This window comes from Paenibacillus planticolens (genome assembly GCF_013141725.1).
Lineage (GTDB): Bacteria > Bacillota > Bacilli > Paenibacillales > NBRC-103111 > Paenibacillus_E > Paenibacillus_E planticolens.
Genome location: NZ_WHNZ01000041.1, coordinates 57,672 through 115,342 on the forward strand (window position 1 = coordinate 57,672; position 57,671 = coordinate 115,342).

At 48.7% G+C, this 57,671-nt stretch carries 44 protein-coding genes and 2 pseudogenes (1 of these 46 only partly in view); 9 read left to right on the forward strand and 37 right to left on the reverse strand.

Annotation, left to right across the window (positions count from 1 at the left end; translation table 11 throughout):
- From GC097_RS18810 to GC097_RS18845, 8 genes and pseudogenes are all read right to left on the reverse strand, one after another.
- On the reverse strand, positions 1 to 360 hold the 5' portion of the coding sequence (locus GC097_RS18810) for a GDYXXLXY domain-containing protein (protein ID WP_171684844.1). Its footprint begins 1,872 nt before the window's first position; the window shows 360 of its 2,232 coding nt (coding positions 1-360); the start codon lies at positions 358 to 360; its stop codon lies off the left edge, out of view.
- Positions 361 to 523: 163 nt separating this feature from the next.
- Entirely contained in the window at positions 524 to 892 is a 369-nt protein-coding gene (locus tag GC097_RS18815; protein ID WP_171684845.1) for a hypothetical protein, read from the reverse strand.
- 24 nt (positions 893 to 916) lie between these two features.
- Positions 917 to 2,326 carry a HAMP domain-containing sensor histidine kinase gene (locus GC097_RS18820; RefSeq protein WP_246294334.1) on the reverse strand — a complete coding sequence of 470 codons (1,410 nt, stop codon included), beginning with the start codon at positions 2,324 to 2,326 and terminating at the stop codon, positions 917 to 919.
- Between the two features lie 139 nt (positions 2,327 to 2,465).
- A pseudogene (locus tag GC097_RS18825) lies at positions 2,466 to 3,151 on the reverse strand (response regulator transcription factor).
- Positions 3,152 to 3,695: 544 nt separating this feature from the next.
- Complete coding sequence (locus GC097_RS34380) at positions 3,696 to 5,462, reverse strand: methyl-accepting chemotaxis protein (RefSeq protein WP_171684846.1); 1,767 nt, start codon at positions 5,460 to 5,462, stop codon at positions 3,696 to 3,698.
- A gap of 6 nt (positions 5,463 to 5,468) precedes the next feature.
- Complete coding sequence (locus GC097_RS18835) at positions 5,469 to 7,139, reverse strand: pyridoxal phosphate-dependent decarboxylase family protein (RefSeq protein WP_171684847.1); 1,671 nt, start codon at positions 7,137 to 7,139, stop codon at positions 5,469 to 5,471.
- A gap of 226 nt (positions 7,140 to 7,365) precedes the next feature.
- Entirely contained in the window at positions 7,366 to 9,168 is a 1,803-nt protein-coding gene (locus tag GC097_RS18840; RefSeq protein WP_171684848.1) for an ABC transporter ATP-binding protein, read from the reverse strand.
- Entirely contained in the window at positions 9,155 to 10,906 is a 1,752-nt protein-coding gene (locus tag GC097_RS18845) for an ABC transporter ATP-binding protein (protein ID WP_171684924.1), read from the reverse strand. The genes GC097_RS18840 and GC097_RS18845 overlap by 14 nt, the downstream gene beginning before the upstream one ends.
- A gap of 182 nt (positions 10,907 to 11,088) precedes the next feature.
- On the opposite strand from GC097_RS18845, the gene GC097_RS18850 reads away from it, so the two are divergent.
- Positions 11,089 to 11,292: a YrzA family protein gene (locus GC097_RS18850; protein ID WP_171684849.1), complete on the forward strand. Its 204-nt coding sequence runs from the start codon at positions 11,089 to 11,091 to the stop codon at positions 11,290 to 11,292.
- Between the two features lie 59 nt (positions 11,293 to 11,351).
- On the opposite strand, the gene GC097_RS18855 is transcribed toward GC097_RS18850, so the two are convergent.
- On the reverse strand, positions 11,352 to 12,311 hold the full coding sequence (locus GC097_RS18855; protein WP_171684850.1) for an acetylxylan esterase: 960 nt from the start codon (positions 12,309 to 12,311) through the stop codon (positions 11,352 to 11,354).
- 19 nt (positions 12,312 to 12,330) lie between these two features.
- Positions 12,331 to 13,992, reverse strand: coding sequence for a hypothetical protein (locus GC097_RS18860; protein ID WP_171684851.1), 1,662 nt, complete (start codon positions 13,990 to 13,992; stop codon positions 12,331 to 12,333).
- A 241-nt stretch (positions 13,993 to 14,233) separates the two neighbouring features.
- Between GC097_RS18860 and GC097_RS18865 the strand changes: the two genes are divergently transcribed.
- The 3 genes from GC097_RS18865 to GC097_RS18875 are packed head-to-tail and all read left to right on the forward strand — an operon-like array spanning position 14,234 to position 16,810.
- On the forward strand, positions 14,234 to 15,262 hold the full coding sequence (locus GC097_RS18865; protein ID WP_171684925.1) for a methionine ABC transporter ATP-binding protein: 1,029 nt from the start codon (positions 14,234 to 14,236) through the stop codon (positions 15,260 to 15,262).
- A complete protein-coding gene (locus tag GC097_RS18870) occupies positions 15,259 to 15,921 on the forward strand; it encodes a methionine ABC transporter permease (protein WP_171684852.1) in 663 nt (220 codons plus the stop codon). Before GC097_RS18865 ends, GC097_RS18870 begins: the two co-directional genes overlap by 4 nt.
- A gap of 31 nt (positions 15,922 to 15,952) precedes the next feature.
- On the forward strand, positions 15,953 to 16,810 hold the full coding sequence (locus GC097_RS18875; RefSeq protein ID WP_171684853.1) for a MetQ/NlpA family ABC transporter substrate-binding protein: 858 nt from the start codon (positions 15,953 to 15,955) through the stop codon (positions 16,808 to 16,810).
- Between the two features lie 346 nt (positions 16,811 to 17,156).
- On the opposite strand, the gene ald is transcribed toward GC097_RS18875, so the two are convergent.
- From ald to GC097_RS18960, 17 genes are all read right to left on the reverse strand, one after another.
- Complete coding sequence (ald, locus tag GC097_RS18880; RefSeq protein ID WP_171684854.1) at positions 17,157 to 18,272, reverse strand: alanine dehydrogenase; 1,116 nt, start codon at positions 18,270 to 18,272, stop codon at positions 17,157 to 17,159.
- A 124-nt stretch (positions 18,273 to 18,396) separates the two neighbouring features.
- The gene (locus GC097_RS18885; RefSeq protein WP_312875699.1) at positions 18,397 to 20,064 is read right to left on the reverse strand and encodes a PucR family transcriptional regulator; all 1,668 of its coding nucleotides are present in this window, start codon (positions 20,062 to 20,064) and stop codon (positions 18,397 to 18,399) included.
- A 138-nt stretch (positions 20,065 to 20,202) separates the two neighbouring features.
- Positions 20,203 to 21,354: a DUF2264 domain-containing protein gene (locus tag GC097_RS18890; protein ID WP_171684855.1), complete on the reverse strand. Its 1,152-nt coding sequence runs from the start codon at positions 21,352 to 21,354 to the stop codon at positions 20,203 to 20,205.
- On the reverse strand, positions 21,347 to 22,468 hold the full coding sequence (locus GC097_RS18895; protein WP_171684856.1) for a glycoside hydrolase family 88 protein: 1,122 nt from the start codon (positions 22,466 to 22,468) through the stop codon (positions 21,347 to 21,349). The genes GC097_RS18890 and GC097_RS18895 overlap by 8 nt, the downstream gene beginning before the upstream one ends.
- 7 nt (positions 22,469 to 22,475) lie before the next feature.
- Positions 22,476 to 23,504: a LacI family DNA-binding transcriptional regulator gene (locus tag GC097_RS18900; RefSeq protein ID WP_171684857.1), complete on the reverse strand. Its 1,029-nt coding sequence runs from the start codon at positions 23,502 to 23,504 to the stop codon at positions 22,476 to 22,478.
- A 133-nt stretch (positions 23,505 to 23,637) separates the two neighbouring features.
- Positions 23,638 to 24,984 (reverse strand): ABC transporter substrate-binding protein, encoded by a 1,347-nt coding sequence (locus tag GC097_RS18905; RefSeq protein ID WP_171684858.1) that lies wholly within the window; start codon positions 24,982 to 24,984, stop codon positions 23,638 to 23,640.
- A 460-nt stretch (positions 24,985 to 25,444) separates the two neighbouring features.
- On the reverse strand, positions 25,445 to 27,499 hold the full coding sequence (locus tag GC097_RS18910; RefSeq protein WP_376768404.1) for a pectate lyase family protein: 2,055 nt from the start codon (positions 27,497 to 27,499) through the stop codon (positions 25,445 to 25,447).
- A 1,118-nt stretch (positions 27,500 to 28,617) separates the two neighbouring features.
- Positions 28,618 to 29,556: an MsnO8 family LLM class oxidoreductase gene (locus tag GC097_RS18915; protein ID WP_171684860.1), complete on the reverse strand. Its 939-nt coding sequence runs from the start codon at positions 29,554 to 29,556 to the stop codon at positions 28,618 to 28,620.
- Between the two features lie 11 nt (positions 29,557 to 29,567).
- Positions 29,568 to 30,350 (reverse strand): SDR family NAD(P)-dependent oxidoreductase, encoded by a 783-nt coding sequence (locus GC097_RS18920; protein WP_171684861.1) that lies wholly within the window; start codon positions 30,348 to 30,350, stop codon positions 29,568 to 29,570.
- A 160-nt stretch (positions 30,351 to 30,510) separates the two neighbouring features.
- Positions 30,511 to 31,596, reverse strand: a complete 1,086-nt coding sequence (locus GC097_RS18925) for a Gfo/Idh/MocA family protein (protein WP_171684862.1) — start codon at positions 31,594 to 31,596, stop codon at positions 30,511 to 30,513.
- A gap of 31 nt (positions 31,597 to 31,627) precedes the next feature.
- Positions 31,628 to 32,710, reverse strand: coding sequence for a Gfo/Idh/MocA family protein (locus GC097_RS18930; RefSeq protein WP_171684863.1), 1,083 nt, complete (start codon positions 32,708 to 32,710; stop codon positions 31,628 to 31,630).
- A gap of 418 nt (positions 32,711 to 33,128) precedes the next feature.
- Complete coding sequence (locus tag GC097_RS18935; RefSeq protein WP_171684864.1) at positions 33,129 to 33,791, reverse strand: hypothetical protein; 663 nt, start codon at positions 33,789 to 33,791, stop codon at positions 33,129 to 33,131.
- A gap of 381 nt (positions 33,792 to 34,172) precedes the next feature.
- Positions 34,173 to 35,135 carry a class II fructose-bisphosphatase gene (gene glpX / locus GC097_RS18940; RefSeq protein ID WP_171684865.1) on the reverse strand — a complete coding sequence of 321 codons (963 nt, stop codon included), beginning with the start codon at positions 35,133 to 35,135 and terminating at the stop codon, positions 34,173 to 34,175.
- Positions 35,136 to 35,176: 41 nt separating this feature from the next.
- Positions 35,177 to 35,968 carry a pyruvate, water dikinase regulatory protein gene (locus tag GC097_RS18945; RefSeq protein WP_171684927.1) on the reverse strand — a complete coding sequence of 264 codons (792 nt, stop codon included), beginning with the start codon at positions 35,966 to 35,968 and terminating at the stop codon, positions 35,177 to 35,179.
- A gap of 27 nt (positions 35,969 to 35,995) precedes the next feature.
- Positions 35,996 to 36,610: a helix-turn-helix transcriptional regulator gene (locus GC097_RS18950; protein ID WP_171684866.1), complete on the reverse strand. Its 615-nt coding sequence runs from the start codon at positions 36,608 to 36,610 to the stop codon at positions 35,996 to 35,998.
- 240 nt (positions 36,611 to 36,850) lie between these two features.
- Complete coding sequence (locus GC097_RS18955; protein ID WP_171684867.1) at positions 36,851 to 37,393, reverse strand: chromate transporter; 543 nt, start codon at positions 37,391 to 37,393, stop codon at positions 36,851 to 36,853.
- 16 nt (positions 37,394 to 37,409) lie between these two features.
- Positions 37,410 to 38,054 (reverse strand): chromate transporter, encoded by a 645-nt coding sequence (locus tag GC097_RS18960; RefSeq protein ID WP_171684868.1) that lies wholly within the window; start codon positions 38,052 to 38,054, stop codon positions 37,410 to 37,412.
- A gap of 241 nt (positions 38,055 to 38,295) precedes the next feature.
- Between GC097_RS18960 and GC097_RS18965 the strand changes: the two genes are divergently transcribed.
- Positions 38,296 to 38,664, forward strand: coding sequence for a hypothetical protein (locus GC097_RS18965; protein ID WP_171684869.1), 369 nt, complete (start codon positions 38,296 to 38,298; stop codon positions 38,662 to 38,664).
- A 76-nt stretch (positions 38,665 to 38,740) separates the two neighbouring features.
- Here the strand turns inward: GC097_RS18965 and GC097_RS18970 are convergent, their stop codons facing one another.
- Positions 38,741 to 39,649, reverse strand: coding sequence for a DMT family transporter (locus GC097_RS18970; RefSeq protein ID WP_171684870.1), 909 nt, complete (start codon positions 39,647 to 39,649; stop codon positions 38,741 to 38,743).
- A gap of 171 nt (positions 39,650 to 39,820) precedes the next feature.
- On the opposite strand from GC097_RS18970, the gene GC097_RS18975 reads away from it, so the two are divergent.
- Positions 39,821 to 41,032, forward strand: coding sequence for a threonine synthase (locus tag GC097_RS18975; RefSeq protein WP_171684871.1), 1,212 nt, complete (start codon positions 39,821 to 39,823; stop codon positions 41,030 to 41,032).
- A gap of 19 nt (positions 41,033 to 41,051) precedes the next feature.
- On the forward strand, positions 41,052 to 41,255 hold the full coding sequence (locus GC097_RS18980) for a hypothetical protein (RefSeq protein ID WP_171684872.1): 204 nt from the start codon (positions 41,052 to 41,054) through the stop codon (positions 41,253 to 41,255).
- A gap of 8 nt (positions 41,256 to 41,263) precedes the next feature.
- Here the strand turns inward: GC097_RS18980 and GC097_RS18985 are convergent, their stop codons facing one another.
- The 7 genes and pseudogenes from GC097_RS18985 to GC097_RS19010 form a co-directional block, all read right to left on the reverse strand.
- Entirely contained in the window at positions 41,264 to 41,755 is a 492-nt protein-coding gene (locus GC097_RS18985) for a hypothetical protein (protein ID WP_171684873.1), read from the reverse strand.
- A 159-nt stretch (positions 41,756 to 41,914) separates the two neighbouring features.
- A complete protein-coding gene (locus tag GC097_RS35440; protein ID WP_171684874.1) occupies positions 41,915 to 45,625 on the reverse strand; it encodes a rhamnogalacturonan lyase family protein in 3,711 nt (1,236 codons plus the stop codon).
- A gap of 36 nt (positions 45,626 to 45,661) precedes the next feature.
- The gene (locus GC097_RS35315; RefSeq protein ID WP_246294342.1) at positions 45,662 to 46,510 is read right to left on the reverse strand and encodes a DUF4972 domain-containing protein; all 849 of its coding nucleotides are present in this window, start codon (positions 46,508 to 46,510) and stop codon (positions 45,662 to 45,664) included.
- Positions 46,508 to 48,799 (reverse strand): annotated as a pseudogene (locus GC097_RS18995) (rhamnogalacturonan lyase); the annotation flags it as partial. The pseudogene GC097_RS18995 and the gene GC097_RS35315, both read right to left, overlap by 3 nt.
- Before the next feature lie 826 nt (positions 48,800 to 49,625).
- Positions 49,626 to 49,763 (reverse strand): hypothetical protein, encoded by a 138-nt coding sequence (locus tag GC097_RS19000; protein WP_171684876.1) that lies wholly within the window; start codon positions 49,761 to 49,763, stop codon positions 49,626 to 49,628.
- A 780-nt stretch (positions 49,764 to 50,543) separates the two neighbouring features.
- Positions 50,544 to 51,686 (reverse strand): glycerate kinase, encoded by a 1,143-nt coding sequence (locus GC097_RS19005; protein ID WP_171684877.1) that lies wholly within the window; start codon positions 51,684 to 51,686, stop codon positions 50,544 to 50,546.
- A 31-nt stretch (positions 51,687 to 51,717) separates the two neighbouring features.
- A complete protein-coding gene (locus tag GC097_RS19010) occupies positions 51,718 to 52,602 on the reverse strand; it encodes an NAD(P)-dependent oxidoreductase (RefSeq protein WP_171684878.1) in 885 nt (294 codons plus the stop codon).
- A 353-nt stretch (positions 52,603 to 52,955) separates the two neighbouring features.
- On the opposite strand from GC097_RS19010, the gene GC097_RS19015 reads away from it, so the two are divergent.
- Entirely contained in the window at positions 52,956 to 53,108 is a 153-nt protein-coding gene (locus tag GC097_RS19015) for a hypothetical protein (RefSeq protein WP_171684879.1), read from the forward strand.
- Here GC097_RS19015 and lacZ read toward each other — a convergent pair.
- Complete coding sequence (lacZ, locus tag GC097_RS19020; RefSeq protein WP_171684880.1) at positions 53,075 to 56,218, reverse strand: beta-galactosidase, LacZ type; 3,144 nt, start codon at positions 56,216 to 56,218, stop codon at positions 53,075 to 53,077. The genes GC097_RS19015 and lacZ overlap by 34 nt on opposite strands.
- Positions 56,219 to 56,354: 136 nt before the next feature.
- Here lacZ and GC097_RS19025 point away from each other — a divergent pair, with 136 nt between their 5' ends.
- Positions 56,355 to 57,209: an AraC family transcriptional regulator gene (locus GC097_RS19025; RefSeq protein WP_171684881.1), complete on the forward strand. Its 855-nt coding sequence runs from the start codon at positions 56,355 to 56,357 to the stop codon at positions 57,207 to 57,209.
- 48 nt (positions 57,210 to 57,257) lie between these two features.
- Here the strand turns inward: GC097_RS19025 and GC097_RS19030 are convergent, their stop codons facing one another.
- The gene (locus GC097_RS19030) at positions 57,258 to 57,548 is read right to left on the reverse strand and encodes a hypothetical protein (protein ID WP_171684882.1); all 291 of its coding nucleotides are present in this window, start codon (positions 57,546 to 57,548) and stop codon (positions 57,258 to 57,260) included.
- Positions 57,549 to 57,671 lie beyond the last annotated feature (123 nt).

The window sequence follows — 57,671 nt, forward strand, 5'->3', positions numbered from 1 at the left end:
AATGTAAAAGGGCTGCCATTTCGTCAGAACAGCTAAGAGGAAAGCCGGTATAAACCAAACAGCAAACAAAGTGTAGCTGTCGGCATGTGAGTTATAGGTTTGCCCAATGAGTCCGACACCTACGCCAAATGACACACAGCTTGCAAATAAGCTGAGCTTGCTTAGAAACTGGCGGCCTGCTTGGCGTGAAAGCCAAACGGATAGTCCATAGAAGCCGAGTATGAGCAAATAGACAGGAATGAATTTCTCCCAGCGGTTTAACTTCTCCCAATTCGTTGCAAAGAAATATACAATGGCGGTTAAAAGGGAGCTGGATCCCAATACATAGCCCAATTGAATCGTAACCCATTTCGATCTCATGATGAGTTAACCTCCTCTCGTCTTACTTCTAATTGTACTTGAGTTAGCCGCTTTGAGAAGTACTATCTATTCCTAGTACCTGATCATTAACCTTCCATTGCATGACAAAAAAGCCGATTCTACCTTTAGGGCAATAATCGGCTGTGTGTGCATATGCGGGATGCTATCCTTTTTTTACTACAGGTATCGTATCCTCCTTATCATTCCATTTGATATGAAGTTTAAAGTTCTCTTCCTCAACATAAGGCGTTTCTTTGATAGACTTTCCGGTTATTTTCAAATTTTTCGAGCTCGTTTCGCTAGTGCCTGTTTGTTTGAAATTTTCGCTTTGCATAAACGAGTAGCTAACATTTTTAACAGACTGACTGTCTTTTCCAATATACGTGATCGCATATTCTTTGACTTGATCGGATGGATTTACCGTACATTCCACCCGCCAGTTCTCCGTTTTCCCGATAAATTCAATAGGCTTAGAGCATCCTATCATTCCGAGTAAGCTTACTAGCATCAGGCATACCATCCATCGTCTCATAGCAATGCCCCTTTACTAATTCTATTATACAAGCTTTAATTTTACGAAAAAATGAATCTGTCCCCCGCTTTGCTCCGCCCAAATGGCGCCTTCGTGCGACTCCACAATACTTTTGGCAATGGCGAGCCCCAATCCCGACCCTCCTGTATGGGAAGAGCGCGCTGTGTCAACCCGATAGAACCGATCGAATAACTGCTGTAAGGCGTCGTCGCTAAGCCATTCTGCTTGATTGCTAACTTGCACAGTGACATAGCGGTAATCGTGGCGAAGAGTGACCGTGATCGACCCCGGCTTCAAGCTGTACTTCAGCGCATTTCCCATGAGATTCTCGAGGACACGTATCATCTTATCCACATCAATGCGAACCAGCAGCCGTTCCTTTGGGATCGTGCGGTTGATTGTAAGCTGCTGCTCCTCGGCTGGTGTGACAAATTCCTCAAGCAATTGGTCCAATAGTTCGTTGATCGCCACACCTTCTTTGTAAAGAGGCACGTCGCGATTGGATAATTTCGTATACTCGAACAAGTCATCAATGAGCAGCTTCAGCTTTTCAGATTTATTGTAGGCAATGCTTACATAGCTTGCCGCCTGCTCAGGTGTCTCGTAGCCTTTATCTTGCAGCAGCCGCAAATAACCCATGATGAGCGTTAGAGGTGTGCGTAAATCATGCGAAACATTCGTAATCAGCTCGCGCTTCAAACGCTCGTTTCGTCTTTCCTCCTCCATCCTTTTCTGCAAATCCTCCGCCATGAAGTTCAGATCCCGGGCTAGGGAACCAAGCTCATCTTGACTGCGTTCGATGACACGGTAATCCAAGTTCCCCGTCGCAATGACGCGCAAACCACTGGCCAGTTCCTCCACGTGGCGCATCTTCTTTTGCGTCATGAAGTAGAACAAAAGGATAAAAGCAGCAACAGCAATCAGCAAGGACAGCGGGCTTTGACCCTTTCGATACGTAATGTGCGGTTCCGGGATGCCGGAGACAATCAGATAAGATTTTTGTCCCATATAGTTGACTGGGTAAAAACTGGAAAATTCTTTTCGGCCATAATCCTGATCCGTCCGGGCATTCATCGCGTTACTGATCACATTGTGAATTTCGACATTTGTTTCCGCAGCATTTTGGCTGCGGTATACGACACGGCCCTCCAGGTCCGTTATGAGCACCTTAAACTTCTGATCATTCATCCAGTTCACATGATTTTCGAAGAACTCCGGCCTCCCTCCCTCACTTTCGCTACCGGCCATATCTGTTTGTTTTTGGAGTGCCGATAGTTCATTAACCAAGCCGCGAGTCTCATTATCTATTCGTTCAATTCCGTACTTATAGTCAATAACAGCCAGCTGCTTCATTTCGCCAAACAAATTAGAACTGATGCCGTAAGTCAGCAATCCCGCCAACAAACAGATGCCAAAGGTTAGCATCAACTGCATCCGCAGGCTCCGCTGCACATGCCTAATACTAAGCTTATATAGCATTCCAACCCAAACTATCAGCTTTAGAAGCAGGTTGAACGGGAATAAGGTAAATGGAAATCGGTTGAGCCTAGCGTAAAGATCGAAATCGGTTCGATTATTCAACTTTGTAGCCTACCCCCCATACCGTTTTTATAAATCTCGGTTTTCTTGGATTTTGTTCAATTTTTTCGCGAATTTTACGGATATGCACCATGACCGTATTGTCGGAGCCTCTTCCTTCCAAATCGTTTCATACAGTTTTTCCGAACTCCACACCATCCCTCGGTTGCGGACCAGCACCTCAAGAATGGCGAATTCCCTCGGGGTTAGCTTAATTTCTTTCCCTTCCAGCCTGACTTCGTGCGTCTGTGTGTTGATCGAAAGATCATCTACTTCAAGCTCGTGATCCTTGTTCACATGAGGCACATTAAGCCTGGTGTAACGGCGCAGTTGCGATTTGATTCGGGCGATAAGTTCCAAGGGATTAAACGGTTTACTCATATAATCGTCGGCGCCTGAGCTTAAGCCCCAGATTTTATCCATATCTTGACTCTTTGCAGAGAGCATGATGATCGGCATATTTTTTTGCTCTCGGATTTTAAAGCAGGCTTCGATTCCATCCATGGTCGGCATCATAATGTCGAGTACGATCAAATCGACCTCTTCCTTTTGAAGCACCTGTAAGGCTTCTTCTCCATTAGCAGCTCGGAGCAATAGATAGCCTTCATTTTTCAAATAGATGGCCAGCATATCGATAATTTCTTTCTCGTCGTCGACAAGGAGTATCGTGGGTTGTGCCATTCCGGCTACCCTCCTTTACAATTCTGTGAAAATAAGAAAAAGCTCATTTAAACCCTATGTACTGTGTTATGCGTTGCGGATATATCCATACCGTATCAAGTTGATCTGGTAAATACAACCAAAAAGTTGATAGCTATCATGAGACCTAGTGTAGACGGTGAATCTTAACAAATTATGGGGACAATTCTTAAGATTATCTTAACGGAGCTTCCGGATCACCATCGTCCATCCTATCAGTGGGAACTCCATTCCCTTATTTCGGCGAAAAGCGGAATTTCGGGCGTCCTAGGGGAACTACAGGGTCTTATTTCACCTCAATGATCTATAAATCCGCTCGCATGGTGGAATAGCGGAACCTAGTTCCCGCTCCCTTGCCGAAAGGGCAGTTTCTAGCCAAATAGCGCCCTGTAGTTCCCCCTCTTTTCCAGAGGATCACGGAGACTGGAGACTCGCCGTCACTGCATGAAAGAATAGACATGCTTCGCCTTTCCAAAATTAAAAAACCAGCCCGGAGGCTGGCGGATAAACTCATGAGCTTTTTCGTTTAGTGAGATATTTTAAAGCTTTTAACCGACTTCTGCAGTTCAACAGACATTTCGGACAGTTGGCGAATCGCCGATGTAATTTCCTCAATGGAAGCACTCTGTTCCTCTGCAGCAGCAGCTACTTCCTCATACCCGGTAGATTGCTGCTCGGTAATCCCGGAAATTTTTTGCATCATCCTGGAGATGATCTCGAAAGATCTCACGGCTCGCTCCAGGGTGTCCAATAAATGATCAGTCCGATCGGAGAAAACGGAAATACCGTTGAAAATAACCTTGAAATTTTCGTAGGTATCGTTAATCCACGTCTGGCCTTGTTCTACGGCGTGATTTCCCTGAGCGATGCTTTGCATGACCAAATGGCTGTCTTTTTGGGTTCCGGAGACGAGCTCGGTAATCGAGCTTGCCGCTTGGGTCGATTGCTCAGCCAGCTTCTTCACTTCGCCGGCAACAACGGCAAAGCCTTTTCCCTGCTCGCCGACACGAGCCGCTTCAATGGAAGCATTCAGAGCCAGCAGATTCGTCTGCTGAGCGATCTCCGTGATAATATTGATGATCGCACCGATTTCTTTGGAACGGTTCCCCAATTGCAGCGCCGCTTCCTGAGATTGTTTCATCTCGTTTTGAATCACGTTCATCTGATGCAGCGTCTTTTCGACAAGCTGTTGACCGTCAAACGATTGGGCCCCCACCTTATGTGCCATTTCCTGCATCTCTTTGACTTCGGTCGTTACCTCCGTCAATTCCGAATTAATTTCAACGATGGAGTGGGTACTCTCCGAAATCGACGTCACAACCTCGGCTACCCCGTCATACATCGTGTTCATGGAGACGGCAACCAGCCCGGCACTTGAGCTTGACTCATCGGCTGATTGGTACAATTGCTCGCTCGTTTGGGTAATGATCTGCGAGGAGTCGTACATTTGACGAATCAAAGTTTCCAAATTCCTCCGCATCTCGTTAAATGCTCCCGCCAGTTTCCCAAGCTCATCGATGCGGTCAACTGAGACGGGTTCCGTCAAATACCCGCTAGCTACCTTCTCGGTTACTCGCATGAGCTGAACGACCGGTTTTGTCACACTCTGGCTTATGAAGTAGGCGATACAACTGCCCGCAGCCACAACAATCAACGTTATGATCAGTGTTGTCCAAAACATATCTTGTTTCGTTTTGGGGATGATACTTGCATCCAAATCGATCCCGATAATGCCGACATTCTCGCCATTCTTGCTGCGAAGCGGAACAAAGATCGATTTATGAATGCCGTATTCATCTTTGTAAATGTTGCTGATCATCGGCTTGTCCTCGGTTATCGCCGCATTCATTTCCGGCGTAAACGGATATTCGGTGCCGTAATCATCATCAACCCCGGTTAGCAGCACGATTTGATCTTTCTGTGGAGTTTTCGTCAGAACAAATACGTTCTCCAGTGTGCCTTGTTTTTTGAACTCCTCGAATTGCTTTTTTATTTTCGCATGAGCTGGTTGCTTTGAATCCGTAATTTCTTCGGGCCGTTCAGGAATAACAGCTAAATAATTAGAAACGTTTTGAATATTTGACGTCAAGCGCAGAACAAATTGATCTTCAAGCTTCATCGTTAATTTTTTACTAATCCAGTATCCCGAAAAGGAAAAGGCACTACTAACGACCAGCAGCAGCAAAACGATGCTAAGCGTCATTTTAACTGCAATATGCTCACGGACCCAGTTCGTTATTTTCTTACTGAAAAGCTTGTCTTTTCCTGATAATTTTAGCGTTTGCGCAGCCACTTGTTGTTACCTCCTGCTTATCGTAGATGCTTCAGCATAGTTCTCGTAAACATGGGTTACGATTTCTTTCAAATGCTGAATAATCTCAGGGACATGTTCAAACTCCGTATAAGGAGAAATGACAAAGATCTTACTCGCGTATAAAGCCATCAAGCTTTTATCCTGCGTTGGCACCATTAAGTGCTTTTTGGTATCGCCAAAAAAGATGCGATCACGCTGCTTCCCCAGCATCTCGAACAAGACTTCATTGAACTTGTTGTTCCGCTCAATCTCTTCCGATGTGCAGCCTCCCGAAATTTCTTCCTGGAAACGGTGCGTTCCCTCGGGATAAATCCGAAATAACGTAATAATGCCTGGATTGTCTTCATTAACGATCTCAGCCTGAGGAATTTCCTGACGCAGCCTCGCCCGAAATGCAAGGTTGACCTCAACGAATTGAGCCAGAAGCTGTTGGTATCCTTGGATGCCGAATGCAAGAAGCGCGCTATATATGCTAATGGAACTAGCCATGCGCGAGCATTCCAACGTATATCCGGTATGGTATTGTCCATAACCGCGATGTCCGACATACGGCGTTTCGTCCGGATGCAGGTCCATGAGCTTCAAATCTGCGGCTTCCTTGAGCAGGAATAGGCTTGTCAGATACGGCGTTTGCCCCAGTTTTTGAAAATCGAAGCACAGCGAGTCGGCCAAATGCAAATGTCTCATCCGGCTATGAATTGCCATTAAAGCCTCTGCGACCTCATCTTTGAATCCAAGTGGATTGCTGGTGAAATCATAATCGTGAAAGAAAGCAAAGAATCCGCCTAACGCCGAGTCAGCATGGATATGAGCTCTCCGCAGCTCAAACTGTGCGGCAACTTGGTTGGACACCGCATAAATCTGCTCCAAATCGTCGATCCCCATCGCATCTGTCGATCCTGTCGTTCCGACTATATAGATCGGAATTCCGCCTCGTGCGATAACCTCTTCCATCTTGTGCTTCAAATCGCAAGCATCCATGGAGCTGTCCGCCTTCGTACGAACACGGATTAAATTATCGCTGCCAATCCCCGTCGCTTCCATGGATTTGAACAAGCTGTAATGTGCGGAATGGGAACAAAACGCATACAAATTGTCGGGAATACCCTTTTGCAAAGCCTCCGGAAAAAATTTGGCAATCGCAATGCGCAGTCCTGAAAAGACAGCTCCCTGCCCGCCCCATGTCGTATATCCGCCGCTTGTCATCGCGTCATAACCGATTAATTTGGACATCATGCTGATGACTCTGACTTCCGCCTCTGCTCCCGCAGGACCGTAAACATCCCATAGATTGTTGCCGTTCACCATAAACGCCGCAATCATACCCAAGATGCCCGGGATGCTCGCCATCGGCAAAATATTGGTCAAGAAATATTTCGTATGGTACGGATGATCATGCAGCAGTTTCAACAACTCGGCATTGACTTCCTCTAGCGGGATACTGGCCGTTGGGATCTCACTACTTTGGATGAGGTTATGATAAAAATTGCCTGTCCGGTCTTTCTCACCCTTCAAATTGACGCCATCCGGATTTTTCAGCACATCGACACCTGTTAAGATTTGTTCGATGAATCGTAGCATCATCTGACGCGTTTGCTGGTTTCCATCTTCACTGGGAAATAATTTCTGTGGATTTGGCCGAATGCTTACTTTCATCATTTTCTCCTCTCGTCGACAGAAATCGACAAAAATATTACAATTTTATACATTAGTATAGTCTAGTAAAATAAAATAAACAACACAATTTACCAATACTTATCATTAAATAGTACTTTTGTTATATAGTTACTCAACTTCAAATTTACTGACCTTTGGTAGAATAATAGGATAAAAAAGCTTTGTCACTCTTTCTCGAAAGGAAGGCGACAAAGCTTTTTTAGGTTTAGGAGATCGGATGCGCTGCATCCATACTCCCTTGAGAGTGCAAATATAACTGCTCATAGTAACCGTGCAGCGCAAGCAATTCCGCATGGTTCCCTTCTTCGACGATTTGGCCTTGACTCATGACGATAATGCGATTGGCATGAATAATCGTCGAGATACGATGGGCAATGACAAGCGTTGTTCTCCCTTCGGCAACGACCTGCAGCGCCGTTTGAATCAACTGCTCCGTTTGGGAGTCCAAATTCGCCGTAGCCTCATCCAGAATCAATATTTTGGGCTGGAAAACGATGATCCTCGCAAAGGAAATCAGTTGTCTTTCGCCCGCCGATAAGCCGCTTCCTCTCTCCGAGATACGCGTCTCGTACCCATCCTTCAGCCTTGCAATCAGGCTGTCTGCGCCAACCAATTGACAGGCCTTGATGACATCCTCCGGCGCAATTGTCTCATCAAACATCCGTACGTTATCGAGAATGCTTCCCGCATATAGATAAGGTTCCTGCTGAACCAGTCCTACCATCCGATGCAGATTGGCCTGCGGAATATCTCGAATATCGGTGCCGTCAATCCGGATGCTCCCCTCCTGCACGTCATAGAAGCGGCAGAGCAACGAAATCAGCGAGCTTTTGCCCGCACCTGTCGTCCCTACAATCCCGATCATTTCACCAGGCTCTATGCGCAGCTCAAGGTCTTCAAGAACAGCTATATTTTTCAAATAACCGAACTTCACATGGTTAAAATGAATCTCGCCCTTAACCGCAGTGAGTGGGATATCTTTCACATGCTCTTTGTCTTTCACTTCCGGCTGCGTGGCGAAAATGTTCCAGATCCGGTTCATCGACACGGTCGTAGATTGAAGCGTATTCCACTGCTGAGTAATACTGTTAATCGGTTGAAAAAACTGCCGGATATACGTAATAAACGCATAAAGGACACCGAACTCGATCGTTTTATCGAATACGGCCATGCCGCCGATCCACGTAATGAAGGCAACGGATAAATTACCTAGAATATCAAAAGAGCGGTTAAATAAGACGTTCGTGCGGATTTCCCGCAAATTTGCGCGGAAATAACTTAAATTTCGATCCGTGAAACGTTTCATTTGTTCGTTTTCTTGGTGGAACGCTTGAATGAGATGCATGCCGGATAAATTTTCAGCCGCAAAAGCTACCATTTGGGACAGCTGCGTCCTTGAAAGCTGGTACGTTTTGCGCATATATCTGCGAAAGCTGATAGCAATGATAGCGATAATAGGGATTACAATCATACTGTACATCGTTAGCATCGGGTCCAGGTGATACATCAATACAATGATAAAAATTAATGTCATCCCGTCGCGCATGAGACTTAACAGCACTTGCGTGAAGAACTGATTCAGCGTCTCCGTATCGCTGGACACATGTGTGATCAGACTGCCGCTAGGCGTTTTGTCATAATAGGACATCGACTGTTTGAAAATGTGTTGAAACAAATCTTTACGAATTTTGGCCACGATGCTTTGGCCGGCAAACTGCAGCAAATTGTTCTGCAAATAGCTGAAAAACAAAGAGCTTACTGAAAGTCCTACATAGAACAAGCAGATGATGAGCAGCGCGTGATAATCATTTTTGCCTATCATCAAATTATCGTCAATTGCGATCTTCACGAGATAAGGCTGAAACAAATCTGCGGCAATCCCCAGCAATGCGCACAGCAATACGGCTGCAAATGTAAACCTGTGCGGTTTGGCATAGACGGATAAAGCCCTGAAGGACGTTTTGGTCGCTTGCTGATCCTTCTTGGTGCTCTCTTTACTCTGCGACATCGTGGCTGCCCCCTTCCTGAATCGCATGAAGCTCTGCATATAAGCCTTCCTGCGCAATAAGTTCTTCATGGGTGCCGCGCTGCACAATGCGCCCTTCGTGAAGCACAATGATTTCGTCCGTATGCTTTAATGCCGAAATGCGATGCGCGATCCAGATGGTCGTTTTGTTGGACCGCTCTTTACGGATCGTGTCGATGATATGCTTCTCCGTCACAGAATCTACGGCACTTACACTATCGTCAAGAATCATCAACGGCGAATCCTTAATCATGCCTCTGGCGAGACTCGTTCGTTGGCGCTGCCCGCCCGACAAGGTAACCCCGCGTTCCCCCAGCTTCGTCTCGAACTTCTCGGGAAAGGAGGTGATGCTGTTCAGAATCTGCGCATTTCGGGCAGCGCGCTCTACCTGCTCGAGCGGCAGCTCCCTTTTATAGAAAGCGATATTGTCTCGGATAGTTGTAGAAAACAGGAAGCCCTCTTGCGGCACGTAAGCGATTTGGTTGCGCAAGCTTTCCAGCGTCACATCCCGAATGTCCGTGTCCCCGATCCAAACGGTGCCCTCCGGAGGGTCATAAATCCTCAACATCAGCTTCACCAGCGTCGACTTTCCGCTTCCTGTTTTGCCGATAATGCCAATGGATTTCCCCGGCTCAATCGTCAGAGAAATATCATGGAGCACCTCATCCTCATCATCCGGGTAGGCGAAGGACAAGTGCTCAATCCGAATGCCCTCTTGATCGAGATGAGAAGGCTGCGCCAGCTCTTTTTGCACAATTTCAGATTTCAAATCGAGCAGTTCATTGATGCGCTCAAGCGACGCTTTAGACCTCTGCATCGCATTGATAACACGGCCGATCTGTTGAAGCGGGTTGACCATCATTCTTATGTACAGCGTTAATTCAACGAAGTTTCCAATCGTAATTCGCCCTTGAATCGTCAAATAGCCCCCAAATGCAATCGCGATAATCAGCGATATTGCCCCCAGAAACGGAATAAGTGCTTCAAATAGAGAAGAAAGGCGTACCAGCCTTAGCTGATTGTCACGAATCCGGTCCACCGTGGTGCTGAATCTGCTGATCATGATCGGTTCTACCGCGAACTTTTTCGCGACGCGGATGCCGCCGAATTGCTCCTCGGCTGACTCGGTCATTTTGCCTAATGCCTCTTGAACCTGCAAAGAACGATTTTTAATAATAGGTTGAAATTTCACGGTCAGTACGGGAATGAGCAATAAAGGCAAGATACAGACGAGAATTAAGTACAGCGGAATCGAACTGAAAAGCATGGTCACAATCACAGCGATTATTAATATCGCCGAGTTCACAATCTGGTTAATCCCCATCGAAATGGATTCCCGAATGACGGTCACATCGTTCATCACATAACTGAGCAGCTTGCCGACGCCATTCTTGGAGTAAAAGGTAGCCCCGAGCTTTGTAAAATGGTCAAACAACCGGTTTCTTGCGACGAACTCGAAGCGTCTGCCGCTCCGCATAATCAAATACTGGCCAATCGCCGTCAAAATACCGAAACAAACGCCAATGAACAAGAGCTTCCAGCTGTATCCAAAAATTAAATCTTTGCTTAAGCCCCCTTGCTGTAGGTGATCTGTGAATTCGCCAAGGAGCTTTGGGTAGTACGAATAAACGATGTTTCCCACCGAGATTGACAATGCGGCTGCAAGGTACAACGGCCATTTCTGCTTCAAGAAATCAATTAATAACCTTGTTGACTTCAAAACGACATCACTTCCTGCTACTTGTTGTCTGGAATAATTCGTATTCCGAAGGAACTTCTGGATCTTGCCGCGCATCCCCCTACAGTATACGCCTATTCAAAGCCACTTCCTATATCAGATATTGACGTTATAATAGAGAAGCCATCTAATTTTCACATATGTTGCCTGGGAGGATGAACCGCATGGATTTTATTTTGGACCGCATTGACAATAAAATTGAGTTTTTTCAAGCTTATGACTTGAAATCGCTGGAGAAGCAAATTAACGAACAGATTGATAACAATAAAGCGCTTATGCTAGGCGTGTTCGCCATTCAGCATCACACCGTGTTTGATCCAAACGCAGGCAAGATGCTTTACAGTGCAGTCGTACATTTTAAAGCATAATTGCCTTAAACAATAAAAAATGACCTCCCATCCCAACGATGAGAGAGTCATTTTTTGCATTATAAGCCTAGCATGAACTGCAGCGTTTTATCGTTGAAGCCTGGCAAGCCTTCGTGGCCGAAATCCGGATACAGCTCATAGCTTTTTGGCGATTTGATTTTGTTATAAGCGGCAAATTGCGTAGAAGGCGGACATACCGTGTCGGCTAAACCCACAGCCATCATAACTTCTCCTTGAATCCGCTCCGCCAGATATTGAATATCAATGTAGCCCAGCTTGGTGAAAATTTCCTCTTCGCGCTTATGCTGCGGATCATGACGGCGGAAAAAGTCCTTAAGCTCTTGATAGGCGTCCTTAGCCAAATCCATCTCCCATACGCGCTTATAATCGCTCAAAAAAGGATACACAGGCGCTAAACGCTTAATGCGCGGCTCCAGTGCAGCACAAGCGATCGTCAAAGCGCCGCCTTGCGAGCCTCCCATTGCTCCTACGCGCGCTGGATCTACCTCCGGCATGCTCATAGCAATGCCCGCGAGTTGGGCAGTATCCAGGAAAATATCCCGGAACAGCAATTGATCCGGATGATCGTCGAGTCCGCGGACGATATGACCTCTGAGCGTAGTCCCTTTCATGCCCCCTACATCTTCGGATAAGCCGCCTTGACCGCGGCAATCCATCGAGAAGAACGAGAAACCTAAGGCCGCATATTGCACTTTATCCGACCAGTCGCCGGAATTACCGGAATAACCATGGAATTGAACAATGGCCGGATGAGGTTCGGATGAGTGCTTAGGACGAATATATTTGGCATAGATTCGGGCGCCATTAACGCCTGTAAAATAAAGATCGAAGCACTCCGCAAAAGGAACTTGAAACTCGCTTGGACGCAGTTCAATTTGCGGGTCAACAGCTTTCATTTCTGCAATGGCCCGCTCCCAGTACGCATTGAAATCCTCCGGGCGGGGGTTGCGTCCCTCATACGCAAGCAGCTTGTCTAACGGCATATCCACTAATGGCATGATTCTATCCTCTTTTCTTTTATTTTAAAAGGGCCTTGTAATCAGTGAAATCCGCAGCATGACCATTTACAAATCTGCTGGTTTCGGAGTTAGGGCCGCTTTTGAAAACAAGCAAATCATCATTCAGCGTTGTGTAATGAACAGCGAATTCGTCTTCCGCTGCCCCGGAGTATGCCGGTTGTTTAGTTTTCATGACGTTCGCAAATTGCCGGAGATCAGCGACACCCATTGCCGCGGCGCCCTTGCGGTCCACACATTCAAAAACGACGGCATTCTTATTTCCGCTGCTCGTGATCACGGAACGGTCGGCAAGTACTTGCCTTTGATAAGGCTGCTGCACATAGACGGCCATGTACACATCTCCGCATAAGCCGAATAAAGCGTTCTCCTCTTCCAACCAATCTCCCGCCGGCAAGCAGCCGATAATTTGATTGGGCATATTTTCAGGAATTTGATAATCGGCTATGACCGTACCGCGGTGAAAAAACACTTCTGAATATTCGCTTTGATGGCGCAAATCTCCTTCTCCGTTTCCAGGAGCTGGATGGAAAAAATATGCATGATTGACTCCTTGCGCACGATCAAGCGGCAGCGCTACATCCCAGCGATGCTGTTCATTGTCAAACTCAAGCACGCGTTCGTAAATACCGCCCACGGCAAAGTTTTCTGTGATATATACATAGCTGTGAAGTACATCCTCTTCATTTACAGCTGTGCCTGCTTGTTTGGGGATGCGAGACTTCACCTCAAGAGGAACTTGGCGGTGCAAAGCAAGATGAATGGCATCGGCCGGAGCGTCGTACGCAAGAAAACCTGCATACTCTGTCCGGGGCATTTCCTCAGGCAGCGTAAAATCGCCATACTGCACATAATCATGCAGCACATTCGTATCCTTCGGCATATCGTGCGGCCAAATTCGGGAATGCGGCCCCACCCATGCGCCTCCTAAATAAAAGGTCGAGCGAACGCGCCATAAATAATCCAACATTCGGGCGAGATCCGCTTTAATCTCTTGATCTTTCATCAACTGCCAAGCGCACGTAAACGCCTGCACCCAATGCCAGAACCACGGCAGCCCGCCGTATTCGGACATTCCGAGCGTTGTCACTCGATCCAACGTGCGGCGCAAGCTCACAATGCCGTCTTCCAGCAAGCTTTTATCCTCATAGCGCTGACCGAAAATAAGCTTGGCTGCCGTATATTTCGCTTCGTGATGATGATAGTGTTCGATCTCTTTGCGATAGAAGCCGCTTTGATAAATATGGAAAAGCGCCACCTCGAAGGAGCTGCGCAGCGACTCGCTGAGAACATCCGCGTACCGCTCATAAAAATAAACCATCAAGCTCCCCATTAATTCCACCGGGAGTGTATTCTTCGCAGCTTCATGCGTGGTTGGGCTTAACCTTAGCGGCCAATGTCCGTAAGTTGGGCTCTCCGCATTCTGATCCTGCAGCTCGAGTAAAAGCTGGAGAATGCTTTCCGCTTTCGCTTTCGCGGATTGGCGGTCTCCATCAAACGCGATGTCCCCCTCTTGGGAAGCTGCAAATAGATAAGAAGCGTAGTAGAAATTATCCCGGACATCATGGTGAAACAAGAAACCGCTGCTGAGTAATGGCCGTTGATAGGCCTCTGCGGCAACTTTGGCCGTAATTTCATTTTGTCTTTGTTGCAAATTCGTCAAATTTATCATCCCCTCGGAAAAATCGTAAAAGAGCGTTTTCTATGTAAGATAAAGCGCTGTTTTCACTTATTGAAACGTTTAACCTCAGTTTATATGCAAATAAATGCAGCGTCAATGCATCCTGAAAGTTTCATTTTTCATATTTTGGCTGTTGCTTACTCTTGCAATTTCTTATAAAATAATCTACCGTTGGCCAAAATATACGATCACCAACATTTGCATGGAATAGGAGGTATTCATCCTGATTCATATCGATAATTTACAAAAAGTGTACGAGGATATACCGGGACGTGTACCGGCTATCCAGCAGATCCGTTTACATATCGATCGCGGAGAAATATTCGGCATCATCGGGCACTCCGGCGCAGGAAAGAGCACCTTGCTGCGATGTGTAAATTTACTTGAGCGTCCGTCCTCAGGAAGCATTATGATCGATGGCGAAGACATGACAAGTTTAAACGCCAAACAACTGCAGGTCAAACGCCGCAAGATCGGCATGATTTTTCAGCATTTTAATCTGCTTTCTTCATCTACCGTTGCTGAAAACATTGCCTTTCCGTTGAAATTGGCCGGAACGAGTCAAGCTGAGATCAGTGCGAGGATTAAGGAGCTGCTTGAACTGGTCGGACTGCAGGAGCATGCGGACAAATATCCAAGCCAGCTGTCAGGCGGACAAAAGCAGCGTGTCGGCATCGCCAGAGCGCTTGCCAATCACCCGGATATTCTGCTCTGCGATGAAGCCACTTCTGCGCTTGATCCGCAGACGACGAATGCGATTCTCGCCCTTCTGCTAGATATTAATCGGAAGCTAGGCATTACGATCCTGCTGATTACGCATGAAATGCAGGTCATTCGTGCGATCTGTGACCGCGTAGCCGTCATGGAGAAAGGTTTGATCGTGGAAACCGGGAAAGTGCTGGATGTGTTCCTTCAGCCGCAGCACCCGGTAACAAAGGAGTTTGTCGGACAAGTTTCTGATTTTGCGGCAAGCAGCACAGCAATCGATTCGAATACTAAACAGGGAATAATGGCAGGAACGGTCATCCGGATTACGTATATCGGAGCGAAAACGTATGAACCGATTTTGTTCGAGACGGTCAAGTCGACGAATGTGACCTTTGCCATTTTGCAGGGTACGATCTCTTCCATGAAAGGTGTGCCTTATGGTCAGTTGGTCGTCCAATTATCCGGCGCTCAGCATGAGGAAATCGCTGCGGTTATCGCGAAGCTGAAGCAGGAAGGAATGGATGTGGAGGTGATGGCCCCATGAATATGACCTGGGAAATCAACTGGGCTGAAATAGCAAAAGCAACGGGAGATACGCTTGTGATGCTGGGGTGGTCGCTCCTATTCACCGTCATCATCGGCTTAGCGTTAGGCATTATATTATTCTTGACCTCCAAAGGACAGTTGCTGCAAAATACGCCGCTGTACGGAGTTCTCTCGTTGATTGTGAACATCCTGCGCTCCGTGCCCTTCGTCATTCTCATGATCTCCGTGTTCCCGATCACGAAAGCGCTCGTGCACACCACCATTGGCGTGAAAGGCGCGATCCCACCTCTCGTGATCGCCGCCGCGCCATTTCTTGCGCGGCTGGTCGAATCCGCGCTGCGCGAGATCGAGAACGGCGTCATTGAAGCCGCTCAGTCGATGGGCGCTACGCCATGGCAAATCGTATGGCGCGTTCTGCTGCCGGAAGCGCGCTCGGGCTTGATCTCAGCCGTGACCGTTACGGCTGTGGCTCTGCTCTCCTACTCCGCCATGTCAGGCGTCGTAGGCGGCGGCGGGCTTGGCGATCTTTCGCTCCGCTACGGCTATATGCGGTTCCGTACGGACATTATGATCGTCACCGTCGTCATACTTGTTATCTTTGTTCAGCTTTTACAAATGCTCGGCGATCGTATGGTCGCCAAATACAACCGCAAATAAGACATCATTGATTATTGGAGGTCATTTTACAATGAAAAAACTTACTGTATCGCTCGTTTCCCTGTTCTTCGTGCTGGCACTTGCCGCTTGCGGACAAAAACCGGCTGAGAATCAAGCCAGCTCGGCGCCTGCCGCATCGGCTTCACCTGCTGCTACGACACCTGCCAAAGAAGTAACATTGAAAGTCGGCGCGTCTTCCGTTCCTCATGCTGAAATTTTGAACAACTTGAAAGCAAAAATGAAAACACAAGGCGTTAACTTGGAAGTAATAGAGTTTAACGACTATGTGCAGCCGAACGTGCAAGTGTTTGAAAAGCAATTGGACGCTAACTTTTTCCAACACCAGCCTTACCTGGACCAATTCAATGCCGATAAAAAGCAAAACCTTGTCAAAGTCGTTGGCGTGCACATTGAGCCATTCGGCGCTTACTCTCAAAAAGTGAAGTCCGCAGCCGAGCTGAAAGAAGGCGCGACCGTAGCCATTCCAAATGATCCTTCCAATGCCGGCCGTGCGCTTGCGCTGATGGAGAAAAACGGTCTGATCAAGTTGAAAGACGGCATCGGAATTAAAGCTACAGTGAAAGACATCGTAGAAAACAGCAAAAAGCTTCAAATTAAAGAGCTTGACCCTGCTATGCTGCCTCGTACAATCGGCGAGTTCGATCTTGCTTTGATCAACACGAACTATGCGCTGCAAGCGAACTTAATGCCGACGAAAGACGCTCTGTTCATCGAGGACAAAAACTCCCCTTACGTGAACATTCTCGTATCCCGTCCAGACAATAAGGATTCTGAAGCTATGCAGAAGCTGGCGAAAGAATTGAACTCCGCTGACACGAAGAAATTCATTGAAGACAAATACAAAGGCGCTATCGTTCCAGCGTTCTAATATCACAAAAAGCTGCTCTCCCAGGTTTGACCTGGAGGGGCAGCTTTTTTATGAGATGAAGCTTATCGCCAATGTGAAGGGAACTACAGGGCGCTATTTTAGCCAAGTGGACTGTTTTTCAACTCCTGGTGGAACTACAGAGTCTTATTCGCCATCGGATGCCCGCTTAGTGACCGAAATCGGCAAAATAGCGGATCATAGTTCCCACAAATTTGCCAATTGGCTTCTTCTAGGGCAAATAGAGGATCATAGTTCCCACTAACCAACACCATCAAAACAATTGTTGGCCGTGAGTTAACCTGCACTGGCTAAAATAAAAAGCCGCACATCGCTGTGCGGCCCATTTCTATTGTAAAAGCGAGTACACATCCGTGTATTCATACCCGTGCGCTTCGGCAACTGCCTTGTAAGTGACATGCCCGGCAACCACATTAATGCCTTTGGCGATGGCTTTGTTGTCCAATGCAGCACGTACATAGCCTTTGCCGGCAATTTGCAGACCGTATGGCGTCGTTACATTCGTCAGCGCCAAAGTTGACGTACGCGCTACGGCACCCGGCATGTTCGCCACGGCATAATGAATGACTCCGTGCTTCTCATAGGTCGGTTGATCATGCGTCGTGATGCGGTCAATCGTCTCAATGGAGCCGCCTTGATCAATCGCAACGTCAACGATCACACTGCCCGGGCTCATCGTTTTGACCATCTCTTCGGTCACCAGACGCGGTGCGCGAGCTCCCGGAATCAATACGGCGCCTACGACCAAATCAGCGTGCCGCACAACTTCCGCGATGTTATAAGGGCTGGACATGATCGTTTTCACGCGTCCTTGGAAGAGATCATCCAATTGGCGCAAACGATCCGGATTCAAGTCAACGATCGTTACATCGGCGCCTAATCCGATTGCCATTTTCGCCGCATTCGCGCCTACGATGCCTCCGCCGATGACGGCAACTCGCCCAGGCTCAACGCCCGGTACGCCGCCAAGCAAAATCCCTTTGCCGCCATGCGCCTTCTCCAGGAAATGCGCTCCGATCTGGACGGACATGCGGCCAGCTACTTCACTCATCGGCGTCAGCAGCGGAAGGCTGCCATTGTCGAGTTGAATAGTCTCATAAGCGATCGCAGTTACTTTATTGCGAGCCAGCGCATGCGTCAGTTCAGCCTCCGGTGCAAGGTGAAGATACGTGTATAGAATCAAACCTTCATGGAAGTAGCCATACTCCTCCGGAAGCGGTTCTTTAACTTTCACAACCATATCGGCTTTCCATACTTCCGCTGCCGATGCTGCAATCGTTGCTCCTGCTTGCACGTAATCTTCATCCTTAAACCCGATGCTCAGACCTGCTGAGGTCTCAACTCTAACCTCATGCCCCGCTTTTGTGTATGAAAGCACGGAACTTGGCGTCATGCCAACGCGAAACTCATTATTTTTAATTTCCTTCGGAACCCCAATTATCATTCTGCATCTGCCTCTCTGTGGGATCCATCAAAAATGGATCCGTCTCTACTTGATGATTCCAAGTATAAAAGGGATCCGCCTGCGTGCCATTAGACAAATTGTAAAGAAACTGTCCGTTTTTTTTTCACAATTTTATTTCCGGATGTAACAGTTGAAAGGCACGGATGCCCACTTGCAGCGCTAACCGCTTTTCCGGCAGCATGTAGTTTGCGCCAAGCAGCTCCTCTATTTTCTCCAGACGGTAGTAGAGCGATTGCCTGACGATAAAAAGCTGTTGTGCCGCGATTTGCTTGGAGCCGTCACTGTCCAAATATACTTTAAGCGTGCGGAGCAGCTCGCTGCCCTTCATATGATCATAGTCGATGATCGGTCCCAAATACGTGCGCACAAAAGACTGCAGCATTTGCTTATCGCCAATATGAAGCAGCAGTTGAAAGACACCAAGCTCATCATAAAACAGTACTTTGCTTTGCAGTGTCGCACAAAGCGATATCGCTTGCAGCGCCTCTTGATAGCTTTGGTGCGCCTGCATAAAGCTTCGGTTGCTTTGTCCGACCCCAATCGTCAGCTCCATCTCTTCCTCCGCTTTCAACAGCTGAAGGGATTGAAATACGTGCTGCAGCCGCTCTTTGGCAGGACGTTTGGGTGTTTTGTCAAAAGCTACGACAACAAGCCGGTTATTTTTTAAGGTTAAAAGGGGATGAAACGTATGCTGCTCAAAAATAGAGCGGGCGGCAAGCGATAGATGAATGCCCGCAGATTCAATCCCTTCGCCATCACCTAGAGCAGGGTAATCCTCTGTTTGTTTGTGCGCAAATTCGATTAAAATGACATGATAAGGCAGTTCATTAAGCTGTCTAAAGGTATGGCCGATCAGCATTTTGATCTGCTCTTCGTCACGAATGCGGAGGTGCAGCAGATCATCCATCCATAAGGTTTGCGAATATAATTTACGTTCTTCCATATAGCGCTTGCGCAGTAAATCCTGCGCGATCGATAAAGAAGCAGAGTCTAGAATCAAGTATTCATACTCCTGCGGCTTGCGGCTCAGCACGAGGATGATATGGGCCCAGGTTTTGCCCATGGCGCCAACAGGCTGCACGATAACCGTCTGGCCCTCGACTTCGAAGACAGCGGGCGAGCCCGCATGCCTGGCGTTCAGGTCCGAGGCAAGTCGGCCCTCCAGCAATTCCAGCCACTGGCTGGACTCGCGGCTCCCCAGCTGAGGGATGAACTTGGGCTGCCCATCCTGCGGCACATAGATCACCTGGGCTTTCGTACTGCTTTGCAGAAGTCCCAGCACGTGGGACACGCCTTGCGAGGACAGCGTCATGCGGTGGAATTCACGCGATATTTTCTCCAGATCCTGGAGCGCTTTATGGTGTTGGTTGATGATATGCGCATGAATATCCTGCGTAATATCGATGAACCGCACGGCTTGCGGGAAAATGATGAGCGGCAGCCGGCAGGCTTCCGCCGCATCGATCCAGGCCTGCGGAACGGAACTCAAATAATGGCCCATCTCAATACACAGGCAGGACACGTTATTGTTCATGAGCTGCTCCAGATAAGTCATAAACAGTCTCGTATCGCTTTTGAAAGCGGCTCCTGTGGTCAGAATCATCTCTCCGCCTTGAAGCAGCTCTTCAAACTGGATCACTTCAATGATGTGCACCCAGCGGACGAGACGCTGCAAGCCGTCTTGACCCGCAGCGATATAGGCTTGCTGAAAGAACGGTCTTCTCAGCACTTCTTGTACCGTTAACTGATAATTTTCATTCAAAAGCGTCACGCTTCTTTCTTCTAGCTCACCGAAGTTATCCACAGCTGCCGTTTCAGGCTATTTGGGGATAACGGAATTAACGAATTTAGTATACATGAAAAAAGCGCCTGTTTCACTAGGAAACAGAACGCTTTTGGAGATTCCATCTTATATCGCTTTGTCAATGGCAACGGTTTGTCCTGACCAAACCTTCTGCGAGGTCCAAGGCGCATCCGCTCCTTGCCAGAACTCATCATCCGCCGGCAAGCCAAGCGGCAGAAATACGGCGGAGCATAAGTACAGGCTGCCCGTGGAAATGTACGGCTCGCCAAGCTCCGGCTGGTGGCCGCACAGGCCGATCTGCAGCCAGCCCGCTTCATCGAACGTGGCGGGCGCTTCGATCAGGCGCTTGATGACCGCGGTCATCGCGCATCTGACTTGAGCCGGCGCTACGCCGGTCGGCAGCTCGCGGCGCAGCGCCGTCTGGGCCAGCGACTGAAAGGCGCCGAACCGGTAAGCCAGTGACCGGCCAATGACAGGGAACGTTCCCTCCGGCGAGATCGAACGCTCCTGTACCGCAGCAAAGCGCTGAGCGCGAATCAAAATATTCTCGCGCATGGCGTCCCAGTCCGGATATTCCCCACGGACCTGCTCGATAATATCAACCAGCATCGGCTGAATGACGAAGCTGTTGTAATAGTCAGCGTGATAGTCGGGCCCGTCGCCGTACATGCCGTCGCCGAGGTACCACTGCTCATGCTGCTTCAGAGCAAAGTCCACGCGCATCCGGTCCCAATCTGCGCCCATGTAACGAAGCGCCGTCTCCGTCATGGCTGCAAACAACAACCAATTGCTGAAGAACGGCTTGCGCGTTCTCGACGACTGCAAAGCTTTCACCACATTAGCCTGTACGCGGCTGTCTAATCCATGCCATAGCGCGTTCGGAGCTCTCAGAATCGCGTGAGCCAGAAAGGCGGTGTCAACGACAGGCTGAAATCCTTGACTAAAGTTCAAGAAATCAGGCGACTCAGGATCCGTCGCGGCATCGAGACCTGCGCGCACAAGCTCGGAGTAGCGCGTCCGAAGCTTTTCTTCCTCCGCATCCAGCGCAGGGCTTTCCAGCCATGGCGCCATGCCGACGAGCGTGCGGGCAAAAGCTTCCAAATGAGAAAACTGGCGCTGCTCTTCGTTTTTATTTTCAACAGGCATGGTCGCTCGCAATTTTCGTTCTGCTAATGCTTCCAATACAGGATTAGCGATGCGAAGCATCGTTTGCAGCCAGTAAGAACGGGTATTGCTGACTGTTGATTGATTATTCATACCAGTATCCTTTGATTCCTTTTTCCAGACGAACCAGTGCTTCCAGGTAGTAGTAATCGCCCCAAATCATGAAATCGTCAGGCGCGTTTCCGCCGCGAACACTGTAAGAACCGCGTTCGATGAAGCCCTGTGCATCCGGCTTGCCGATCGTAGCATAAGATTTCACCAAACCGGTCATGGAGCGCTGAATCGCATTCTCTAAATAAGCGCGATCTGCATCATCTTCAGCCAAGTGTTCCAACAATTCAAGAGCACCAGCTGAAGCGATCGCGGAAGCTGAGCTGTCGCGTTTCGTTTCTTCGTTCACAGGCGCATTGAAATCCCAGTAAACGACATCGTCCTGCGGCAAGCGGTCAAAGAAGTAACGAGCCAGACGCTTGGATGTTTCTAAGTACAGCGGATTTTTTGTATAGCGGTACGAAAGCGCGAACCCATAAATTCCCCAAGCTTGACCGCGGGTCCATGTAGAACCGTCGCTATAGCCTTGCGCTGTTCCACCGTGCAGAGGTTCGCCGTTCTCTTGATCGAAATAAAACGTGTGGAACGAAGAGTCATCGCCGCGCACCAAATAACGGCGGCTCAAGTCGGCGTGAATGACCGCAACTTCTTTGTATTTTGCGTCGCCAGTTTGTTCGTAAGCCCAGTACAAGAGCGGCAGGTTCATCATGCAATCAATGATAATGCGTCCCCCGTTGATCTCATCGCCTTCAGGACCCCATGCCTGAATATATTGACCTTTTGGTCTCCAACGTTTCATCAACACATCGGCTGCCTGCAGCGTAAGCTGTCTCGCATTTTCATCTTTTTCAATGATCCACTGTGCTTTCGAAGAAAGCGAATATAAAAATCCGATGTCATGGTGATCAAGCTCTACAAGGTTTTCCAACCTTTGTTTGAAACTTGCGACAGTTTTCTGAGCAGCCTCTTGGAATGCTTTGTCTCCGCTGTATTGATAGCCCAGCCAGAGAATACCGGACCAAAAACCGTCCGTCCAATCCGTATTCGGATTCAGATGATACACATCATTTTCACTCACATGCGGAAAAAGATCCCCAAAACGTTCAATGTTCGCTTTCGTTTTCTGTAATGCATCTTCAATGGCTTGTTTCCACATGAATGATTCACTCCGATTCGTATGATTTGGTTGTTTCTCGTTCGATAAAAGTAAGGGGAACCTCGATTTCACGTTCTTCACCTGACTCCGCTTGATGGCCAAGCTTGTGCAATAACTTTGCTACAGCCATTTGCGATTGATCGTTATAAGGAATGTCCCAGCTTGAAATGCCCGGATAGCTTTCCTTTGCCATATATTCGTTATTAATCCCAATAAGTTTTAATCGATTCGGCATATCGATGTGCAGCTTATTAGCGGCCGATAAAATTCTCAAAGCCACATAATCATCAAAGGCAACAATGCCAACCGGCCTATCATGACGCTGCACGAGATCCTTCAGATACGCCTCGGCATCCAAGCCTATCGCATCCACGATTTCATGTTTGAGACCGCTTCCGTATTGCGCAATCCCAGCATGGAAACCGAGTAGACGCTGTTCATCTATCACCTTCGACCGTTTGCTTCCTATGTAGCAAATTGCTCCGCAGCCGCGTTCAGCAAGCAACTTGACGGATTCCCGGCAAGCGCCGGCAAACCCCAGATTGACCGCTCCTGTCGCGATGTCCTCCGGCCAATTCCAGCCATTAATCAGCACTAACGGCGTCCCGCTATTCACAATCGAACGCGTGGTTTCGAACCCCATGGCTAATCCATGGCAAATCAACCCGTCCACTCTGCGCTGCAGCAAGACTTCCAAGTGCCTCCGCTCAATATCCGGATCGAATCCCCCGGAAGAAAAAACGGATAAGTGGTATCCCGCATTGTGCGCTTCAATTTGCAAATGTTCGGCAAGCTGTCCATAATAGCTGGTCAACGCCGGTATGATGAGACCGATTTCATAGGTTTTGCTGCGGCTTAAACCCGCAGCCATCGTGTTGCGTCGATATCCCAGTTGTTCAGCAGCCAATTCGACCTTGCGAATCGTCTCTTTCGACGAACGAATACCACCTCGATTCAACACATTGGAGACGGTGGCAATCGACACACCTGCTGCTTCGGCCACTTCTACAATGGTGACTTGTTTGGGCTTGGTCATCCCTGATTCAACTCCGTTTTGTTAAACGTTTAACATACACTAATAGCTTAATTTGAAACGTTTAACCTGTCAAGCGAAAAAAAGACCGGTTCTCCTGGTTCAAGGAGGTCCGGTCTTTCTCTTTGGCTATGATTTACTTCGCTTTATTTTTTTCTAAAATGGCGTTAGCGTCCTTACGGAATTTCGCAGCGGCCTCTTCGACACTCGTTTTCTTATACAAAATTTGCTCGCTCGCCGCTTTTAGCAATTTCTCGACTTCGATTGACCCTACTGGGTTCGGAGGATCCATTTGAGAGCTGTTTTGTTCTGCCCATGCTACATAATCAAAGATTTTCACTTCGTTCGGTGAGAGCAGCGGTTTCAGGGCATCTTTCACTTTGGAGGAAACAGGCACGCCGCGATCGCCTTTAATCAATTTGTTCGCTTCAATATCGTTGACGAAGAAGGAAATGAATTTTGCCGCTTCTTCTTTTTGCTTGGAGCTGTTTGCAATGGAGAAGTACATACTAGGCTTCATGAATAGACCTTTATTGCCGTTGCGACCAGGCAACGGGAACAATTCAAGCGGGCGGTCTTTGACCAAGTTGGCTACAGCCAAGAATTGGTTAGACCATCCATTGCCTGTCACCGCATTGTTCAACAGAATTTCATCTTCCTCGGCTACCCCTTTCTTCTGTGACTCTTTGTCAAGAGAAAGGATATTTCCGGCATCGTACCATTTCTGATATCGCTTGAAGTACTCAATGAACGGCTTATCATCGTTATAGCCTAGAGCAGTTCCGTCTGCATTATACATTTTTTGATCGACGGAACGAAGATAATACGGAAAGAAGACTTCATGGTGAAGCGCAAAACCGCCGATTTGCTTGCCGCCGGCTTTCGCTTTGGCCGCAACCGCATCATAATCATCCCAAGTCCAATCTTTGGTAGGCATATTGATGCCCAAGCTTTTGAACGTATTCACATCAACTGTAGTAGCTAGCGCATTCACACCTAAGTTCATCGCGACTAGCTTACCGCCCACTTCACCGCCGGAAATGGCATTCGGGGAGATGGAGGAAACATCGATAAGCCCGTTTTTGGTGTAAGGCGTCAAATCAGCCAGCTGATTTTTCCCGCCGTATTGCGTCAAGTAAGAGATATCCATTTGAATAATATCCGGCAGCTGATTCGCTGAGGCTTGCGGAGCAAGCTTTTTCCAATAGTCATCAAATGGCGCGTATTCCGCTTCAATCTTAACGTTCGGATTCTGTTTCTCGTACATCTCGATGACTTTAAGCGTGTAATCATGACGCGCTTGTCCACCCCACCATGCGATGCGAAGCTTGACTGGATCTTTGCTTGGCGCTGTTGTCGCCACCGCCGCTTTGGTCGGTTCGCTGGTAGGCGCAGGCGTGGCCGTATTGGTCGTACTGGATGAGCAAGCCACCGCCGTAAACATCATAGATAGCGACAGAGCTAAAGTGAATATTTTTTTCATCTCTATTCCTCCCCTAAGTGCCGTTCAAATTTGGATAACGCTTACATGTTTATTATCCAACTTTATGGCGTAAAAATTAATCCAGAAAGTAGAGGTATTTGTTTAAAAAACAGTGTTAAAAGATTATTAAAAAAAATAAAACCATCTAAACACTTTTTACGTAGTACTGTTTATGCATGACATACTTTCAGGGTTAGGGAGGTTTCTTGCTTATGACAATGACACTCAGGTATTACCAAACCGCTTCCATTCGTGACGCCATTTCCATGTTAGTCTGGTATTTACGTAAAAAACGTCGCGGATAACATGACTTATATGTATGTGAACCAAGGATAGACGACCAAGGTAAACGCGATGCAAAAGTATAAACCTTATACTTTCTTATCAATTCACAAAGGCTGCTCCCTAGTAGAATTCTTACTAAGGAAGCAGCCTTTGAGCTAGTCTATTGCAAAATCAATCAATAACTGGTGATCAACCAGTTGACTTTAGCCCATTTTAACTTCGCAGCTCCTGAGCCGTCTGCTGCTGTAAGCCTTGTTTTTAAAGTTGCAACCGGATCAAGACTGTAGCTGTATGGAAGAGAGGAAAACCCGTTCCAGGAAAATGCTTTTACCGGTGCAGGTACGGGCGCGAGCGGGCTGCCCGCTGTATCGCTGCTGCCTGTAAATACGGAACCGTTAAGTGAATACTGCGTATTTACCGCGCGAATTTTGCCTGTGTAGGAGGCATCCGCAGGATCCGCTTGGTTGTTGCGAATTGGCGAGGCAATGTCGATAATTTGCGAATTTTCAACCAGCACGGCTCCGTTCTCGGTGGAAATCGCTCCATTGCTCGTTACACCGAAATGATAGCCTTTCCCTGATAGGGCGCTTTCCATCGCCGACGTTATTTTTTTCTTGGCTGACCAGGCGTCCTTGTTGTCCATCACGATGTTATAAACGTGAGCATTGCCGGCACGCAAACGGGGCATACGGTCTTGCATATCCTTGTAGTAGTTATGATGAAGGGTAACCTGCAGGTCGGCATTGTCGGATGCAAATTCTGTCGCGCCTACCAGATGCCCCTTTTTCTGTCCTGCAGCAACTGCAATAATATCCGCCTTGCTTAGACCGATAGCACTGCTTCGCAAATAAGCATACATCGGGTAAGCCGACATATTAGCTTCCAAAGCGTTGATTTGCTGCGTAACCCAGCTGTTAGAGCTTTGATCGTCAGGAACGAACGATGACCATGAAACCGTGACTCCGTTGCTGCCTTTTTTCACGTCGAGCACACCGTCGTAGGCTTTGTGGAACGTACAGTGATCCACCCAAACTTTGGAAGTGGCACCTTCAATGGTGACATAATCCCAGTCATTTTTGTCATAATTGCCTTTGGAAGCTTCATCCCATTCCCATAACTCATCGAATTCCAGATTGCGAATAATGATATTCGAACTGTATTTGATCGTAAAGGCCGCATGTTTGATTTTTGACCCGTTCGCTGAGAAGATCGTTAGACCGTTAAAGCTATCGATGTAAATTTTGCTTACTCCGGTTGTTTTCAGCACAGGATGCGTCTGAGCAGGGTTGTTCGCGCTGAAAGGCATAACTTGTGCAGCAGCCGGAAGCTCGTTCCAACCCAAATTCAAATCATTCATAATCTCGACGACTTTGATGCCGGAATTCTTCTTCAAAGCGACAGCTAAATCAGTCGCGTTGTACACTTTCTTGTACCGGGCATCTGTTTCCGGGATATTCCCCCCGCCTGTATTGCCGGCAGCAAAGCCAGTCAGATTGTACGCGCTCAAGGAGCCCGCCGGCGGTGTCGGGGTTGCTGTCGGCGTCGGACTTGGCGTTGTCGTTGGCGTTGCTGTCGGGGTTGGCGTTGGCGACGATGTTCCGCCTGTGTCTGTGACCACGACATCATCGAACTTGGAAACGGTTTTGTAAGCGACAAGTCCAACCGCACCGGATGTTAAGCTTGTGTCTACAGTGGAAAGCTGCAGTACCCCATTTACATACATTTTAATGGATGAGCCGACCATCTCTAATTTGACCGTATACCATGTGCCTGCGGCCAGCGGATAGTTCGTTTTGCTTGCCAACGTTGTTGTGGAACCGCTTACTTTTTTGCGGATTTCAAGCGTTCCCCCACTGCTATTATAGAGGGAAGCTGCATAAAAGTTATTGCCGTCTTTGTACCTTCCGGCGACATAGGCTCTATTTGAACCATTGAAGTCCTCCACTTTTACCTTGGCTTCTACGCTATAGTCCGTCCATGACTGACTTCCCGCAGAAGTTCTCCCCTCACTAGTGCTCGATTGGCTGTAAACATAGTTTCCCGCATCCTGTACAACTGACCATGTGCCGCTAGTCGGAGTCCACCCTGCCGCCGTACCGTCATTAAAATTACTGCTGAGTAAAGAGGCCGCATTTGCCGGAAAAGCCATGACGAATGATAGGACCAGTGCAAGGCATAGCATTAATGCAATTGATTTTTCGAATCTTTTCCCTTTAAATATGTTATTCATATTAAAATCGTCAGCTCCCTTACATTTTTATGGTTCATTACTTGGAACCGCTTACTTTTTTGCGGATATCAAATGAGTCTTATTAATTACTTTCCTCCTTCCATTATGGCAATTTATATCCGTGTGCATGTTCAAAGATGATCATCCCAAATCTTACACCTATAAAGTGTCGTGTCGTTTCTAATTCGCCATCTATCCCCCCTCCCGCACCTCGACTATATCCAGAGATTACCAAGTGCGGCAATAATCATTTTTACATAAATTAACTTTTCCCTATAAAATCTGACTTCTCAGCGTTCAATAATCACTAGCTCAGATGATAATCTCTACGTTAGTTTATGTGAGATAGAGCTGCGGCGGCGGGGATTGGAGCACTGTGGGCGCGCGTGAGGGTAGGTGTACGGTGATCGGACTGGTGAGTAGACATTGGATACTTGTTGGTGGGGATCGAACTGGTGAGTGGGCGTTGAATACTTGTTGGCGGGGATCGGACTGGTGAGTGGGCATTGAATACGTGTTGACGGAGATAGGACTGGTGGGTGGGCATTGATTACTTGTTGGCGAGGATCGAACTGGTGAGTGGGCACTGTATATGCGTTGGCAGGTAGCGGACTGGTGAGTGGGCATTGAATACTTGTTGGCGGGGATCGGACTGGTGAGTGGGCATTGAATACTTGTTGATGGGAATCGGACTGGTGAGTAGACATTGAATATGTGTTGTGTGGGGATCGGACTGGTGAGTAGACGCTGAATACTTGTTGATGGGTAGCGGACGGGTAGGTGTGCAGTGGTGCGTCAATGTAAGGTGCTATAGGCAGTCGATGAAAGTTTTAGAGTCTCAGATTAGTGGATATGAGCAGTGATTGTGCGTTCGAGTGAGGCAAAGGGAACTACAGGGCGTTATTTTGCCCAAAGCTGCTTTTTGGCAAACGAGCGGGAACTATGGTCCGCTATTTTACTATTTTAGGCTAAAAACGGGGGAAATGGGGCAAATAAGGCCCTGTAGTTCCCCCTAGTAAGCCGAATCGGCTGATTTCTCCAAAATAGCGGACTGCAGTTCCCTTTCGGGCGGAGCAATGCGCCGAGTAGGAATGGTATCGAGCAGTTCCGCTGCAAGATCAACAAATAATCGAGCTCAGCAATTCATATGAGCGTAGTCTCTTATCGTAATCAGCAATCGGTGTCACGACGAGGTATTCGTCGATGCCGCAGCGCTGCGCCTCCCGTTCCAATTGCTCCCGCACGCTGGCCGCAGTGCCCAGATACATCCTGCGCTGGGCTAGAGGCTGGTTCTCTGCGCCTGCTCCAGCGCCTCCCTCATCTGCCTCCTGCAGCCAAGGCAGTGCGGCTGCTAAAGCCCGTGCCTCCTCCTCCGAATCGGCGCAAACTACGCCGGCCGCTACGATAACTCGAGGGCGTTCGCCTTGAGTGGACGGTGCGAATTTCTCCCGATATCCGCCCACAACTTCCACAACATCGCTATCGCTCATGAACTGCCCAAACACATAACCGGTTCCAAGTTCTGCTGCGAATGCAGCGCTTTTGCTGTTCGTGCCAAGCATCCACACGTCTGGCGGAGTCGCTGGCACCGGTCTTGCAGTTACCGGCTGCCCCTCACACTCAAAACGTCCTTCCAGCAAGGCCATTAACGACTTCAACGAGTCCGGCAGCTGCCGAACGTTTTCCAGGAAATTCCCGCTGAGCGCAATTGTCGCATGCGCCGAACCGCCTGGCGCCCGCCCGATGCCTAGATCGATCCTGCCGGGATACAAGGCAGCCAGCATATGAAAGTTTTCAGCTACCTTCATTGGTTTGTAATGCGGAAGCAGAAGCGCCCCCGAGCCAAGCCGGATTCGCTCGGTTCGCGCGCCGATATGAGCAAGCAGCACTTCTGGCGACGGACAAGCCAGCGCGGGCATATCGTGGTGCTCGGCGACCCAATAGCGTGAATAGCCCCATTGTTCAGCATGCCGAGCCAGCTTAACGGCTTGCTCATAAGCAGCGCCGGCATCTGCCGGGGAAATGACTGGCACAAGATCCAATACACTAAGTTTCATTCGAATGTTCCTTATAGCGCTGCGCCTTTGCCGCCATCCACGTTGACGGAAGTTCCCGTCACATAGGAAGCCGCTTTAGAAGACAGAAACGCGATAACGTTCGCCGCTTCTTCGGCATCGCCAATCCGGCCAAGCGGAATGTCGTGCCTTGCATCTCGGGCATACTCGTCCCAAGTCAGCTCAGACGCCTCCCGCTTCCAGCCCTTTTCCAGCTGATCGCTGCGAATCTTCCCGATACACACCGTGTTGACGCGAATGCCATCCCCGGCAAGATCCTTGCTCATCGCATTGGTTAAGGCGAGTCCAGCTGCACGGCTGACGCTTGTGGGCAAGGAAGATGCCGGCGGCGTTTTGGCAGCGGACGTAGTAATATTCACAATCGAGCCGCCTCCGGCTTGACGCATATACGGAATGGCAAACCGGGAGCAATGAATGGCCCCAAACAGTTTCAGCTCAAGATCGTGCCGCCATACCTCCGTACCTACCTGTTCAAAAGGCTTGGCCGCAGAAGTTCCAGCATTGTTCACCAATATATCGATACCTCCGAACGCTTCGACCGTTTGCTCAACGGCGCGTTTGCAGTCCTCCTCCGAAGTGACATCCGCTTGGATCGTCAGCACCCGGCTCCCGGTTAAACTCGCAATATGTTTGGCAGCTTCCTGAAGCTGCTCCTCATTCCGTGCACAAATGGCAACCTTCGCTCCCTCGCGGGATAGCGTTATGGCTGTCGCTAAACCAATCCCTTTGCTACCGCCTGTAATTAAGGCGACTTGACCATTCAAGCCTAAATCCATTGCTTCATCCATCCTTTCATTGACACCACCAAAGTAATTCAAGCATACTCCTTTTTAGTAGCATAGGAAAGACCACTCCGGATAGGGAGATCTGATCCTCCATTTCTGCAATCGCAGCGCATCAAAAAAAGAGAGGCGCGAGGCCTCTCCTTCATCCATTTTAAGCATTCAAATAAACAGCTTTACCCGTGCGCGCCGATTCATAAATAGCTTCCAAAATTTGCGACACGACATAAGCTTGCTCAGGCGTTACAACAGGCTCTGAATCTGTTTCAATCGCCTTGATCCACGTGCGCATTTCCAAATCCGCATCGCTTTCTTTGGCCCCGTCATAAAAAGCAACTCCGCCTGCTTTCAAATCCACTTCCGTCGTATACAAACGGCTGTGCTTCTCGCCATTGATGCGAAGTCCGCCTTTCATGTCAGCGCCGCCTTCCGTTCCGCTAAGAGAACATTTGGCTTCGTCAACTTCCAACGTGTTCAAAGCCCAGCTGGATTCCAGCATGATGGTTGCTCCGTTTTCCATCACGATCATTCCGAAAGCGGAATCCTCCACGGTGAACTTACTTGGGTCCCATGGGCCCCATGCGTTGGCGGCATTCTCCTTTTGGGACAATTCGTGATAGGAAGTCCCTAACACAACTTTCGGCTTATAGTTATCCATCATCCAAAGCGTCAAGTCCAGCGCATGTGTCCCGATATCAATTAAAGGACCTCCGCCTTGTTTTTCTTCATCCAAGAATACGCCCCATGTCGGAACCGCACGACGGCGTATCGCATGCGCTTTCGCAAAATAGATTTCGCCTAGCTCCCCTTGCTCGCATACCCGCTTCAAATGCTGGCTATCCGCGCGGAAACGGTTGTTGTAGCCGATCGTAAGCTTTTTGCCTGTGCGCTTGGCTGTTTCGGCCATGCGTTTGGCATCGGCTGCCGTTTTCGCCATCGGCTTTTCACACATGACATGCTTGCCCGCTTCCAGCGCCGCAATGGCAATTTCCGCATGCGAATCGTTCGGTGTAAGCACATGCACGATATCGATAGTTGCATCCGTTAGAAGTTCTTTGTAATCTTCATAAACGGCAGCGCCCTCTGCGCCGTATTTGACCGCCGCCTTTTCCGCACGTTCTCCAACGATGTCACAGAATGCGACCATTTCAACATTCTTTAACTTTGCCAAGCTCGGCAAATGCTTGCCGTTTGCAATACCGCCACAACCAATAATACCGATACGGAAAATACGTGACATGAGAATACCTCCAAAGCTTCGTCTGTTTTATTTAGTTAGGAAGTTCAATTGTGACTTCGCGTTTCAGAATCGAGGAACGGATGATGCCGTCGATAATCGCTTGATTCCGAACAATCTGTTCGCCTGGAATCGGTGCTGGCTTGCCGTCGCGAACCGCTTCGACAAAATCGCGGACCTTTTCGTTAAACAGGTTCTTTTTATGTTCAATGAGCGGGATTTGGCTTTCCGTATGGTGTCCAAGAACATCGTGGAAGTACGTAATGGACCCTACAGATCCGTCAAACACGCCGCTCCACGGCCCTTTGCCGGCAGGAGTCACTTTCAAACCGCCATCTGTTCCAAGGAACAAGGTTGGTCCTAATGTATCCATATGCATCGCCCAAGAAATTTTAAAATTCAGCACGAGATCATTTTCGAACCGGATCATCGCAACGCCGAAATCCTCTACATCGAAGCGCGCTGCTTCCTTATGATATAACGGGTTCGTTCCAAAAAAGTTAGAACTATACGCGGATACGGTAAGCGGTTTCGGATAACCCATTGCATTTAACGCCATATCAAGCGAATAGCAGCCGATATCCGCCATCGCGCCGGCACCGGCAATTTCTTTGGAAATAAATGTGCCGCCAGGCATGCCTCTTCGGCGTCCGCCGCCGGTTTCCACATAGTACACTTTGCCCAATTGACCGGACTGAACAACATCTTGAATGACTTTCATGTTCGGGTCATATCTCGGTTGGAAGCCAACATTCAGCATGAAGCCTGTCTTCTTCGCCGTTTGCGCCATCTCTATCGCTTCATCCAATGTGACGGACATCGGCTTCTCAAGCATAACGTGCTTGCCTGCCAACAAGGCATCAACCGTTGTGCGGTGATGAGCCACGTTCGGCGTGCAAATGCTTACCCCGTCAAGCTCCAACTCCAGCAGCTGCCGGTAATCATCAAAGGCCTGCGCCGATGAAAGCTGCCAAAAATCAATAAATTGCGCCGCTTTGCCAGGCACAGCATCTGCAACGGCTACAATTTCTACGTCCGCCAACTCTCGGTAGGCTTTTACATGAGCGCCGGCAATACCGCCGCCGCCAATAATGCCGATTTTCAATGTTTTGCTCATCCCATTACCTCATCGCTACATGTAATATTAAGACATCCTCCTTAAATGTAGCATAGGAATAGCAAGATTTTTAGTCTAACATTAGGACAAATAGATTAAGGAATTACGACATGACGAATTCTTTGCTTGCACCGCCTCGCTGATGGTTATCGCGATATGCAAACCTTTTTTCCATAAACTAACTAGTCCAACTTCCCGCATCCCCATCACACAGATCATGTAAAACATACATGTCCATCTATAATTAACCCATAGTGCTTTAAGCAAATAAGTCTAAAAGGCTGCCCTCAAGCAGATAGATCTACTTTCGAGACAGCCTCGCCGCAAGCCTTTGCCATCATTGTCATTCTTGCCATACATGTCATCATTCGCAGACCTCTCAAGCAGCTCCTCTATGATCTGCCAGCATTTACACGCCTTACTTGCCCCCTGCCTTTTTCTGCGCATCTTCCAGAAAGCTCCGATACGCCTGCTGCTCCGGATGATCACGCACTAAATCCTCATAGTAGCGAGTGACCCTCTGGAAATAGTAGGGATGGACGTCTTGCGTCGGAACCAGCCTGTATGGATTCCACCGATACGTTTGCACTTGGAAGGCTTTGTCATGGTCCTGAACCCATAGCGCGATTTCGCATAATCCGTCTCTGCCTTCTCTGGTTGGCATATCCTCAACTTCCAAATGATTGTACGAGGTTCCGGGAGGAATCATCCGTTGGAATCCGTTTGGCGTCCATTGGATGATATCGAGCTCGGAACCGGCACCCTCCTGCACCCAGCCGACGATCACATCCCAGCCTTCACTGCGTGAAACAGGCGCCGCGATAAAATCAGTCGCTTCCCTAATACCTCCCGTGGCTGCAGATGCGATAGGAAACCAGGTACCCGAGTAATCCTTGAGTGAAAACAGGTACTGGTTGTCTAAAAATCTATACATCGCCGTGATTTCGGGAGAGCCGTCACCATCCACGTCAGCATATAAGATCGCCGCGGGATTCCCCTGCTGCTTCAGCTGTACAATCTCTGCTTCTTGCGGAATACAGCTTCGGACGACAGAAAGAAAATCAATGGGGGTCAAACTCATGGTTATCCCTCTTTTCGCATCATTCTCAACTAAAGTATATGCGTCAGTGGACTTGGCCCATGATCAGTTCGTCTCCGAACAACAAAAAGAGACTACCCTCAGTCATTTCTATGACTTGTGGGACAGTCTCTTTGTGCAATTTTGCTTCTACAGTCAAATTAGAGGGGAAAATTCCCACTAATCTGACTGCAGAAGTCTGTCAGATCCATTTAGCCGGAAAAACTCCCTCTACTTGCACCGATTTTGTGAGAACCTACTAAATCCGGGCAAATTAACGGGAGGTTCTCCCTCTAAATTCCCTGCAGGGTTATCTTTCGAGCAATTAGTGGGAGATTTTCCGACTAGCACCCCTAACTTCGTTTTTTCAGCTCTTTTTACACCCTAGGCGCTCCCCAGATACACCTGCGTCTGATGAACGCAATGAATGAAACGCACCGTCTGCGTTTCGGCTCTCATCACGACCGAGTGAGTCTCCGCCCGCCCGCCGAGTTGAACTTTCACGCCGCTCAAGAAATCGCCTGAAGTGACTCCTGTAGCTGCGAAGTAGATATCGGATTCACCGACCAAATCGCGCATGCTGAGCACTTTGGACGGATCTGTAATGCCCATTGCTAAGCAGCGGGCGACCTCATCTTCATTTTCCGGCAGCAGCCGTCCTTGGAATTCACCGCCCATGCAACGCAGCGCAGCAGCAGCAAGCACGCCTTCCGGCGCTCCGCCCGATCCCACGTGCAGATCGATGCCCGTCTCAGGAAAGGCTGTCGCCATGGCCCCCGCCACATCGCCATCGCTAAGCAAATGAATTTTGACGCCAAGCGTGCGCAGAACTAGAATTTTATCGGCATGCCGTTTTCGATCCAGAATGGAGACCGTTAGCTCTGTTACGTCTTTTTGCAGATGGTCTGCCGCTTTGCGTACCGTGACTTCGAGCGGGTCCTCTAACCTTAGATGACCGGCTAAGCGCGGCCCGACCGCAAGTTTCTCCATGTACATATCCGGAGCGTGCAGCAAATTCCCTTTTTCAGCAACGGCTACCACAGAGAGCGCATTGTTTCTGCCGCTTGCGACAATATCCGTGCCTTCAAGCGGATCAACGGCTACATCATACTCAGGACCAGCGCCGCTGCCGACAGACTCGCCAATGTAGAGCATCGGGGCTTCGTCCATCTCTCCTTCCCCAATAACAACAGTCCCCCGAAAAGGAATGGAGCTAAAAATAGAACGCATGGCAGAAGTTGCCGCTTCGTCCGCGCTATGCTTATTCCCTTTTCCAGTCCACCGTGCGGATGCTAAAGCAGCATATTCTGTAACCCGTACAATCTCCAGTGACAAATCTCTTTGCATACATCCATTCACCCTTTCTATTTTAGAATCGTTTGAAGCATTCAAGTTCTGTCAGCCAGGATGAGCCCTGCTGTTTCTTCGATCGCCTTCTCACTGACATCAATCACTTGGCAGCCGAGCTCACGATACAGTTTCATTGCAAAAGCAAGCTCTTCTTTCACGCGCTCCTCTGTAGCGTATTTCGCACCAAAGGGAAGCCCGACCGCTTTCAATCGTTCAGTGCGAATGCGTACCAGGTGATCAGGATTCATCGTTAAGCCGATTAGTTTCTTCGGATCTAACTCATATATAATGGCAGGCGGCTTTACCTCAGGAACCAGCGGGTAATTCGCCACCTTATTTCCTTTATGCGCCAAATAGATGCTTAGCGGTGTTTTGGAGGTGCGGGAAGGCCCCAACAGTACAATATGGGCGTGCCTCATCGCGTTGGGATCTTTGCCATCGTCACAACTTACCGTGAATTCAACAGCTTCCACCCGTTGGTAGTACTGCTCATCCAACTGGTAAAGCAGGCCTACTTTCCGCTTCGGAGAATCCTTAAACGTATCAATGAAAGCTTGCATCATAGGCCCCATAATATCTATCGCATTGACGCTGAGCCGGATCGCTTCCTGCCGCATCATTTCCCTGAGCTCGGGGAGCACAAGCGTATAGGCGATAAAACCGTTTACTTTCGATGCTTCTTCCACTACGGAGCGCACTTCATCTTCCGTTCGGATCGAACCGAAGCGTTTCACTTGCACTTGGCTGGCATTAAATTGACGGATGGTTGCTTGTACGACGGTATTCGCCGTTTCCCCCACAGCATCCGAACAAACGAAAATCGTATGCATCTTCTCTCCCACTTGCACTCCTCCTGATTAAGTTCCCAGCGCTACTTCGAGCAGCAATTTGGTCATCGTCGTTTTCGTAATTCGGCCAATTACTTCATCATGGTCCAGATCCGGCCCTGCTGACTTAACGACAGGCAGTCCGTCAACTTGATGATGAATCATTTTCCGAGCTGCCTCTAGCACACTGTCGTCCGGGTTCACCGTCACAATGTTCGGATGCCTCGTCATGACTAGTGAAACGGGCATTGCATTTGCCGAAGATTGCCCCAGCGTAACCTTGAGCAAATCCTTTCGTGAAACAATTCCGACCAAGGCTCCCGCTTGATTAACAACCATTAAACTGCCTACATTTTCCAGAAAAAGCGTCACTACGGCGTCGCTGACCGTCACGGTTTCCCTTAGCACGACGGGAATACCCATCACTTCTTTGACTTTCAACGCTTCGATATGCTTGAATGGCGAGTTTACCTCAAGCGCGGCCTTTCCGAGAAAATAGCCGACTTTCGGCTTGGCATCGATATGCTGAAGCATGACCAAAACTGCCAGATCCGAACGGATCGTTGGTCGGCTTATGCCTAAAAGCTCCGCGATACGTTCCCCCGTTATCGGGGCATGTTTGCCCACTAGATCAATAATTTCCAACTGGCGGGTTGTAAGCTCGATGATGTTTCCCTCCTAAACATTTCAAAAAGAACCCAATAGTGTGTTCTATTTTTTATATATTGTATATTATATAGCATAATAAAGGAAAATAACATTGTTTATAGCACATAAAATAAAATTTTATCACCTTGAGTCGTTAAATGAATATGATTGAGTATGTCAAAAAGCTCCCTTTCCACTTCCGCGAAGAAATGAAAAGAGAGCTTGGCAAGTTTTGACCTATTGAAAAAACACAATTCCCATAATGCCTGCGCCTACAATAATAATAAAAGGATGCAGCTTATATTTAACAATGCCCACGAAAGCGCCGACTGTGATTAAAATCGTCGCAATCTGCGGCCATGTGACCGGCAGCTTCGCTTCTCCCCAGCCCGCCATGCCAAAGTGAATCGCCGCGAATATAATCAGGCCGGTTACTACAGGCTTCAAGCCGTAGAAGGATGACTTGAACCACTTGTTGGTATGCCATTTGTACAAAAATGCCGCTAACAAAATAATCAGAATCAAAGATGGCAGCACCATCCCGAGTGTCGCTATAATGGCTCCCGGCAATCCTGCTGTCTGAAAACCGATCAACGTGGCGCTATTCGTCGCGATCGGTCCGGGACCTGTCCCTGCCAAAGACACGACTTGGTTAAAATCATCCGCCGAGAGCCATTGATTGCGGCTTACCTCATGCTGGATGATCGGCATCATGGCGTAACCGCCGCCGAAAGACATACATCCAATTTTAATGAAAGTAAGAAACAATTTTAGAAGCAAGATTCCTCACCTTCCCTCATATGCCGTCTGCGATGAAATAATCCGCTGCCCGATTGCTCATTGACGGTTGCGAAGGCGTATCTTTGCTCGCGAACGGATCTTTCATTCCCCATTTTTGTTTCAGGAACACCACCGCAATTCCGATTACTAAACCGAAGACAATCATCAAAATCGGCGAAATCGGGCTAAACAGCAGGACAAGCACGGTAACTACGGCAGCGAATAGCGTCATTTTATCAATAATGGCAGACTTCGCCATTTTGTATGCGGCAGCTCCGATGAGTCCAACGATAGCAGCGTGGATACCTGCCATAATGGCTTGCATCTTCGGATAATTTTGAAGAAAAGCGTAAACCATACTAAGGACCATCACAATCAAAAAAGCAGGGAGCGTAATGCCGATGACGGCTGCTACCGCTCCTCGAATTCCTGCCAGATGGTAACCGACTAAAGCTGACACGTTCACGCCTACGCCGCCCGGAGCCGCTCCGGAGATAGCAAGTAATTCTGTCATTTCTTCATCGGACATCCACTTGTTCGTTTCAACCACTTCTCTGTGAATGGCAGGCAGCATAGCATAACCGCCGCCAAAGGTGAGTGGGCTGATCCGCAAAAAAGTCCAGAAAATACGCATTAATTTAGAAAAGTTATATATTGGCATGTTGGTTGACCTCCCCTGCACTTAATTCTATTTTGAACTAAAGTCAGAGAAATGTCCAATCATTTTTACTAATCCCTTTCGTAAATCTCCCTTATAATGCAGGATAATTGCGCGCCCTCAAATCCGATCATCCCGATTAAAGATCTAAGTTTAATTTTTTTCGGAATAAAGGTGAGAGTTTGGTTCCATAAGGGTAAGCAGCCATAAGAACATCTTATAACAACGAAAGGAATGATGACGGATGAGCCGAATGATACAAGCGTATTTTCACACGGAAAATCAAGCCGAGGACGCAAGGGTGCTGCTGCTGAAGTATGATCCGAGACAACTTGAAGTTGGAAGATTGCCTGAAAGCTACGGCGGCAGCGGGCGTCTGCTGCTTCCGATCATGGAAGGCGGCGGCTTCCTAAGCGAAGTCAATGCGAACAACAAATTCGGCATCATTGATGTGCTGCCAACTGCGGCTCCGGTGTCAGCCGGTGATACAAATGACGGCGATGTCCACGCGCTGCATTATGTGCTTTCAGCCAAAGTCGCTGACGCTGATTATTCAGGCGCCGTGGAGCTGATACGCCGCAATCATGGCCATTTGGAGGAGTTCGACGAATAGCGAGAGTCCGATATTGAGCGATATAAATGCTAAGAGGCTGCCTCAAGGTTGATCTACCTTGGGGTCAGCCTCTTATTCACGCGGCCTGCGTTTGCCGCTTTTTCATCGCATAATTCGTTAAATAGACCCCGGTCACAATCCAAACGGCACCTATAAGATGATACAGCTGAAGCGACTCGCCCGTAAAAGCCGTGGCGAAAATCGCGCTGAACATCGGGATGAAATTCAGAAAGCCTGCGCAGCGTTGTGGGCCAGCCATTGCAATGGCGCGGTTCCAGCTTAGGAAGGCAACAATTGAAGCGAATAGTCCGATATAGATGAGTCCGGAAAGGAGGCCCGAATTCCAAGCAATCTGCGGGGATTTCACGGCAACCTCTATAAGCGAAAGTGGAATCAACATGAGCAATGCGAAAGCAATCTGAGCCAGCAGCAAAGGGCTGGACGGAAACCTCCCCCCTGCTTTTTTCATCCCGACGGAATATAATCCCCAACATAAAACTGCAATCAGCATAAACAAGTCACCTTTATTGAAAGAAAGATGAAGCAGAGCGGACAAGCTGCCGCGACTGATGATCCAACTTACGCCAGCCATCGAGATCAGAATGCCGGGTAATGCCGTCCACGCAAACTTCTCCCTCATCACCAGCCAAGTTAAAACAACCACAATGATCGGTGTTGCAGAGTTCATTAATGATGCATTAATCGATCCTGTGTATTGCACAGCGATATATGTCAGCGTGTTAAATCCGGCAACGCCGGTTGCAGACAGGAACAATAGCGTTTTCCAGTGCCTTAGAAATTGTGCTCTTAACCGCCAAGTTTGCCTGCCATAGAAAGGCAGCAAACAAAGAAAAGCAATGCCCCAACGCAGAGCAGCGAGCGTAACCGGGGGAATATGCAGGACAAGCGCTTTGCCCGCAACAAAATTGCCTCCCCATATACATGTGGCAAGCAATAGAAGTATGTAGGGTGATCGTCGTATCATGCCGGCTCGAGCTCCTTTACTATTAACATCTTGGTCACTCATCTATCCATGATAACATATGACGGAATCAGCCGGGTGATGAACAGGCTCGTTGACAGGTAGGTTTCCTATCTATTACGATGACTAAGTATAATTATCCAGCGGTCATAAAACATATAGGAGACTTCCGCCATGCCGAATAGTTTTGTTTCTCATCTCTATTGCCCCAAATGCGCCTCACGTTACAACATCGAAGACAAACATCAGCTTTGCCTTTGCGGTTCTCCGCTATTAGTCGCATACGATATGGAGCGTTTAGCCGGGTCCCTGACTCCTGCCATGCTGCGTGAGCGCGAACCGAGCCTATGGCGGTATCGTGAGCTTCTGCCAGTCATCCATCCGGAGCATGTCGTCACGCTCGGCGAAGGCTTTACCCCGCTGCTGCCCATGCCAAGCATCGGCGCAGACATGCAGATTCCAAGTCTGCTTATGAAGGACGAAGGCTTGCTGCCCACCGGCTCTTTCAAGGCGCGGGGCGCAGCAGTCGGAATATCCAAAGCGAAAGAATTGGGTGTGCAGGAGCTCGCCATGCCAACCAATGGCAATGCCGGCGCCGCTTGGTCTTTGTATGCGGCCAGAGCCAAGATGAAATCAACCGTCATTATGCCTGTGGATGCACCGCTCATTACACGCAATGAGTGCGCGATTTCAGGGTCCAATCTCTACCTCGTCGACGGTCTCATCAGCGATGCGGGACGGATCGTTGCGGATCTCGTAAAAGCCTACGGTCTCTATGATGCGTCAACGCTCAAAGAACCTTACCGTATCGAAGGCAAGAAGACGATGGGTCTGGAAATCGCCGAGCAGTTGGGCTGGAAACTGCCCGATGTTATTTTGTATCCAACCGGTGGCGGTGTCGGGTTGATCGGCATTTATAAAGCGCTAAAGGAGCTGCAAACTTTAGGGTGGGTTCAAGGTAAATTGCCGCGGCTTGTCGCTGTTCAAGCGGAAGGCTGCGCCCCGATCGTGAAGGCTTGGGGGAATCAGGAGAAAGAATCACAATTTTGGGAGGAATCCAAAACAGTCGCCTTCGGCATTAACGTTCCGAAAGCGCTTGGCGATTTCTTAGTCCTAGAGGCGCTTTATGCAACAGGTGGATGCGCGATTTCCATTCATGACGAAGAGCTGTTGCAAGAACAACAGCGGGTGGCGGAGCTGGAAGGGGCGTTCGTTTGCCCAGAGGGAGCGGCTACGTTCGCAGCCGCAAGAAAACTGAAGCAATCCGGCTGGATCGGAGACAATGAGATCGTCATCGCGCTGAACACGGGTGCAGGAATTAAATATCCGGACACCGTAACCGTGCAGGTTCCCGTTCTGCAACCCGGGGAACGGATTACGAGGTAAAGCCGGAGGTGAATTTGTATTGAATAAGACGCTATTGACAGACATGCAATTATTCGCGGCGGCACTCACACAAGTGAATGTCGCCGTCATCCAGCGAACCGCCGATGATATTCCTGTTTTTCTCGCTGTAGGTGTAATTAGAAAATATTCGCCTTTTGAGGTACAGGTCGGCGACTTCACTTATATACGGGAAGAAAGCGAATTTCGCGTTGAAGAGGAATAAGTTCTCCATTAATAGAATGTCACATCACAATAAGACCCCAATGGAATAATTTCATTCAAATAGCTGTACATCGCTTCTTTCTCGCGATTTTGAAGACATCTTGTGGCATAAAAATCAAAATAAATCAGGCTTTCAGCTCCATCATATTTCACAAACGTTAACCGGCCGAATGGAAACAGCCTGTTAATCGCCTCGATAATGCCATGTTGATTCAAATTTCTGCGCTTAGCGGTTTGGACAACAGCTTCTGGAATGACCTGTTCGAGCGGAACTTTATCCGTTTGCACCATATGGTAAGCTTTCACTTGGTAGCGAACGTACGGATATAAGTAACCGCTTGCATATTGCTGCAGGCGCTCTGCGTCCTTTTCCGTTAAGTGCAGATCTTCGTTCCATGCATAGATTGTCGCCTTATGCTTTTCCGTCGTATGAATCCGAACATATTTCAAATGCGGAAAACGATTTTTCACCAGCTGCTCCGATAATAAACGAGTTCCCACCTGTGATCACTCCTTCGGATTATTAGCTTGTCTCTACCGCATTTGCGGTAGAAAAAAGGCAGCTAACCTTTTTACGGCGACAAAGGTAGCTGCCTCATTCTTATTATCTTATTCCGTTACGGATAATTCAAGACCTCTCCGCCAAGTCCTCTTTTTAGCCTATTCGTTTAAAATGTAGCTGGCAACTGCACTTAAATCCAGAATATCAACCACGCCGTCCGCGTTGACGTCCGCTTTGCTGTTCCAATTCGGATCAGCGCTCGTTTGTCCGTAATGGGCGGCAATGAAAGCTAAGTCACCGACACTCACTTGACCGGAATTGTTAACGTCGTAGGCATGACTTGTGTTCACCGAAGCTTGGAAGGCTGACAAAGCGGCATTCAGCTCAGCAACAGCTTGCGTAATTTCCGCTTGGGTAACATTTGGATTCGCTTGAACAGCCTTGGCCTTCGCAATGGCAGCTTCAAGCGCTGCTTTCGAGCCTACCGGATATTCCCCTTGACCGATGCCTTCCACCGCTTGCGCGTAACTCGTTTCTGCCGTGCCGATCAGCGCATTCAGCGAGGACAAGTCCGCATACTGAATCGTGATTGGTTTACTCACAGATTGGAAAGTCGTTTCTACACCTTCGGCATTGGCGACTTGCGCTGAGCTGTAGACATGGGTATCAACCGTGCTGCTCACCGCCTTGGCTCTCAACTGAAGCGATACTAATTCACTACTGCCCGTCACCCCATAATCCGTTCCTAAACTGGCCAAGATGATTCGCACTTTGCCTGGTAGGCTGTATACATTGCCTACAACACTTACACCTTCTTGCAGTCCGGTTACAGACACATACTCGAAATAATCCGGATCGTACGTAAAGCTCACATTTTGCGCGATGATCGGTTCTGTAATGCCGGTCAGTCCGTATTTCAGCGAAATCGTCTCGCCCGGCTTCAGCGTGCTGCCGCCGTTTAAAGTAACGCCTGCTTCTTGTGCATCGCCTGCTGGCACCGTAATGTTCGGCATTGGCGGCATGGTCATTCCGCCACCGAGATAATAGCCGACATGCGGCGGCTGGTTGTAGGCCGTATTTTCACGGGCCACACCTAACCGGTAAACAGGATCGTGCATAAGCGTATAGAAGCGATAATCCGTTACGTCGGTTGTCATGTAGATGCGAAGAGCGCTGCTGTCTTCAAGCCGCCATATCGCTTCTTCGCGCCAGTCGCCGAATAGATCGGCTTGCAGACCCGGGTTCCCCTTTGTTCCATTGTTGGAGAAAGTCCCTTCTGCTGTAAGCAGCGTGACCACGCGAGAATTCTCATAATCCCACTTCAAAATGTTACCTACGCCAGTTAAAGTCTTATCGTTGTACGTATGATCCAGCAGCTCACGCTGGAGATCTCCATCCCACCAAATGGCGAAGTTCGCAGGCGGGATATGAGTGGAAATCTCATTGCCCTTCACATCGTACAAGCCTCCTGAAGTGCTGTTCCAGCCCCCCGCATCAATAGCCCAGGACTCGGCTCCCTTGTATCTTGGATCGATATCCGCCGAAAGGCCACGGCCCACGTCATACGTTGTCGGTTTCCCCCAGATGAGCTCGCCTGTTCTCGCATCGCGGAATTCCAAGCCTGCCCGGCTCGGCTTCTCCTCATGAACCTGAAAGACCTCGTATCCGGGACGATCCGGGTCCAAATCGCTCAGGTGCATCGCATCGCCATGCCCCAACCCCGTTGTATACAAGCCTTTGCCATCGTGATCTACCGCCATTGCGCCATAAATAATTTCATCCTTGCCATCGCCGTCTACGTCAGCAACGCTTAAATTATGATTTCCTTGGCCTGCATAGCCGCCATTTCCGGGAGTGTCGGAATCGAACGTCCATACTTTGGACAACTGCCCGTCTCTCCAGTTATAGGCGACAAGAACTGATCTTGTATAGTAGCCTCGCGCCATAATAAGACTCGGATGCTCGCCATCCAGATAGGCAATAGCCGCCAGAAAGCGATCCACTCGGTTACCGTAAGTATCTCCCCAATTTCCGACTGTTCCCCTTGGAGGCTCGTAGGAGGTAGTGGTAAGCGTTTTTCCTGTGGCGCCCTCAAAAATACTCAAGTACTCCGGTCCGGATAAAATATAGCCGGATGAATTGCGGTAATCCGCCGATCCGTTTCCGAGCACGACTCCAGCCCCATCGATGGTGCCGTCTGCTGTTTTCATCGCGACTTCGGCTTTGCCGTCCCCATCAAGGTCGTACACCATAAATTGCGTGTAGTGAGCTCCCGCACGGATGTTTTTGCCCAAATCAATGCGCCATAATTGCGTGCCGTCCAGCTCATACGCATCAATGTATACATTGCCTGTGTAACCGGACTGAGAGTTGTCCTTGGAATTGGACGGATCCCATTTCACGATATATTCGTATTGCCCATCGCCATCCAAATCGCCTACGCTGACATCATTCGCACTGTACGTGTATGCGACGCCATCCGGTGTCGTGCCACCCGCAGGCTTGTTTAACGGGATGTCCAAATAATTCTTTGCCATGACAGATGCGCTGCCTGAAGCCGTTTGTTCAATCCCGCCAATGACCGCTCGAACGGTATAAGTCGCTTCAAGCGTTCCTTCACTGTCCAGGAAGTTAGTGCTCGATGTGATCGGCGAAGCGTTAATTTTCCGGCCGTCCCGATACAAATTGAACGAGATGGTGCTAGGTTCGGTGCCAAACAGCCGCCAACCGACATATACGCCATTACTCACTTTGATTGCCGTAAGGCCGCGTTCCAGACGTTCCATTTGGCGTTGGAAGATTTTTTTGACCGGCGATACGGCAAAAGGGGTGAGATCGGATAGTCCCGCCGTGCTTACCGCTGCAATTTTGTAATAATAAGGAACATTTGTTGTCACGGATCGATCTACATAAGACAGCTCCGACGTTGCCGCAATTTTACTATAGGTCCCAGTTTCGCTTACCGATCTGTATACATAGTAAACAGATGCCCCGGCAACGGTGTCCCACCCTAAGCTGACGGAATTCTCTGTCGCGTTCGAAACGAGGAAATGAGCTGGAACAGCCGGTTTTTGACCCGACACGTCGGCGACAGTTACCGTAAGCGGATCGCTCTTCGGAGATTCATAACCCCCGCTGGTGTTCGTCACGGTATAGGTGTAGGTTAATCCAAGCTCCACAGAGGTGTCTGAATAGGCAGCTCCGCTCGTCGTTGCAATTTTGACATAGTCCGATTGGCCTTCTGATTTCCTGTAAATGCTGTATTCGCTCCCGCTCTGTGCCGCATCCCAGCTAAGCTGCACGCTAGGTACGGGCGTTACGCTCACGCTGTCAACCTTGACACCCCGCATCACAACGGCAGGCGTGATTTCGATGGCATTTACACGGCCGTCACTCCCGCCAATGTCGAAGTTCATCTGCCCATCCGCGACAGTTACAACAGCCGTAATGTCCTGAAAGCTGCCGCTGGCGGTATTCGTTGAGCCACGGTTCACACCTTCGATCGTTACTGAGGTCTTATTGGTTGCTATCCCATCGCCAGCGGTTAATTTAACGAAATAATCCCCATTTTCCATATCGACATTAAAAGAAAAGCTTTTATCAATAACAAAATCTCTTAAAATATCGCTATAAGCAGCCCCCCGGTCCCGACTGGCTATTACTTTGCTCAGCCCGTATCCGAGTGCGGAGGTGTACAACGTCGATTCGGAGATGCGCGTGTACCCGGAAGCTACAGGGCTTGTCGCCGTTCCAAAATCAAACAGATAGGCATGCGGAGCGGCATGGCCAGTCTCGGGAAGCAGCGCTGCGCTTGAAAACACGGTACATGCCATCGTTGCGCTTAGCAAGAGTGGAAACATTTTTCTCATTTTCATTGTCGCGTTCATCTACCTTTCGTTAGCAGCTTACAAGTCATCCCCCATAATTAAACGAGCCAGTATAGAAAGATCCACAATATCGATCATTTTATCGTTATTGAGGTCATATTTCTTCCACTCATTCCAATCCATGTCAGCTTGCGATTTGCCGTATGCTTTGACCATAAGCGCCAAGTCGCCGATGGTTGTTTTGCCATCGTTTGTGTAGTCGCCAACAATGCTTGTAACAACACTGTTACGGAAAGTCTGCAATTTAGCGGAAAGCTCGGCAATTGCTTGATTAATGAGCTCTTGTCCGATGGTCGGATCATTGGCTGCTTGAGTCGCTTTATCGATAGCCGCCTGCAGGATCGCTTTGGAACCGGCTGGATATTGTCCGATTTGACCGCCCTCAACAGCGGCGTTTATCACACCCTGCGCTTCTGCGATCAAGGCATTCAACTGCGTTTTGTCTCCGGAGCCGATTTGTACGGCATACGAACTGCCCTGCAGCTGCTGCTCTGCGCCTTCTCTGTCGGCAACGGTCAGCGCAGAGACGGATGCAGTGCCAACCCCGGATTGCACGGAGGCTTTGGCCGTCAAGGCAATGCTGAACAACGGGCCGTTCGGACGCGCTTGTTTGTCTCCGAAATGAACGCCAAGAATACGAATCTTGCCAGGCGTTATTTTATAATCAAGCACTTTAAAAGTGTCTGCATCCAAAGAAACAGGAGGTGCATTGACGATATCCAACTTCGACGTATCCACATTAATCGTGATATCTTCCGCTAAAACCTCCGAGGATACATATTCTAAACCATAAGTAACGTTGAACGATTGACCCGGAGCGACAGCGTCAGGACCGCTTAAAGATCCGCCTGCCACAAAAGGCTTCATGTTCGGAATCGGAACCTTGGACCAATCCGTGTCAGAGGCAAAATAAAAACTTGTATACGCCGGTTGATTGTACGCCGTGTTCTGTCTGGCAATTTCAACGCGATACTGCGGATCGTGCATCAATGTATACAGCTTGCGATTCGTTTCTTCTGTGCTCATATAGATCCGGATAGCCGAACTGTCTGTCTTCCTTACGAGCAATTCCTCTCTCCAATCGCCGAAAATGTCGGCAACCAGCGACGGATTCCCTTTGGTGGAGTTATTCGTCGTTGTCCCTGTAGCCGTCAGCGCTCTCGCACCTCCCCACACATCAATCGTCGGTGTTGAGCCTTCCGCACCGTTCACAATTTGCGTGGTCATGTTGCCCGCCCATTTAATGCTCATATTTGTGCCTGGCATAGAAGTTCCAAGCGTCGTGCCATTGGCCATGCGCAGTGCAGTGGCCCATGTTTCGATACCTCTTTTGGTCGTATCGACATCCCCGATCATGCCACGGCCTGTGTCTTTTCCTGTATAGGCGCCATAGATGGTTTCCCCTGTTTTCGCATCACGCAAGGAATAGCCGTAAGGCACGCTTGTTGCACCCTCATGGACCATGAAAATTTCCAAGCCTGGACGATCAGGGTCAATGTCAGTGACATGAAGCGCATCCCCATGGCCGAGAAGCGCATAAGTGCCTGCATTCGGTCCTGTGGAGATCGTATCGCCTGAGCTGTATAATAATGTGCCATCATGATCAATCGTCGAGGACCCATATACGATTTCTTGTTTGCCGTCGCCGTCCACATCAGCGCTGCTCAAAGAGTGAGCTCCCTGCGTGGTGAGTGATGCGTAAGCAGGATTTGAGCCCGGTCTGCCGTGTGGAGAGTCATTGAACGGGTTGGTCATTTTCACCCATCCGCTGTCAACGAACCAATACTCCTCCAAGTGCTTGCCGTTCCAGCGGTAAGATACGATCGTACTTCTGGTGTAATAGCCTCTGGCAATAATCGCATACGGATTAGCGCCGTCCAGATAGGAAACGCCTGCAAGGAAACGGTCAACCCGATTGGCCGGTTCAATTCTGGCAAGTGCATAATCTCCCCACATGAGTCCGTCGTCTTCACGGCCCGGCTTGTAGTGAATCGTCTCCAGCTCCTTGCCTGTCGCACCTTCAAATACGGTCAAATACTCAGGACCATCCACAATAAATCCTTCAAATTCACGTAATTTGTTATTCGTGCTGCGGCTAGGGGCATATACGTCCATAAAATAATCCGCTAAAAGCTTGGCATCCCCTACGGAAAGCGGATACGCATATTTTTTGGGGATGCCGAAGCATTCCTCCAATGTTTTAGGCCACGAGCCGTTAATCACCTCTGGATGCTTGTCCCAATTCATGAACATGCTAACCACGTGATCATAGTAGCCTGCGGCACTCAAACGATAATCGTCGGTGTTCGAGTAACCTGCCGCAAGATCTTCGCCCGGTATCGTAATGTACTTCGTGGATGTGACATTCCCTTGCGCATCGTAATTACTAATCTTCGTGCCCGGCGCTGTTTTGAACATCATTTCCGCTTTTCCATCGCCATCGAAATCATAGACCATGAATTGCGTATAATGTGCGCCCGCCCGAACATTTACCCCAAGATCGATGCGGTACAGAAGCGTCCCGTCAAACTTGTAGCAATCTACGTATACATTGCCTGTATAGCCTTTTTGGGACACGTCTTTGGAGTTGGAAGGGTCCCATTTGACGAAATATTCGTACTGGCCGTCTCCATCAACATCGCCAACGCTCATGTCGTTCGCTTTGTACGTATAGGCTTCTCCCGCCGGCGTCACGCCGTCTGCCGGTTTTTTCAAAGGCAAGTCGTAGAAACCGTTGGCCCACGGCGTAACGGATGCGCTTTTATCAACTTCTTTTCCGTTTACGACCGCAGCAACGTAGTACTTCGACGAAGATTTGCCTGCGCTGTCGAAATAATTCGTGCTGCTATCGATCGTCGCAATCTTCACGCCATCTCTATACAGATTGAAGTTTGTCCCTGTTAATCCTGTTGCCGAATAGCCTGTTACCTCATTGCCGAGCAGCCGCCAGCTAAGAAACACACCGCTGCCTTTCACAACAGCCGTCAATCCGCGATCCAAATATTCCAGTTGTACTCCTGTTGAGGTTGATGTAGTTACCTGATTGCTCGACTGCTCATTGGCTGCTGCTGTTCCGACCATGCCGCTGAACAAAACCATACAGCCCGTTGTAATAGTAAGCGCTTTCTTTGCGATGTTGGATTTTCTCTTCCCCATGCTTTAAGTCACCATCCTTATCGGTTATGAATCTTACGATTCGACATAATTCGATACAATTCGTTTCTGGATTTTATGCGCAAGATTTTTCTGAGAAGACATTCATTATTTGAAGCATTTCATGCTAAACACCTTGAAAGCACGCCTTACAAGTCCCCTGCGGATATCAGCTCGACACTCATCCTATCTGCGCGCTGCAGCCTCCTCTCATCGTTGCTTCGTAACTCCATGATACTCGTCCATGTTTCTCACTACCTCTAAAATGATACATTGTGTATTTTTTATTTGCCAAATAAAAAACCGTTATTTTTGTTCAAGAAACAGTTATATTCCCTGAATGTTCGACAGGACAACCTGAGAACGCAAACACAATAAGGACCTAGCCTGCGGCTAGGTCCTTATTTAAACCCATAACGTTTGAGCATGGGGAGGAATTGGACATAGTGCTCCAGCCGTTTCTTGAAATCGTCTGTTCCCTTACCCTGATTCGGTTGAAGGAATGGTATGTCTCATCACGCTTCGGACACAACAGCCGTTATCTTCGCGAAAAGCGTCGTATTTCTCTTCTATCGGACACCAGAGACTGTATTTGCCGATTTCGAGGCGAAATCAGTCCCCAAATGAGCAAGTAACAGCGCTGGTGTCCGCTGCTTGTTCGAGGAGGTCTTTTTCCATCGAATAAGGGGCTCTCTGTCCGGCTTGTAAATCCAATCCTTCCATCCTAATGATGGATAATATCCCAAACATGTGCCTCGCCTTTAAAAGGGAATTCCATTCCTTTATTTGAGCAAAAGCAGTAATTGTGGGTCCTCTGGTTTTTACTTCTCTACTCTCTACTCTCTACTTCTCTTACTTCTACTTCTACTTCTACTTCTACTTCTACTTCTACTTCTACTTCTACTTCTTGTACACCCTTGTTATACTCCGGATGCACTTCACCTTCGCATGCTTGGTACCAGCTCAACTTGAAATCCGCTTACTGAGGGAACTCTATTCCCTTATTTCAGTGAAAAGCGGAATTTCGGGCGCCCGAGGGGATCTACAGGGTCTTATTTCACCTCAATGATCTAACAATCTGCTCGCATTGGTGGAATAGCGGAACCTAGTTCCCATTCCCTTGCGAAAAGGGCTTTTTCTAGCCAAATAGCGCCCTGTAGTTCCCACTTTCAACGAGGTATGAAAATTCGCCGTCCCTACGTGATATAAGTAATAATCTTGGCTCGCCAAACACCTCATAACCTTAGCCTGCTGCTAGTATCTCTAACTTTTTGTGCTCAGAGATAAATAGGCAAGCTATCTGTGTTTATTCCATCTAATTTCGAGGTATCCGCTTAGATAAGACCTAATCTAAAACGTAGAATTGCTTATATGCAAAAAAAATCTGCCCAACCTCAGCACAGCCGCGGAAAGTTAGGCAAACTTTTGTTCTTAGTAGATTCAGGTTATCATTCGTAATCATGACATTTCATTAACTTACAGGTGACCATTACACCTACGTTGTACTTTGTACAACGAATTGGGTGCTTTTCAAAGCCAAACTAACTCTTCATTGTATAAAATACAATGATTTTCCTCAAATGTGCCAAATACCCTGCCACAAGGATCAAATGGTTGCACAAAATGCAACGAAGCCTCCTGCCGAAGCGTAAACAGGCGCAAATGATTGCACAAAGTGCAACATGAGCGCCAGAAAACCAACTTCAGCTGCATGTCAACCCCAACCGTTTCCCCTCGTCCGTCCATTTTATCTCTGCCCCAAAGAAGCAAGATAAGTCCGCATCACATGCTCCGCTTTTTGCGTCAGAAGCTCAGCGGTCCTGTCCATCGCCTCCTGCAGCGACATCGGCCCGTTCACGATACTATGGATGCTCGTAATGCCATGCTCGAGGAGGATTTCCACGCCTTGTCCGATAGAACCGCTCAGTACAACAACAGGTACGCCCTTCTTCTGAGCAGCCTGGGCGATGCCCATAGGAGCTTTGCCGGAAGCGGTTTGAGCATCTGTCCGGCCTTCTCCCGTAAACACAAGCGAGGCACTTTGCAGATGCTGATAAAAATTGCACGTTTCCATGACAATCTCAACACCGCGCCGCATTTCGGAGGGAAAGAATGCTTGAAATGCGCCTCCCAGTCCACCTGCCGCCCCTGCGCCAGGCAGATTGTGAACGGCGATGCCCGTATGAGCCTCCATAAGATCCGCCCAATGAAGGAGCGCCTTATCAAGTTCTTCGACCATCTCGGGGGTCGCACCCTTCTGCGGTCCGAACACATAGGACGCTCCTTGCGGACCAATGAAGGGGTTCACCACATCAGATGCAATCGTGAAAGACGATTGTGCAATTCGCACATCCCAATCAGCGGCATCAATGCGGCTAATTTGTGTAAGACCTTGCGCCCCATGCGGGACAGGATGCCCGTCTGCATCCAAAAGCCCTAACCCGAGCGCTTGGAGCATTCCACTGCCTCCATCATTGGTTGCACTGCCGCCGAGCGCCAAAATAAACTTGCGATACCCGCTATCCAGCGCATGCTTAATGAGCTGCCCCGTTCCGTAGGTCGTCGCTAGCCAAGGATTTCTCTGCTCCTCACGGATCAAAATGAGCCCGGAAGCCGCTGCCATCTCAATGACACAAGTTTTTTGGTCACCGAGAACACCGTATTCGGCAGTCACCTCATCCAACAGAGGGCCGCGAACAGGAACTTGGATTGTGGTCCCCTGCGTCGCGCCGATCAGACTATCGACCGTTCCTTCCCCGCCGTCAGCCATAGGCACGAGCACGGTTTCCGCGTCGGGAGCCGCCTTTCGAATGCCTCGCTCGATCGCAAGAGCGGCCTCTTTTGCGCTTAAACTGCCCTTAAATGAATCAGGCGCTATGACAATTTTCACAGAACGTCCCCTCGATCCCGGTCACATTTGATTAAAGTCTGCTGATCAGTTTATATAACGCATGCGTACCGCTGTCTTCCTCACCGCTCGCAGCCAATTGCTCGTAGAGCGATTCAGCCAAAGCAAGTCCTGGCAGCTTCGCATTCATTTCTTCAGCCGATTGAAGCGCGATTTTCATATCTTTAATAAAATGTTTGACATAAAAACCAGGCGCGAAATTTCCGGCGATCATCCGGGGTGCCAGGTTGCTTAATGACCAGCTGCCTGCGGCGCCTGACTCAATGCTTTTCAGCACCGTAGCTGGATCCAGCCCTGATTTTTCCGCGTAGACAAGCGCTTCGACCACCCCCATCATATTGCTGGCAATTGCGATTTGATTGCACATTTTGGTATGCTGGCCTGCGCCTGCTTCCCCTTGATAGACGATGTTCGTACCTAACTTTTGAAACAATGGCAGTACCGCATCAAAAGCTTCGCGCGAGCCCCCCACCATAATCGACAGTCTCGCTTCTTTCGCCCCAACATCTCCGCCGGAAACCGGCGCATCGAGCGCATACACCCCGCGGGAACGGGCCTCATCTTCAATCCGCTGGGCAAGCTTCGGGGAGGACGTTGTCATGTCTACGACATAGCTGCCTGGCTTGGCGTTCGACAGAATCCCATTTTCGCCTAAATAAATTTCTTCTACGTCGCTTGGGAAACCAACCATTGTAAGAATAACATCACACTGCTGCGCTAAACTCCCGGGAGTTTCTGACCAATGGGCACCTCGATCAATGAGCTCCTGCGCTTTGGATTTTGTCCTTGAAAACAGGTGAACCTGATAGCCTGCCTGCATAAGATGGCCTGCCATACTTTTGCCCATGACGCCAGTTCCTATAAATCCAACAACGGTTTGTGCCGGATGAATGACCACACATAAAACCACCTTTCAAAATTCAACATGTTCTTTGTTGCCCGAAATGATGCCATTTTCAGCCAATACTCCTAACTTAACATCCTCTTCAGGCGAGGTCAATGTAAGGTGTACAGCATACGCCACTGCAGTCCAAGCACCCTATCGCGAAAAATGGCGTCATGAAGAAAAAACCGCTTCGATACAGGGTATCGGGCGGCTTTTTGAAGTTATGCTTTAACGGACAGAGCAGACTTTAAGCAATGGAAAAAGTACCTGTATGCATTCTAACGGACGTCAATGCAGCTATTCACTTTATCCACCGCATAATTAAGCGGTTTTTAGTCCAGTAACGACTCTGGAGTCCGTTAGTAATGAAACTTAGACATTTATCCAAAATAAGAGCACTGATGTCCGTTAATAAACACATTCGTCTCGACCGTCCTCAAGGTTTATCCGTACTTTCTAACCATCTGGCGCAGCCGTTTCCAACCTATATTCCTTTGAAAGAGAAAGAATACGCGTAAGTCCGGTTAGCAAACAGCGTGAACTCCGGATGTGTTCTTGCCCCCCAGCTGTCATCCCCGCCAACGCCCATCTGCTTGTAATTGACGCGTAGCACGACTTTATCGCTGATAGGCAGCTTATACGGGTGGTCATGAGCTTCTAATTCCGTTGGCGAATACGGCAGAGCATTCAACTCGACTGTTGGAAGTCCAGTAATGCGAAGACCGCGGCCCTCGTCATTCGTTACTGTCGCCCAACGTACATCCGTCTTATTTCCGCATTCCTGCGGGCGTAAATACGGAACGAACTGTTCCTGCACAGTCCCGCTGTGCAAGGCCAGCTTAGCACCGACAGCGCGATCCCAATGATTCTCATGCGGGCCGCGGCCATACCAGCTTAATTGTCCGAAGGAGCGGTCCAACTCGAACATCACGCCGATTTCCGGAATTTCCGGCAGGTTAGCACCTGGAACAAGCTCCATGCGCAGTTCCACTTCCCCATTCGGCGATACCGCGTACACCAGTTTCACTGTTGAAGCCGGCTCTGTGGCAAGCGCATAATCAACATGCACTTCAGCGCGCCCGTCAACACAGGACTTTGCTTGCAAGGATTGCAGCGTTCTGCCGCTGCCCGCTCCTTGCCACGGCGCGCATCGAATATGATGCTGGTTGCCCCGGTCGTTATCCGTATACGCGCGCCAGAAATTAGGCGCCGGTCCTGTCCGGAACAGCTCGGTACCCTCATACTCGTAAGAAACGATGTCCCCTGTTGCCGCATGGAATTGAAGCGAGAAATGGCCGCCTTTCACCGTTATCGCTTCAGACGTGCATGTCACCTGCACAGCTTCAAGCTCCGTTACCGCTGCAGCCGATTCCGCCTGTGCAGTTAACCCGGCATGCGCCCATGCCTTACGAACAGGCAGTACAAACTGTTCCCAAGCGATTTCGTGCCCTTTTGGAGCCCACGCCGTGTCGTCTTTGAGCTGCAGACTAAGCGTCAGCACGTACTCGTCCTGAGGCAACGCTGCCTCCGCCTGCTCCAAGGCAAGATCAATTGTCGCAGTTTCACCTGGCTTCACAACAAATTGTCCTTGCTTCTCTTCGCCCACTATGACACCGTTACGCTCAATGGTCCATACCCAATTAAACTCACTAAGATCCGTGAACAAGTGCTGATTCGTTACCGTTACCAGCCCTTTAGCCAAATCCAGTGCAGTAAATTTCACATTCTGATAGCATTTCTTTACCTCATATATTTTCGGCGATGGCGTGCGATCTGCAAAAATCAATCCATTGCCGCAGAAATTGCCATCATTCGGCATATCCCCGAAATCCCCGCCATAGGCTTGATAACTCACACCTTCCGAAGTTTCCTTGCGGATCGATTGATCGATCCAATCCCAAATAAAACCGCCTTGAAGGATCGGGTACTTATCAAAGAGCTCCCAGTACTTATGCAAATTGCCGCATGAATTCCCCATGGCATGGCTGTATTCACATAAAATGAACGGCTTCTTCGGTTTATTTCTGGCGTATTCTTCGATTTTCTCAATTTTTGAGTACATTTGACTCTCAATATCAGAGGCTGCCTCTGAGTCGCGGCAATGAAAAACACCTTCGTAATGAACCACCCTGGATGGATCGGCCTCGCGGAGAAAGTCATGCATTTTAATAAAATTGTCCCCGCCCCACGATTCATTCCCCAGCGACCAAATCAAAATCGAAGGATGATTCTTATCTCTTTGCATCATGGAATTCGTCCGGTCTAGAACGGCTCCCGTCCATTCAGGCTTGCTTCCCGGAACAGTTTCGCCTTCTTCCTCTTGACCGTAGCTCCAGGAACCGTGCGTTTCGAGATTCGTTTCATCTATGACATATAGTCCATACTCATCACAAAGCTCATACCAACGGGGATTATTCGGATAATGAGAGGTGCGCACCGCATTGATATTATGCTGTTTCATCAGCAAAATATCGGCAACCATGCTGGCGTTATCGACAGAGCGGCCGCGATCCGTATCAAATTCATGCCGGTTAACACCTTTAAATACAATGCGCTCGCCGTTGATTTTCATCAAACCGTCGTCAATTTCGAACTTACGGAAACCTACCTTGCAGCTCTCCGTTTCCAGCAGTGTTCCGTTCTCGTCCCTCAAACTCAAAACAAGCGTGTAAAGATAAGGTTTTTCCGCGCTCCAAAGCTCCGGACGCTCCACCTTGACAGACAACTCCACTTCCTGGTTCTGAGTGCCGCCGACTTCGACTATGGCAGACAATGGCGCGTCCCATAACGGTTTGAGCTCGCGATCATATAAAACAGCTTCTACGCGGCGCGTCCCCCTGCCAAGGCCGTCATAGTTCGAGACCTTCGCCTGAATGCGCAGCTCCGCATGTTCGAAAGCATCGTCCAGATCCGTCAGCACTTTGAAATCCGCAATATGGGTGACTGGCGTGGTATAGAGATAGACATCGCGGAAAATACCGCTTAACCGCCAGAAATCCTGATCCTCCAGCCAGCTCGCATCGCTCCAGCGGTATACTTCAACCGCGAGTTTATTCTCGCCTTGCGCCAAATATGGCGTAATATCAAATTCCGCAGGCGTGAAAGAATCTTGGCTGAAGCCAACTAATTCACCGTTCACCCATACATAAAAGGCGGACTCAACACCCTGAAAGCTTAAATAGACAGGCTGCTCGGCCCAAGACGCCGGAACCGTGAAGCTGCGGGAGTACGAACCGACAGGATTATATTTGACAGGAGCAAAAGGAGGCTTAAGATCCTCATGTCCTACCCAAGGATAGATCAAATTCGTATATTGCGGGAAGTCGAAGCCCTGCAGCTGCCAATGGGATGGCACCGCAATGTCGGACCAGCCGCTGCAATCATAGCCAGTTGTATAAAACTCTTGCGGACGTCCCTGTGCATTCTCTGCAAAATGGAACTTCCAAACGCCATTCAAAGATTGGTACGAAGGGGATGCTTCACGCACACCGGCAAGCGCTTCAGCTTCCGTTTGATAAGGCATCAATGTTGCATGCGCTTCCATCCGGTTCAATTGAAAAATCTGGGGATTATTATTCCATTCCGGAAAGCCGTTTGCGGGCGGCGTATAGACGAATTTGTCAGCCATTTTTTAAAACCTCGCTTCTTGTGGGTTGTATAACTTTCATCAACGATGTATTTATTGTACAGGACAATAATTTCTTTTAAAATATAAGATACTACGCGTGGCATATTAAAAAATGAAAGAGATGGTTCTTCTTAAGATGACTACAGACTATAGAAAATTTTTCGTCATTACGGAAACGGACCGGAAGCTGCCGCTGATCCTGGAAACGGTCGGATACGAGAATCAGCAGCTTTATTATAAGCGGGAAGAAGGCTATCCCTGCTTTCACTGGCTGCAAACGATCGAAGGAGCCGGAGAAATTATTCTCGATAACTCGTCGATCAAACTTGGTGAAAATCAAGGCATGCTGCTTGCCGCGGGCGTTCCGCATGAATACAAAGTTCTTTCGCCCAAATGGTCAACCTGGTATGTTACCTTTGACGGCGCACTCGCTGCTTCCATCGTTTATGCCTTGGAGATTCCGTTATCCACTCAGATCAGCTGGGGAGCGGAGACTCCGCTTGCCGGCATTCACAACTATTTTTACGAAAAGTACCGATACAGCTATGATTTCACCGGAATGAACGGTTCGCTGGAAGTTTATCAGTTCCTTACACTGCTCAAAAATCACGGAAACATCAACAAAAGCGCCTCCTTCTCCCAAAGCCACGAGCGGTTGCTACCGCTATTGTTTCAATTGGAGCAGAATTTTGCTTCCGCCGAGGTCGGCCTTACGTGGATGTCAGAGGAGCTGGGTGTCAGCCCGCAGCACGTCAATACGCTATTCCGCAAAGCTTTTGGTCTCTCTCCGTATCAATACCTGCTGCAGCTGCGGCTTCAGAAATCCAAGGAGCTCCTGATTACGCAGCACAACCGGACCATCAAGCAAATTGCGGAAGCAACCGGCTTTCTTGACGCTTCGCATTTCATCTCAACCTTTCGAAAAACCGTCGGATTAACGCCTGAAGTGTTCAGAAATCAATATAACAACAATCATATAGAAAAAGGATAGAACGAGTCGCCTCGCCTATCCTCAACGTATGCTTTGCTTATTCGGAATTTAATGATTAGGTACAAACTCACTATGAACTTCAATTAGCTTTCGGACGAAAATCTCAAAATCATTTTTACTAGAAGAAAACTTGAAATCGGTTACACCCGTGTTGAAATCAATAACGGTAAGCGCCACTCGGTTCTGTGGATATTCTGGGATCGGCTCGGAGGCAAGAGTAATATTTTTGAAAGGGTAAATGGACGTTTCACCGTACAAACGCAGCACAGTCAGATGATCATCTCTCAATTCCAGCGAAATCTGTTGATCGGAATCAGTGAAACTTTTCAGTGTACTCATCCTTTATCAATCCTCCTCTTGTCCTCTATTTTACTCTCAAATGGCGAGATAAAGAAGCCCAAAACGAAAAAAAAGTCCCTATTTATTTCCTGTTTGAAAGCTTGTACAGGCGGGTAAAAGACT

Excerpts from the sequence above, each read along its gene's own strand:
- GC097_RS18815 (WP_171684845.1), bottom strand. The coding sequence starts at position 892 with ATGAGACGATGGATGGTATGCCTGATGCTAGTAAGCTTACTCGGAATG.
- GC097_RS18820 (WP_246294334.1), bottom strand. The coding sequence starts at position 2,326 with ATGCAGTTGATGCTAACCTTTGGCATCTGTTTGTTGGCGGGATTGCTG.
- GC097_RS18835 (WP_171684847.1), bottom strand. The coding sequence starts at position 7,139 with ATGAAAGTAAGCATTCGGCCAAATCCACAGAAATTATTTCCCAGTGAA.
- GC097_RS18840 (WP_171684848.1), bottom strand. The coding sequence starts at position 9,168 with ATGTCGCAGAGTAAAGAGAGCACCAAGAAGGATCAGCAAGCGACCAAA.
- GC097_RS18850 (WP_171684849.1), top strand. The coding sequence starts at position 11,089 with ATGGATTTTATTTTGGACCGCATTGACAATAAAATTGAGTTTTTTCAA.
- GC097_RS18855 (WP_171684850.1), bottom strand. The coding sequence starts at position 12,311 with ATGCCATTAGTGGATATGCCGTTAGACAAGCTGCTTGCGTATGAGGGA.
- GC097_RS18870 (WP_171684852.1), top strand. The coding sequence starts at position 15,259 with ATGAATATGACCTGGGAAATCAACTGGGCTGAAATAGCAAAAGCAACG.
- GC097_RS18875 (WP_171684853.1), top strand. The coding sequence starts at position 15,953 with ATGAAAAAACTTACTGTATCGCTCGTTTCCCTGTTCTTCGTGCTGGCA.
- ald (WP_171684854.1), bottom strand. The coding sequence starts at position 18,272 with ATGATAATTGGGGTTCCGAAGGAAATTAAAAATAATGAGTTTCGCGTT.
- GC097_RS18890 (WP_171684855.1), bottom strand. The coding sequence starts at position 21,354 with ATGAATAATCAATCAACAGTCAGCAATACCCGTTCTTACTGGCTGCAA.
- GC097_RS18895 (WP_171684856.1), bottom strand. The coding sequence starts at position 22,468 with ATGTGGAAACAAGCCATTGAAGATGCATTACAGAAAACGAAAGCGAAC.
- GC097_RS18900 (WP_171684857.1), bottom strand. The coding sequence starts at position 23,504 with ATGACCAAGCCCAAACAAGTCACCATTGTAGAAGTGGCCGAAGCAGCA.
- GC097_RS18905 (WP_171684858.1), bottom strand. The coding sequence starts at position 24,984 with ATGAAAAAAATATTCACTTTAGCTCTGTCGCTATCTATGATGTTTACG.
- GC097_RS18910 (WP_376768404.1), bottom strand. The coding sequence starts at position 27,499 with ATGAATAACATATTTAAAGGGAAAAGATTCGAAAAATCAATTGCATTA.
- GC097_RS18915 (WP_171684860.1), bottom strand. The coding sequence starts at position 29,556 with ATGAAACTTAGTGTATTGGATCTTGTGCCAGTCATTTCCCCGGCAGAT.
- GC097_RS18920 (WP_171684861.1), bottom strand. The coding sequence starts at position 30,350 with ATGGATTTAGGCTTGAATGGTCAAGTCGCCTTAATTACAGGCGGTAGC.
- GC097_RS18925 (WP_171684862.1), bottom strand. The coding sequence starts at position 31,596 with ATGTCACGTATTTTCCGTATCGGTATTATTGGTTGTGGCGGTATTGCA.
- GC097_RS18930 (WP_171684863.1), bottom strand. The coding sequence starts at position 32,710 with ATGAGCAAAACATTGAAAATCGGCATTATTGGCGGCGGCGGTATTGCC.
- GC097_RS18935 (WP_171684864.1), bottom strand. The coding sequence starts at position 33,791 with ATGAGTTTGACCCCCATTGATTTTCTTTCTGTCGTCCGAAGCTGTATT.
- glpX (WP_171684865.1), bottom strand. The coding sequence starts at position 35,135 with ATGCAAAGAGATTTGTCACTGGAGATTGTACGGGTTACAGAATATGCT.
- GC097_RS18945 (WP_171684927.1), bottom strand. The coding sequence starts at position 35,968 with ATGCATACGATTTTCGTTTGTTCGGATGCTGTGGGGGAAACGGCGAAT.
- GC097_RS18960 (WP_171684868.1), bottom strand. The coding sequence starts at position 38,054 with ATGCCAATATATAACTTTTCTAAATTAATGCGTATTTTCTGGACTTTT.
- GC097_RS18965 (WP_171684869.1), top strand. The coding sequence starts at position 38,296 with ATGAGCCGAATGATACAAGCGTATTTTCACACGGAAAATCAAGCCGAG.
- GC097_RS18970 (WP_171684870.1), bottom strand. The coding sequence starts at position 39,649 with ATGATACGACGATCACCCTACATACTTCTATTGCTTGCCACATGTATA.
- GC097_RS18975 (WP_171684871.1), top strand. The coding sequence starts at position 39,821 with ATGCCGAATAGTTTTGTTTCTCATCTCTATTGCCCCAAATGCGCCTCA.
- GC097_RS35440 (WP_171684874.1), bottom strand. The coding sequence starts at position 45,625 with ATGAGAAAAATGTTTCCACTCTTGCTAAGCGCAACGATGGCATGTACC.
- GC097_RS35315 (WP_246294342.1), bottom strand. The coding sequence starts at position 46,510 with ATGAAGCCTTTTGTGGCAGGCGGATCTTTAAGCGGTCCTGACGCTGTC.
- GC097_RS19015 (WP_171684879.1), top strand. The coding sequence starts at position 52,956 with ATGAAACTTAGACATTTATCCAAAATAAGAGCACTGATGTCCGTTAAT.
- lacZ (WP_171684880.1), bottom strand. The coding sequence starts at position 56,218 with ATGGCTGACAAATTCGTCTATACGCCGCCCGCAAACGGCTTTCCGGAA.
- GC097_RS19025 (WP_171684881.1), top strand. The coding sequence starts at position 56,355 with ATGACTACAGACTATAGAAAATTTTTCGTCATTACGGAAACGGACCGG.
- GC097_RS19030 (WP_171684882.1), bottom strand. The coding sequence starts at position 57,548 with ATGAGTACACTGAAAAGTTTCACTGATTCCGATCAACAGATTTCGCTG.